General features: G+C 45.8%; 40 protein-coding genes (2 of these 40 cut by a window edge). 23 read left to right on the forward strand and 17 right to left on the reverse strand.

The genetic code is table 11. From position 1 onward, the window contains the following. From L0M98_RS07135 to L0M98_RS07155, 5 genes are all read right to left on the reverse strand, one after another. Window positions 1-1,204: the 5' portion of a glycoside hydrolase family 10 protein gene (locus tag L0M98_RS07135; protein ID WP_099290394.1), read on the reverse strand. Its footprint begins 278 nt before the window's first position; the window shows 1,204 of its 1,482 coding nt (coding positions 1-1,204); it begins with the start codon at window positions 1,202-1,204; its stop codon lies off the left edge, out of view. Window positions 1,205-1,349: 145 nt separating this feature from the next. After that, window positions 1,350-3,197, reverse strand: a complete 1,848-nt coding sequence (locus L0M98_RS07140; protein ID WP_227215403.1) for a tetratricopeptide repeat protein — start codon at window positions 3,195-3,197, stop codon at window positions 1,350-1,352. Then, window positions 3,198-3,758, reverse strand: coding sequence for a peroxiredoxin family protein (locus tag L0M98_RS07145; RefSeq protein ID WP_227215402.1), 561 nt, complete (start codon window positions 3,756-3,758; stop codon window positions 3,198-3,200). It lies immediately after the preceding gene. After that, on the reverse strand, window positions 3,745-4,791 hold the full coding sequence (locus L0M98_RS07150) for a BF3164 family lipoprotein (RefSeq protein ID WP_176554872.1): 1,047 nt from the start codon (window positions 4,789-4,791) through the stop codon (window positions 3,745-3,747). Before L0M98_RS07150 ends, L0M98_RS07145 begins: the two co-directional genes overlap by 14 nt. Before the next feature lie 7 nt (window positions 4,792-4,798). Further along, window positions 4,799-5,038: a hypothetical protein gene (locus tag L0M98_RS07155; RefSeq protein ID WP_227215401.1), complete on the reverse strand. Its 240-nt coding sequence runs from the start codon at window positions 5,036-5,038 to the stop codon at window positions 4,799-4,801. Between the two features lie 170 nt (window positions 5,039-5,208). On the opposite strand from L0M98_RS07155, the gene L0M98_RS07160 reads away from it, so the two are divergent. Both L0M98_RS07160 and L0M98_RS07165 read left to right on the forward strand, forming a co-directional pair. Next, complete coding sequence (locus L0M98_RS07160) at window positions 5,209-6,582, forward strand: sensor histidine kinase (protein WP_227215400.1); 1,374 nt, start codon at window positions 5,209-5,211, stop codon at window positions 6,580-6,582. Between the two features lie 18 nt (window positions 6,583-6,600). Continuing rightward, window positions 6,601-7,287, forward strand: coding sequence for a response regulator transcription factor (locus L0M98_RS07165; protein ID WP_186977829.1), 687 nt, complete (start codon window positions 6,601-6,603; stop codon window positions 7,285-7,287). A gap of 31 nt (window positions 7,288-7,318) precedes the next feature. Here L0M98_RS07165 and L0M98_RS07170 read toward each other — a convergent pair whose 3' ends face one another. Then, window positions 7,319-8,290 (reverse strand): N-acetylmuramoyl-L-alanine amidase family protein, encoded by a 972-nt coding sequence (locus L0M98_RS07170; RefSeq protein ID WP_227215399.1) that lies wholly within the window; start codon window positions 8,288-8,290, stop codon window positions 7,319-7,321. A 155-nt stretch (window positions 8,291-8,445) separates the two neighbouring features. Here L0M98_RS07170 and L0M98_RS07175 point away from each other — a divergent pair, with 155 nt between their 5' ends. After that, complete coding sequence (locus L0M98_RS07175) at window positions 8,446-9,312, forward strand: NigD1/NigD2 family lipoprotein (protein ID WP_227215398.1); 867 nt, start codon at window positions 8,446-8,448, stop codon at window positions 9,310-9,312. A gap of 64 nt (window positions 9,313-9,376) precedes the next feature. Here the strand turns inward: L0M98_RS07175 and L0M98_RS07180 are convergent, their stop codons facing one another. From L0M98_RS07180 to L0M98_RS07195, 4 genes are all read right to left on the reverse strand, one after another. Continuing rightward, window positions 9,377-10,507 (reverse strand): AAA family ATPase, encoded by a 1,131-nt coding sequence (locus L0M98_RS07180; protein WP_227215397.1) that lies wholly within the window; start codon window positions 10,505-10,507, stop codon window positions 9,377-9,379. A gap of 192 nt (window positions 10,508-10,699) precedes the next feature. Then, complete coding sequence (locus L0M98_RS07185) at window positions 10,700-13,006, reverse strand: TonB-dependent receptor (RefSeq protein WP_227215396.1); 2,307 nt, start codon at window positions 13,004-13,006, stop codon at window positions 10,700-10,702. Window positions 13,007-13,170: 164 nt separating this feature from the next. Continuing rightward, window positions 13,171-13,533: a hypothetical protein gene (locus L0M98_RS07190; protein WP_099290140.1), complete on the reverse strand. Its 363-nt coding sequence runs from the start codon at window positions 13,531-13,533 to the stop codon at window positions 13,171-13,173. 288 nt (window positions 13,534-13,821) lie between these two features. Beyond that, window positions 13,822-19,293 carry an alpha-2-macroglobulin family protein gene (locus L0M98_RS07195; protein WP_227215395.1) on the reverse strand — a complete coding sequence of 1,824 codons (5,472 nt, stop codon included), beginning with the start codon at window positions 19,291-19,293 and terminating at the stop codon, window positions 13,822-13,824. Between the two features lie 124 nt (window positions 19,294-19,417). Here L0M98_RS07195 and L0M98_RS07200 point away from each other — a divergent pair, with 124 nt between their 5' ends. Next, on the forward strand, window positions 19,418-20,740 hold the full coding sequence (locus L0M98_RS07200) for a UDP-glucose dehydrogenase family protein (protein ID WP_099290142.1): 1,323 nt from the start codon (window positions 19,418-19,420) through the stop codon (window positions 20,738-20,740). Window positions 20,741-20,831: 91 nt separating this feature from the next. Beyond that, window positions 20,832-21,740 (forward strand): diacylglycerol/lipid kinase family protein, encoded by a 909-nt coding sequence (locus L0M98_RS07205; protein ID WP_227215394.1) that lies wholly within the window; start codon window positions 20,832-20,834, stop codon window positions 21,738-21,740. A 30-nt stretch (window positions 21,741-21,770) separates the two neighbouring features. On the opposite strand, the gene L0M98_RS07210 is transcribed toward L0M98_RS07205, so the two are convergent. Both L0M98_RS07210 and L0M98_RS07215 read right to left on the reverse strand, forming a co-directional pair. Continuing rightward, window positions 21,771-22,247, reverse strand: a complete 477-nt coding sequence (locus L0M98_RS07210) for an Lrp/AsnC family transcriptional regulator (RefSeq protein ID WP_099290144.1) — start codon at window positions 22,245-22,247, stop codon at window positions 21,771-21,773. Window positions 22,248-22,258: 11 nt separating this feature from the next. Further along, the gene (locus tag L0M98_RS07215; protein ID WP_099290145.1) at window positions 22,259-22,882 is read right to left on the reverse strand and encodes a hypothetical protein; all 624 of its coding nucleotides are present in this window, start codon (window positions 22,880-22,882) and stop codon (window positions 22,259-22,261) included. 134 nt (window positions 22,883-23,016) lie between these two features. Between L0M98_RS07215 and L0M98_RS07220 the strand changes: the two genes are divergently transcribed. Next, entirely contained in the window at window positions 23,017-24,603 is a 1,587-nt protein-coding gene (locus L0M98_RS07220) for an alkaline phosphatase family protein (RefSeq protein WP_227215393.1), read from the forward strand. A 97-nt stretch (window positions 24,604-24,700) separates the two neighbouring features. On the opposite strand, the gene gldE is transcribed toward L0M98_RS07220, so the two are convergent. Then, window positions 24,701-25,996, reverse strand: coding sequence for a gliding motility-associated protein GldE (gldE, locus tag L0M98_RS07225; RefSeq protein ID WP_227215392.1), 1,296 nt, complete (start codon window positions 25,994-25,996; stop codon window positions 24,701-24,703). Between the two features lie 50 nt (window positions 25,997-26,046). Next, complete coding sequence (locus tag L0M98_RS07230) at window positions 26,047-26,463, reverse strand: single-stranded DNA-binding protein (protein ID WP_099290148.1); 417 nt, start codon at window positions 26,461-26,463, stop codon at window positions 26,047-26,049. Window positions 26,464-27,330: 867 nt separating this feature from the next. On the opposite strand from L0M98_RS07230, the gene L0M98_RS07235 reads away from it, so the two are divergent. The 7 genes from L0M98_RS07235 to L0M98_RS07265 are packed head-to-tail and all read left to right on the forward strand — an operon-like array spanning window position 27,331 to window position 38,474. Beyond that, window positions 27,331-27,912 (forward strand): DUF3575 domain-containing protein, encoded by a 582-nt coding sequence (locus L0M98_RS07235; protein ID WP_227215391.1) that lies wholly within the window; start codon window positions 27,331-27,333, stop codon window positions 27,910-27,912. A 12-nt stretch (window positions 27,913-27,924) separates the two neighbouring features. Further along, window positions 27,925-29,358 carry a DUF3868 domain-containing protein gene (locus L0M98_RS07240; protein ID WP_227215390.1) on the forward strand — a complete coding sequence of 478 codons (1,434 nt, stop codon included), beginning with the start codon at window positions 27,925-27,927 and terminating at the stop codon, window positions 29,356-29,358. Between the two features lie 43 nt (window positions 29,359-29,401). Then, window positions 29,402-31,507, forward strand: coding sequence for an Mfa1 family fimbria major subunit (locus L0M98_RS07245; RefSeq protein WP_227215389.1), 2,106 nt, complete (start codon window positions 29,402-29,404; stop codon window positions 31,505-31,507). A gap of 10 nt (window positions 31,508-31,517) precedes the next feature. After that, a complete protein-coding gene (locus L0M98_RS07250; RefSeq protein WP_227215388.1) occupies window positions 31,518-32,564 on the forward strand; it encodes a FimB/Mfa2 family fimbrial subunit in 1,047 nt (348 codons plus the stop codon). 44 nt (window positions 32,565-32,608) lie between these two features. Beyond that, window positions 32,609-33,922, forward strand: coding sequence for a hypothetical protein (locus L0M98_RS07255; protein ID WP_227215387.1), 1,314 nt, complete (start codon window positions 32,609-32,611; stop codon window positions 33,920-33,922). Further along, window positions 33,919-36,996, forward strand: a complete 3,078-nt coding sequence (locus tag L0M98_RS07260) for a hypothetical protein (RefSeq protein ID WP_227215386.1) — start codon at window positions 33,919-33,921, stop codon at window positions 36,994-36,996. Before L0M98_RS07255 ends, L0M98_RS07260 begins: the two co-directional genes overlap by 4 nt. A 17-nt stretch (window positions 36,997-37,013) precedes the next feature. Next, window positions 37,014-38,474 (forward strand): helix-turn-helix domain-containing protein, encoded by a 1,461-nt coding sequence (locus L0M98_RS07265; protein ID WP_227215385.1) that lies wholly within the window; start codon window positions 37,014-37,016, stop codon window positions 38,472-38,474. Between the two features lie 92 nt (window positions 38,475-38,566). On the opposite strand, the gene L0M98_RS07270 is transcribed toward L0M98_RS07265, so the two are convergent. Continuing rightward, window positions 38,567-39,280: a hypothetical protein gene (locus tag L0M98_RS07270; protein WP_227215384.1), complete on the reverse strand. Its 714-nt coding sequence runs from the start codon at window positions 39,278-39,280 to the stop codon at window positions 38,567-38,569. Window positions 39,281-39,519: 239 nt separating this feature from the next. Between L0M98_RS07270 and L0M98_RS07275 the strand changes: the two genes are divergently transcribed. The 3 genes from L0M98_RS07275 to L0M98_RS07285 all read left to right on the forward strand — a co-directional run bounded on the left by L0M98_RS07275 (window position 39,520) and on the right by L0M98_RS07285 (window position 43,747). Then, complete coding sequence (locus L0M98_RS07275) at window positions 39,520-39,828, forward strand: HU family DNA-binding protein (protein WP_176554875.1); 309 nt, start codon at window positions 39,520-39,522, stop codon at window positions 39,826-39,828. Window positions 39,829-40,017: 189 nt separating this feature from the next. Then, window positions 40,018-41,565: an Rne/Rng family ribonuclease gene (locus L0M98_RS07280; RefSeq protein WP_099290151.1), complete on the forward strand. Its 1,548-nt coding sequence runs from the start codon at window positions 40,018-40,020 to the stop codon at window positions 41,563-41,565. 160 nt (window positions 41,566-41,725) lie between these two features. Continuing rightward, window positions 41,726-43,747, forward strand: a complete 2,022-nt coding sequence (locus L0M98_RS07285; RefSeq protein ID WP_227215383.1) for a protein-disulfide reductase DsbD family protein — start codon at window positions 41,726-41,728, stop codon at window positions 43,745-43,747. 60 nt (window positions 43,748-43,807) lie between these two features. Here L0M98_RS07285 and L0M98_RS07290 read toward each other — a convergent pair whose 3' ends face one another. After that, entirely contained in the window at window positions 43,808-45,043 is a 1,236-nt protein-coding gene (locus L0M98_RS07290; protein WP_227215382.1) for an MFS transporter, read from the reverse strand. A gap of 340 nt (window positions 45,044-45,383) precedes the next feature. On the opposite strand from L0M98_RS07290, the gene L0M98_RS07295 reads away from it, so the two are divergent. Next, a complete protein-coding gene (locus L0M98_RS07295; RefSeq protein WP_227215381.1) occupies window positions 45,384-47,504 on the forward strand; it encodes an HRDC domain-containing protein in 2,121 nt (706 codons plus the stop codon). Window positions 47,505-47,549: 45 nt separating this feature from the next. Here the strand turns inward: L0M98_RS07295 and L0M98_RS07300 are convergent, their stop codons facing one another. After that, window positions 47,550-50,369: a M16 family metallopeptidase gene (locus tag L0M98_RS07300; protein WP_227215380.1), complete on the reverse strand. Its 2,820-nt coding sequence runs from the start codon at window positions 50,367-50,369 to the stop codon at window positions 47,550-47,552. Between the two features lie 264 nt (window positions 50,370-50,633). On the opposite strand from L0M98_RS07300, the gene L0M98_RS07305 reads away from it, so the two are divergent. From L0M98_RS07305 to L0M98_RS07330, 6 genes are all read left to right on the forward strand, one after another. Beyond that, a complete protein-coding gene (locus L0M98_RS07305; RefSeq protein WP_099290156.1) occupies window positions 50,634-51,857 on the forward strand; it encodes a mechanosensitive ion channel family protein in 1,224 nt (407 codons plus the stop codon). 399 nt (window positions 51,858-52,256) lie between these two features. After that, complete coding sequence (locus L0M98_RS07310; protein WP_099290395.1) at window positions 52,257-53,123, forward strand: M23 family metallopeptidase; 867 nt, start codon at window positions 52,257-52,259, stop codon at window positions 53,121-53,123. Window positions 53,124-53,148: 25 nt separating this feature from the next. After that, window positions 53,149-54,321: a 1-deoxy-D-xylulose-5-phosphate reductoisomerase gene (locus L0M98_RS07315; RefSeq protein WP_227215379.1), complete on the forward strand. Its 1,173-nt coding sequence runs from the start codon at window positions 53,149-53,151 to the stop codon at window positions 54,319-54,321. A gap of 94 nt (window positions 54,322-54,415) precedes the next feature. After that, window positions 54,416-55,756: an RIP metalloprotease RseP gene (gene rseP / locus L0M98_RS07320; protein ID WP_186977783.1), complete on the forward strand. Its 1,341-nt coding sequence runs from the start codon at window positions 54,416-54,418 to the stop codon at window positions 55,754-55,756. Window positions 55,757-55,763: 7 nt separating this feature from the next. After that, window positions 55,764-56,117: a carboxymuconolactone decarboxylase family protein gene (locus L0M98_RS07325; protein WP_186977781.1), complete on the forward strand. Its 354-nt coding sequence runs from the start codon at window positions 55,764-55,766 to the stop codon at window positions 56,115-56,117. A gap of 166 nt (window positions 56,118-56,283) precedes the next feature. Then, window positions 56,284-57,671: the beginning of an ATP-binding protein gene (locus L0M98_RS07330; RefSeq protein WP_227215378.1), read on the forward strand. Its footprint extends 1,669 nt past the window's final position; only the first 1,388 of its 3,057 coding nucleotides appear in the window; the start codon lies at window positions 56,284-56,286; its stop codon lies off the right edge, out of view.

The following is a 57,671-nucleotide window of genomic DNA, read 5'->3' on the forward strand; positions in this document are numbered from 1 at the left end:
TCTTTGGCCGTCCGTTGTACATGTGCGTGTAGGCGGGAATCAATGCCGGGTAGCGGTGGTAATGTTCACGGAGGCTGTCGGCGATGCCCTCGTTATTCCATAATATCTCGTTGGCAGGCCAGAAGCAATTGCCTTTCACGTGGCGTAGGGAACGGGCGGTTTCCATTTTGGTGGTCAGGTCGCCGGCTTTCATGGTGCGTGCCACGTCTTGTCCCAAGTAAAGGTGGATATCGTGGGCGTTTTTGTCCCACCATTTGGCAAGGGTGATGTAGTCTGCTGCCGGGTGTCCGATTTCCCAGTACACTTGGGGGATATTGTAGTCAATCCATTTTTTCTTGACCCATAGCGTCACGTCCGCGTACAGGTTGTCATAATTCTGCAACCCGTTGGTATTGCTTCCGCTACCGTCTGGCGTGTTTTGTTTGTTGCGATATATCCCGAAAGGACTGATGCCGAAGCGTACCCACGACTTTGTCTTCACGATCGTGCGTTTCAACTCCCGGATTAATTGATTCACGTTTTCCCGTCGCCAGTCGTCCCGTTCGTCCTCGGAGTATCCTTTCTTCAACCCGTAAGCGCGAAAGCTGTTATCGTCGGGAAAAGGCATTCCGTTCACGGGATAGGGGTAGAAATAGTCGTCCATGTGAATGGCGTCCACGTCATAGCGGCTCACGATATCTTCCACCACCCGGCAGATGTATTTCCGACAGGCGGGGATACCGGGATCGAAAAGTAATTGCTTGTTGTAAGTGACGAACCATTCGGGATGCTCGTGATAAACGTGCGTTTCCGCTAACGTGGCAGTCCCCGACGTGCATGCCCGGAAGGGATTCAGCCAAGCGTGAAATTCCATGTTCCGTCGGTGGCACTCTTTGATGAGAAATGCCATCGGGTCGAAGAACGGTTCCGGCGCTACACCTTGTTTGCCGGTGCAGAAACGGCTCCACGGTTCAATCTCGGAGTGATACCACGCGTCGGCTTCCGGTCGTACTTGAAAGACAATGGCGTTGATTCCGCATTCTTGCAGGTAATTCAGCTTGCGGATAAAGTCGACTTTCATCTCGTCCGGCGACATTTTGGCGTATTCACTCTGGAACACGGTTTGTATCCATGCCCCGCGAAATTCGCGCTTCGGGTAATCCTGCGCGGAGAGGAGCGTGATGCCGAGAATCGTGGTGAAAAGGAACGATAATATATATTTCATGGTTTGTGTCATTGATTTAGAATGTCGCGAATATACGGATTTATGGGTACAAAAAAGAAAGGGAGACTTAGAATGTCTCCCCAAAGTGATGGATTTAGATGTACTATGGTGTGAAATGGACCAGAACGGTCCGAGGATGGCTCTTTTAATGGATACTCTTGATGAGCGATTCCATTTGTGCTTTCATTTCTTGTGTTTCTTTTGATTCCTTTTTTGGTTTTTGAGTGATTACTTGTCGGGCGCATTGCAAGGTCTTGTCATGTAATCCCATTTCGTGGTAAAGATTTGCCAGCAAATAATTGGGATACACGAGGCTAGGCGTCATGTAATGGGCCTTCCGGAAGTTCTGTTCGGCGAGCTTGTACTCTCCCATGGCCTGATAGTTTTTCCCGATGATGTTGTATATTACCGGGGTGGATACAGATTGTAATACTTCTCGGAGAACAGCGATGCTGTCTTCGTATCGGCCTGTTTGGGAGAGTGCTTGCCCGTATTCGATAAGAAATCCGGGATGTCTTAGATTCTTTGCCAGCGGGGCGTATATATTAACCGCAGTCGCGTATATCTTCATGTTGTAATATAGTTTTCCTTCTGCCCATGCGCGGTAGGAGTTGTATTTTCTCATTTCGGGGAAGGCGGTGAAAAGCACCAAGCCTGCCAACGCGAGATAAATTACTTTGAAACTCAGTCCGGCTTTTTCTTGACGGGCTTCCCGGGGGGCGCACAAGGCGAGCAAGAGCATCAGGATGATGGCTAACGGTAATGATCTGATTGGGGAGGACATCAGTCCTGCCATAGAGAGCGAAATTAATGCACCTAGGGTAGCTAACTTCTCCGGGTATCGTTTTAAACTTCGGATACTTTTTATAAGAATCGTGGCGACAAACCCGAGGATAAGTAATAATCCCAGCAATCCGGTTTCCGCCGTGATACGGACAATGTCACTGACCGGGTAACACGGCGTGTTGGCCAATGCCAGTTCTCTTTCTGTCCGGTTGCCGTGTTCGAAATAGTAAGACTGGGCATCCCCGTATGCTTTTTGGAAGTTCCCGATACCAATGCCGAATAACGGGTTTTCCGTCAGCACGTTCATGGATATTTTCCACGCCAGAAGGTTTTCGTCCACTGGATCTTTTCGGAATTTGTAATAGCCGCCCACGATACCGGTGCTGATAATCAGCACGCTGAGCAAGAGGGTTATTCTTTGTTTTTGTGTCTGTAAGCGTTTGATAAAAGCGTGCATGTTGAATTTGAAATACAGAACAACACTGCATCCGCACGCCGCGGTGAGCCACGCGATGGCTTCCCCTGTAAAAGGCATGATAGATAGTATGCCCAACAAGGAGAGGGCTGATAGCACGAACAACATGATCTCGTCGATGATTTCCGGCTTTGCTTGTTCGGTATAAGACGGTGTCGAGAATTTGGCACTTAATCTTTGATATAGTGTGATTGTCCAGTAAAGCGCAATCGGGGTAATCGAGGCCAAGTATACGGCATAAGCGTATCGGGTGTCGAAGGACCCGGATAATTGAAATTTTGTTTGCATTTCCGGGATATAAGCGTACAATTGGCAGTATCCCCAAATGACTTCAAATAAAGCGAGTGCGATCAGAACGAATTGAAATGTCTTGATCGATTTTTTATTGTAAGAAAGATAGATATCGAAGAAAAAATAGGAAATGACTATTAGCAGAAATACTTCCGCGTTCATCATTTCCTGATTGGAGTTACGGGATATGCCAATAATCACTACAGTCAAAATCCCTATTATGATAGTTTTGGTTTCATCGACTCTCGTGGTCGATTTCCTGTAAAAAGCCAGAATGATTGAAATGACTCCGGTTATACACATGAAAGTGTAGAACCAAAAACGTTTGGCAACAACGATCCCGTTCATGCTTTCCGAATCGATAACCAGCATCGTGGCAATCAATAGAAGGAAGCTCATGAAGGACAGGAAATTCACTGTGTTGTTAATCCATTGTGTCATTTAATTTTTTATACTAATTTGTTGTTTGTACAGTTTCCACAGCGAGTTGTTTCTCGCCGGGCTACCGATTAACACGACCTTTTGTTCCCGGTCGAGTAGGAATGTTTGAAATTCGGGGTCGTGCGGCAGGTTCGGATTCGCCTTCCACAGGGCATTGTCCGTGTCGTAAAATATCAAGTGATTGAATTTGTTCTTCACGGCAAATGCCGATACGGCCTCGAAATTCTTGGCGTGGACGATAAAGATAAAATTCACTTTATCTTGTTGTCCGGCTATATCTTTCACGCGTAAGTGCCAGTCATGTAATTTCATGTTACATTCCGTGCACCCGGTAGAATCAAAAAAAGTAAGAACGCTGTATTCTTTATCCAATAGTTCCGTGAGCGTGACGGTTGTATCTCTCCCGAGGATTTTAGCCACCGGGGAGGTGGGAAACGTGATTGTTTTCCCGTACCATTCTTCAATTACTTTTCGGGCTTTGTAATCCTTGGAATGGCATCCCCCGAGGAGGATGAACATCCCAAGGTACAAAACTCTCACACGGAAATTAATCCAATGCATATTTAATCAACACTGAATTCGGATGGTTTGTCAAGCCATAAATGGCGTTTTCTTCTTTACAAAAGGAAATAGAGGTGAACGGATTCCCTAGTAAATAGGTGTGAACGTGATTGCCCTCCCAGTCGAACACTACAATCCGTTCACCATAGCCTATCTTCTCTTTGTATTTATTGTAACTTCTCCCAGAATAGAGGGCAAATATGTATTCATCAGATACTTCAATATCAACAAACCCGAAGAGATTGTCTGTGGAATACGCGACGGGCTTTCTCCTGGTACTCTTGACCGTGGCTTTTGGAGAATAGAGATTTTGCTCGGTGATGCGAGTGATGGTGTTGCAAGGTATGAGAGAGCATAAATCTATGATACCGCTTTGCATATTCGCACAGACAAATTTCGTTCCATCAGGTTTTATCTTTATGATATTACTTGCAAATAAGATGCTTTTCTGGGAATTGTCGGCGTTCCGATAATTCGGGTAGGGAAGGAAGAAATTTTCTTGCCCGTTTTCCAGTAAAGCGTAACGCTGGTCGAACATACCCGTTGCCACGATGGTGGAACCCCATTTGGCTGCGCACAAGTGTTTCTTGTCCGTGGGCACGGGGGTAAAGGTAGGACCGAATCCGGCTTGTCCTAGTTGATTCATGTCGAACTCGACCATTCGGTTGTTCCCGAAGTCATAGGCTGACAAGATTCCTTTCTCGTCAAGATGCATCGTTAAGATGTACAAACCTTGGTTACCGCCTAAGCCTGTCGGGAGGTAATTTCCCAACAATGTTCCGTCTTGTTTGTATATGGAAATCTTGTTCAACCCTTCCCGGTCAAGCACGATAAGTATAGAATCTTTCTTGATTACTTTTGTCGGGTTTATAATGCCCAGCTTTTGTAGATTGATTTTTGTATCCAACCTGTCTAGTGAGACAGCACGACTCATGCTAAACAAAGGATTCTGCTCTTTCGGCACAGTCCGAACTTCATCAGAACAACTGTAGGCGAAAGCAACGGCTAATAGTATAAATAATGCCTTTTTCATGTTCATGTTATTTTACATCGAGGGCAAGTCCCGGGTAAAATACAGGATTTTGATCTTTATCGTAATACATACAAAGTGACCCTATAACAATGCATGGGTTTTCATCCCCACCTTCATTTTCTCCAAATGCCTCGATATTTTTTAATTTTATATCTATATTCGTGGCATCATTCCTTAGAGTAACATTCACTAATGTTAGTCCGAGGACTACTGATACAAACAATATACTAATAATAATTTTTTTCATTATATTGAGCGTTTTGATGTGTTACAAAAATATAGGGAAAATTTGAGATAAATTGTTCCTCATTTGTTCCTATTTTTCTTAATTTATTCTTAAAATTGCAGTGCGAGGGAAACATATATAATAAGGTAAGAATTTCAGTGTTTTTGATGGTCTTATAAAATTTAATGTTTATGAATAAAAGAATCCATATAGCGTGGGGCGTTTCGATATTTGCTATAGCTTGCTTATTGATTTTGCAAGGATTTTGGTTAAATCGAGTAATTGAATATAAGAAAACAGAGTATTTGAATACTGTCAACAATGTTTTGGCAATGGCGGTAGAAACAGGATTCGAGGAACATTTAGTACGAAATAAAACAATACGACAGAACTATCCTCGAGTTAGTTTTGATTTAAATCAAGAGTTGGTAACCTTTGTTTATGGAGGAGATACAACTGTTGTTAATTTTGATAAAGAGAGTGGTTATTTGGGAGTTCTTAGAAAGGTTTGTTATGATTTTATTAATCAGCAATCTGCTGAAAATATAATAATGTTGGATAGTATTTGTCATGTTTATTTTGAACGTAATGGAATTACAGATAATTATATTCTTGAATTAGTTGATATGAGTGGAGGACAGATTGTCGCTACAACAGAAAATGGTGCTTCAAGGGTAAATAAACGTATTGTTTCTAACATTATTGAATTAGGAATAAAAAGTCATCATGGTTTGATAGTTTATTTTGATACGCCCTATAAAACATTTTTTGCCCAGATGACAAGTATTCTTATTAGTTCATTTCTTATAATGATATTCTTGGTTATATGCTCTATTTATCAAGTGAAGACAATTTCTTTCCAACGAAACGTGGCAAAAGTCCGAGAGGAATTTATGAGCAGTATGGTGCATGAATTGAAGTTCCCGCTGTCGATAATTAAGAAAAAGCTCCTTGCGCTAAAACAGGAGGGGGTTGATAATTTGAATGAAAGGCAATTGGAAGCATTGAATGGAGGGTTTGATAGAGTGCTGCATTTGAATAATTTCGTGTTTAAATTATTAAATGCATGGAAACAAGGGTTCAAGGTTACGTGGGAAAAGTTATCTTTGCAGGATTCAATTGATGAACTTGTTCGACAGTTCAATTCCGTGTTCGAGAAAAGAAATGTTTCGATCAAAGTGGATTATCAATTGAGTAGGAACGTGATTGAAGCCGATCCGATTCACTTTCCGAACGCCATCAGTAACTTGATCGAGAACGCTATCAAGTATTCGGGTGGTTCGCCGAAAGTCGAGATATCGTGCAAGGACGAGGGGAATATGCTGATTATATCGGTAAAAGACCACGGATTTGGTATTCCGGAGAAACTGAGGGAGAAGATTTTCGAGCGTTATTTCAGGGTTGCTCGCGGTCGTTCTGCCGATGTACACGGTTTCGGAATCGGGTTGAGTTACGTGAAACAGGTAATAGAGGCTCATGGCGGTGTGATTCGGGTGGACAGTACCGAGGGCGTCGGAACCACGTTCACGGTCATGGTGCCTTTGGTAACAGACGAAAACGATTAATATTTTACAAACGGGAAAATGGCTAAGATTTTGTACGCTGAGGATTCGGCGGAGTATTACGAGGATTTCATAACTTACTTGAAAAAGAATGGGCACACGGTTTACCACGTTACCGACGGGGAGGATGCGCTTGAGGTTTATCGTCAGAAGAAACCGGACTTGGCGTTGCTCGACGTGATGATGCCGAAAATGACAGGTTTGGAGGTCGCTAGAGTGATTCGGAAAGATGATTCTGTCATTCCTATTTTGTTTATCAGTAGTATTGGCAGTTCATCCGCCGCGGTAGCCGGATTTAAGAGCGGGGCAAATGATTATATCCGCAAGGATATGGATGAAGCTGAATTTAAAGCTCGTATAGAAGCTGCTTTAAGACAAATCGGATTTCGTGAGCGTAGCGAGAAAACGATAGATATTAGCGACGGGGTGTATCTTGACCTTGTGAACCGTGAACTTGTCGTGGACGGGGAAGTGATATTATTCAGTCCGTTGGAAATGAAGGTGATGAAAGTGTTGTGTGAGAACAAGAATTGCTACGTGACAAAAGATATTCTGGTGCAGGCGGGTTGGAGCAACACGTTTAAAGAATCGTATCGTTACTTGGATAAATGTCTTGTCGGGTTGAGAAAAATGTTACCGAAAGACGGCTCGATATCTATCGCTACCAAATGGGGTAAGGCGTTGGGATTAATGGTGAAAGAAAAATAATTCTTCACTCTGTTTGGAGCGTCTTTCTGCCTTATTTTGAATAGTGGCGGAAGTCCTGTGTCAAGCCTTCGCAAATCCAATTAGCTAAAGCTTGGCGGTTGTCGTTTAGCAGGAAACGTTGTTGGTCACGGCTGTTTTGGATGTTACCCAATTCTAGGAAAACGGCCACGGGGAGCGTTTGTTTAATGACGTATAGGTCACGGGTGTTTACCGTTCCGGAGAATCCCCTGTTAGGTTGATGTTTGTCGTATTTCTTGTTAAACACGTCTTGTAGCGTGTTGGCGAGATGTTTGCCCTTGGCGCTACCCTCGTGATGGTAAAAGAAAACGTCAATCTGTTTGCTCTCGCTCCGGCTGTCAAGGTGGATAAAGATAGCCCGTCGATAGGCTTCCTTGTCTTTGCGGAATAGCGTGTTGATTTTGTCACAACGTTGTTTGAGGCGTTGTACTTGATTCAAGGGAATGGGATCGCCCATGCAGGTTTCCCTATCGCCGGTGTTAAGGAATTTATCATCCCGGATACCGTCCGCGGTGTCTTGGATGATGATGTGAACTTTGGCTCCTTTCGACATCAAGGTGCGTGCCAACCGGAGCATGATGTCGTAAGCGTATTCGTCCTCGTGCAGTTGGTGTCCCTGTAACACCCCGATAGCCCCGGGATCGGGACCGCCATGACCGGAAACCAGATAAAAGCAGGCACCCTTGAGTTCGTCGGACTCTATCGTATATTTCGCCAGTTTCTCCCCGAATAAAGGTTCATTACCTTCCCGGTTCATCGGCGGTAAAGTGTATTTCACGCCTAACCGCAGGCCGTTATTTTTGTCCAGCTTACTCTTGTTGAGTTCCATGAATTGCGTGTAATGTTCCGGCTTCGTGCGTTCGAAGCGTTTCAGAAATTGGAGTATGCCTTCTCCTTTTCCCGGTGTTCCTGTTTCTTGCGTGAAGCCGTGGATGGGCAAAAAGATGAACAAAATGCTCGTGTATATGATGAATATATATTTCATGGTTTCAAAAATTCATCACAAATATAGTTCTTTTTGTTTGTCCTCGAAAATAATAAATTTAGACAAACGAAAATTAAAAAATACAATAATTCAAGCGTTTGACGCAACGGATGAGCTTTGTTGGCATCTAATATATAAACGTTAAAAAAACAGCTATGAAAAAGAGAACATGGAAAATTGCATTAATGTTGTCATTATTTATTGCCGTATTCGCGGCGTGTGATGACGATGACGAGTATTATTACGTGGGAGGTGGAAGTTCGTGGATCAGTTACGGTAACCTCGAGAAGATAGATAACGGTACTCGTTCCAAGTATGCTATCCGTCGGGATGACGGAAGTCGTTTGATCGTGACCGAGGGATACGGGATAAATTCTTCGGATGCCGAGGAAGGATTGCGGGTATTCGCCAACTACTCGATTCTGGGGAGCGAGAGAGATGAAACCGGGTTGGAAGGTAGAATGAATTATTATATTCGTTTGTATCGTATTACCGACGTGTTGACAAAGGATCCGGTGAAACTTTCTTTCATCAAGGAAAACGAGGAAGTGCGACAGGATAGTATCGGTAACGATCCGATTAACGTGTCCGAAGCATGGTTCGGTGGTAAGTATCTGAACGTGGAGTTCAGAATACCCGTGAAATCCGGTTCTTCAACCAAGCATTTTATCAATCTGGTAGAAGATGATGTGGTGGCGCATAATGACACGGTATACGTGACTTTACGCCATAATGCTTACGGGGAAGCTCCTAAGGACGGGGATCGTGCAAATCACGTGTGGAGTCGTGGAATGGTATCTTTCGACCTGACTTCTATCGTGCCGGAAGGAAAACAATCCGTACCTGTTAAATTACTCTGGACAGAATACAAGAATGGTTCAATCGAAACTGTTACCCGTGAAGATAGCGGAACTTACACGCTTTCCGGCAGTAATGAGGAAGAAGCAGACAGCGGACTGAACCAGAGCAATAACGAACGCAAACTGGTGAGCAGCGAAGATGTTGTCGGAGAAGTTAATTAAAGACATCTGATTCAAGTAATAAAACTCTAAGGGAAATGAAGACTGACCGTCCGGTCAGTCTTTTTTATTTAATGTATTCCTTCTTGAACCAATATTCGAAAACAGGATCAAGAAAGAGAAAGCCTTGAGGTGTATTATCCAGAATATCTTTTTGTTGCAGTATCACTTTATTTTTCGTCACGTTCTGTGGCGTTCCCAGTTTGTATTTAGTCATAACCTTTGCCCCTGTAAGCGTTTGTTCATTATTCGCGATAGCGATCAGGATATTGAGCTGTGAAATAGATAAGGCTTCGCATTCTGCAACGTATAGGGGAAGATTGGTATCTACGATTTGTTGGAAAGCTTTGTTTATGATTTCAAGTGTTACCGTTTCTTTTGTAATGCTCCAGACAAAATGAGATAATTGTTGTACATACCACGAGTGAGAACTTACTTTCTCCACGATAATTCCCGCGAGTTCTTCCGTGATGTTTTTGCCCGTGTGTTTGAAGGCGCTGACGATAAATGACACCCATTCCTGCTTGTCTATTTTTCCCAGAAACATGATTTGTCCGAACCTGTAAAAAGGTTTTGAGGATGAGTTAAATATCTCTATCATCATGTGGCGTTTACTCCCGTAAAGGCAATAGCTGACATGCTGGTGGTGCTGCCATGTGCTACGCATTTTGCCTTCCAAATGTTCATAGTCTTTTAATCCTGCCAGATTTTGAAATTCGTCTATGCAAACAATAATTTTCATTCCTTTTGCAACGGCAATTTTCTCCGGTAAATTCAAAAGTTCATGTTCATTTTCTTTAATTTGATGAATTTCAAAACCTATTGAAAAATCGGTCATCGGATCTGTCCCGATGGTAATTTGGGGAGAAAGAGCTTTCAAGAATTCTTTCGTATGGGTAATCCAAGTTTCCCAATTATTACTGGTGGCTTTAATTACAGCTTGTGCGAAAGTCTGGTAAAATTCCGCCTCGCTTCTTATCGTGAATACGTCTAAAAAGCATACTTTTACATCGTGGCGCTCTGCCATGAGTTCATGCATGGCTTCTTTGACGAGTGATGATTTGCCCCAACGACGAGGAGAAATCAACATCGTGTTAATACCCGAGTACAAGTTATTTTTGAGTATTTGTTTTTCGTGAACTCTATTCACGAAGGTTGCGCCCATGGCTAATTTCCCGTATTGAAAAGGTGAATCCATATCTTCTTTGTTTTCAACAAATGTATGATTTATTCGAGATATTTCCAATTATTGGTAAAAATATTTTATACCTTTTGGTATAAAATATTTTCTACTAAACGGTATTATACCTTTTGGTATAAAATGAGAATCCCGCGGAGTTCAGAACGGACTCCACGGGATATTTAAGGAAGGTAATCTTGATGTTTCTTGTTAGAATATACCGAATTTGATTCCAGCAAAATAGGTTCTCGGAAGACCGGGACCGTAGATGTAACCGGAATCACGGAACTCACCTTTGTCGAAGTCATTCTGGTAGCTGTCGAACACGTTTTGCACGCCACCGTTGATTTGTACCGTGTAGCCGCTACCGATTTTGATGTCATAAGCCAGTTTTACGGTACCGTCGAAGAAGGACTTGGTTTTCTTCAGCACGTCTTTCTCGATGTAACCGGCGAAGTGTCCCACGTACATGGGACCCGTGTAGGTTCCCGACAGGGCGGTGGAAAAGTTCTTGAACGGGAGTAAGTTCAGCGTGACATACCCGTATTGATCCGGGGAGCGGAGCAGCTTCCGGCAGGGGGCAACATCGGGGTCATTGCTCCATGCCACGGGAGCGGCGTATTTACTGCTTTGGAAAGTCGCGCCGAATTGTAGTTGAGTGGATTTATGCGGGGCAATTCTTCCCTCTATGTTGATTCCTTTTACTTTGGCATCCGAACCGTTGCGGCGTTCCAGTATTTTATTTTCTTCATCACCGGTGTCGACCTCTTCCAACACGAAAGGATTTTTCAAGCGGGTGTAGAAGCCTTCCACGAGCAGATTGATTTGCACGGCTCCCAGCGTGGTGTAGTAATCAACGGACGCACTGTAACTGCGTGATTTTTCTGTTTTCAGGTCTTCCGCGACTTGAATAAGAGTTACTTCTCCGCCCACGGCTGCTACGTGCAGGTCTTCGTCGTAGGTCTGTGGAGCCCGGAATCCTTCCGAGTAACTTGCCCGGAAACTGAGATCGGTGATAGGGTTGTAGCGGATATTCAACCGGGGGCTGAATATGGGATCGTCTACATGACTGTTTTTATCCAAACGCCCGCCCAGCAGGAAGCTGAAGCGTGCCGTTTTCCATTCATTTTGCAGGTAGACGCTGTAAACGTTTACTTCCTGATTGATTTCCCGGTTGTAGCCGAGCATTTTGTCATTCAGTTTATTGTGCGAGAATTCTACCCCGGCGGTCAACATGGAGGGCATGAACAGGAATTTGTCGAAGTCATAGGAATATTGTGCCCCGCCCACGACGGTGAAGTCCTTGGTCTGTCCGTAGGCGTTCGTGTCGCGACCGGCACCGTAATAGGATTCCCGTGCGATGTTTTGTAACGAGGTGTAGGCGTTAAAACGGTGTTTGTAATCCTTGGATGAAAGGGTGTAGTTCAGCCCGCCGCCGTGTATGTTGTGGTCTGCTTGCTCTGCCACGTCAGCCTCGTGAGGGGGACGGTGAAGGTTGTCACCTCCCCGGCGAAATTCTTTGATATGGTGGTATTCCATGGATAACTTGCTGAAATGCGTGGGCTTGTAATAGGTACGGAAGCCCAGCGTGGTACTGTTGATCTCCCCTAGCTCGGAGAACCCGTCACCGTCATGGTCATAAGGCTGGCGGTCGCGCACCATCCCGAACAGGTGGATTCCGGCATTCCGTTGCTCGTTGACGATAGCCCCGTTGAAAGAGGTCACGTTATCGAAACTCTCGCCGTCGATAGCGGAGAGGGTATGTCCTACTTGAAAATAGTTGTGTAAGGGTTCTTTGGTGATGATGTTGATTGTCCCGGCGATAGCGTTGGCTCCGAACAATGCCGAGCCGCCACCCCGAAGAACTTCTACCCGGTCGATCATGTTAGCGGGGATTTGTTCCAAACCGTAAACTCCGGCAAGGGAACTGCACATGGGACGACTGTCAATCAGTATTTGAGAGTAAGGTCCGTCCAGCCCGTTGATACGTACTTGTTGGAAACCGCAGTTCTGGCAGTTGTTTTCCACTCGTAGTCCCGGTTGGAAATTCAATCCTTGCGACAGGCATACCGAGTTGGTGTTTTCGAATATTTTGGGTGACAGGACATTGACGATAACGGGGGCTTCCCGGCGGTCGGTTTCGTTCCGGTTGGCGGTGACCACGGCTCCTTCAAGCATCACGACGTCATCCTCGATGACGAAATTGATCTCTTGCGTTTTGCCTTTCACGATCTCGATTTCTTTTTCTACGGTTTTATAGCCTACTCCTTGCACGCGCAGGGTGTATTTTCCCAAGGGGAGGTTTTTCATGAAATAGTGTCCGCTCTCGTCGGTAGCGGTTCCGATGTTCGTACCTTTCAGTAATATCGTGAGGAACGGCAGGTGTTCGCCCGTTTCTTTATGGATAATGTGTCCGTTGACATTTGCGTCTGTCGTTTTTTTGACGCTTCCTTTCTCGTCTGCACGACAGAAAAGACCGAGAAGAAGGAATATAATAAGTGTAAGTAAGTTTTTCATAACCAATATTTTTCACGAGCGTGTCCGTATGGTATTGACACGACCTCGCGTCTTGTTTCAAAATAGAAATATCATTAATAGGTGAAAGCCTCGTGAAATAGCAGGGGTATTGCTTTATTACACGAGATTCTTACCGGAACTGTTGTTTCGGCAGAACAAACTATTTACACTGTAAAGGGGGGAGCCCGAAGGGGGCTTAAGGTGAATGTTTGTTTATCAGGTTCTTCCTCCTGTTTATGAATATAGTAATGTATTTTGTGGCTCAGGTGAGGAACACTAACGACAAGGGCAACGCTGACCAGTGTGATGAAATTGCTCAAATGGGCGATTAAGGTAAGCTCTTTTGCCGAGTGGGTGTGATTTGCACCGCCGTCCGAGCCGGTATCACCGTGGAAAAAGTGCGAGTGTACGATTGTTACCCCGTTGACCACGTGATAATGCGAGAAAAACGTGATACTCCCGTAATAGCTCAAAAATAGAGCTAACAAGAATAAATGAATGAATTTATTTACGTTTTTACTACGCATACCTTTTTGCTTTGCTTTGCAAATGTAGATTATTTCTAAATAATAAACATGAATCTCTGTCTTAAAAATATATTAAATTAACGGGTATATGGAGGTGTGTTTTGACACACCTCCAGTCTATAAAGTTCATAAAGTCGAGCCTTCGGCTCCTAAGGTTTATAAAGTATGTGATGCAATATTATATTGTTATTCAGTATGATGAGGCGCATATTTGACCTTGTGGACTTTTCGACTTTATGGACGAGAGGGCGTGTTTTGACACGCCCTCATTATGTGCCGGGGAGAGAGTTATTCTCCCCGGGTGATCGTGATTTTGTTACCCGGTAGGGTTGCCGTGATGGAGTTATCGTACATCGCCGCGCAAGTGACTGCCGGAAGCAGGTAATTACCGGGGTAAGCCGCGTTAAAGCGTAGCTTGAAGGTTTTCGAGTCGCCTTGCTGGAGCGAGAAGTAGAGATACACCCGATCGTCGCGGATGTCCGCGTTGTCGGCTCCCTTGAACGGGTTCTCGTTCGTGGTAAGGCGTTCGTTCAGAAATTCGAAGCCGGAGGGGAACATGAAAGTAAGTGCCAGTTCCTCGTATAACCCGATGTTTCCTGTGTTTTGTATCGTGATTTCAGCCACGATGTCTTCGCCTTGGCGATAATCCGTCCGGTTGTTGAGCACGCCGTTACGATAGTAGTTGACGGTCATTTTCAGCCCGGACATTTCGCTTTCGGTGATCACACCCAATGGGGTTGAGCTATTAATCGTGCGCACGTGGAGTGTGCCGGAAGTGTTATTTTTCAAGGTCACTTCCGAACGGTTGTCTTTGACAGCCAGTTCTTTTTGCAGTACGGTCTTCGTGGTTTTGAAGTTCTCTTTTCCGATTTGCACATCAATGCCGTTGCCGTCCTTGAAGTAGCGTCCCGCGTAGTTGCCGATAGCGCAAAGCCCGAAGGCACTTTCCTGCGTGCTCAGCCATTCGTTGGAAGCAAATTTGCGAGCCATTTTCTGCAACAGTTTGTAGGCGTCGTCTTTCATGTTCATGTCTACCATACTTTGCATGATAATTGCGTTATCCCGTAGATCGGAGCCGTAACACCTGCCCAGTTGGCGATAGAGTTTGGCTTCTGCCGGAAGGTTGGCTACCAGCGATTGGGCAATTTTGTCGTGTTTGCCGAGGGCGTAGGCTCCCGCCAATTGCCAACGGGCAATCGGGTTGTTGTAATTATCCTCTTTCATCCGGTTCATGGCCGCCATGTTGGGTTTACCTGCCAGTGCCAGTACGTAAAGACGGTAGGATTGTTCCAACTCGGAATAATAATCGTCCCGGCGCCAGCTATTCGCTTGTTTCGACAGGTAATCAAGAGCCGAAGCCTTCATGGATGCCGGGATGCGGTAACCGAGTTTCTCTGCCTGCGTCAAGAAGTCGGTGATATAGGTGGATACCCAGTCGGATACATAGTTGGAGTTTGTCCAGTAGCTGAATCCCCCGTTGCTTAACTGGTAGTTCCTCAGGCGATTGATAACGTCTTTCACGTGCAGTTCCACGGTTACTTTTTGTGCTTCGCTGAGATCCATCAGCCTGTCAAGCATCAGTTGCGGGAATACGGCAGAAGTGATTTGCTCGCCGCACCCGTGTGGGTAACGGATCAGGTATTGGATGCGTTCCTCCAGATTAAGGGGCGGGATAGAAGTGATTTCAAGGAACGAGGTCGGTTCCAGCCCTTCCATCGTGTTGTTGAAGGTGATTGACTCGCCGCTTGCTACTTCGCGGGCATCCACGCGGGTAATTCTCGGGTTCGGGATTCGGATGTCTACATCACAACTGAAATGAGCTTTCTCCGATCCGCTTTGAGCGGTGAAGGTAAGCGTGGATTTACCGGTATTTTCTTTAATCTTCGCTTTCAAGAACACGATCTGTTCACCCGTGCCGGAGAATTTGATTTCTTGGCTTGCCGGGGCGATAACTTCTATCTTGTCGTCCGTCTTGAGGTTCACGGTGACATCTTTGATATTGTCTTTCATGGCAAATACCGTGACCGGAATTTCGATGATGTCGCCCGGTGTGAACAAACGGGGCATGGTGACGTTGAGCATCAGCGGTTTGTTGACTTTCGTGTTACGGGATGCCGAACCGTAGCGACCGTTATCTTCGGCAACGACCATGGTACGGACTTCGCCGATATACTCGGGCATGTTGAATGAATGGGTTTTCTTCTCTCCTTTCTTGATGGTGAAAGGACCTTTGAATATCACCACGGGGGTAAAACGGTCGCTCTTGCGGGTTTCTTCCGGGTCGAGGGCTTCATCACCACCGACGGCAAAGGCTTTTTCCAAGCGTCCGCCAAAGGCTCCTACCACGTCGTCGTAGAAGTCCCATGTTTTCACGCCGAGGGCTTCCCGGGCGTAGAAAGCGGGGAAGGGGTTCGGCGTTTTGAACGAGGTAATGGCTAACAGTCCTTCATCGACAATAGCGATAGAGTAGGTCATCGGTTTGCCATCGTTTTCACTTACCGTGACGGTGAAATTCTGTGATGGGCGGAGTTCTTCCGGCATGTCGATTTTTGGAGTGAGTCGTAATTCCGGGTCGTCGATGTCAATATTCAAAACCCCGTACAGGCGTATCGGTTTGTCGTTGTTCCGGTTTTTATGAGGTTGTATGAGTGACACGTTGACATAGATATTAGGACACATCTCGCTCGTGGCGGGAATCTCGAAAGAAGTCGTCCCCTCTGTTGTCGGAACCCGGAAAATGTCTTTCACGGTCTTCCCGTTCTCGACGCTCACGAGAGCCACGCTACCTGCCGAGGAGGGGAATGTAATCTTGATTTTTTCTCCGGCACGGTAGGATTTTTTGTCGCTGGTGAGCGTGAGCAGGGTTGCCATGCCGGGGATATTCATGTCGTTGCGCCAAGAACTGATGTAGAACGTGGAACCGGTGGAATGACCGGATTCTTTATCCCGTGCGATCACGTAGTAACGTCCCCACTGGTCGCAGGTCACGTCCACGTTGAATTTGCCGTTCTGGCTCTTGACCGTTTTGTTGAACACGGGGCGGCGGTATGAGCGGTTGACGTATGAACCGATATAGTCGTTCTCAGAATCCCACCACCAACGCCATTCCAAGGTGTAGACTTCCACCTCGATATCTCTGTTGTTGACTGGTTTGCCCTCGGGGGTAAGTACGGCACCGCTGATAGTCATCGGTTTGCCTGCCTTGTACCAATTATCGTCCGATTCCGGTAGTTTGATACCCACGTATTCCTTGTAGGGGGAGTATTTGAACCCGGAAGTGACGATACTGAAGTCACCGCCCGGTTCGAACACCCGCGTCGTGAGCAGGGCGTTGAGCATACCGGGTGCGTTCTCCGAGGTGATGTTGTTTGCCGACAGGTTAAAGTTGCCGTCAGAGTCCGTTGTGCCGTCGAAGAATGTTTCGGTTGTCGTGTTGAAATAACGGGAACGGTCGTCGAAGTTATACCCGTTGTACCCGGGGAAGGTGGTATTGCCTTTCGAGAGCCGTAGTTCGGTGGTAACTTTCAAGTTACTGGTTTTCGCCCCGTGCATCCATCGGGTTTGAACGGGTATCGTGTTTTTCGTCACGCCTTCCCCTAGCACGTTGCCCGGCAAGTTGGCGATGATATTCAAACGATTCGGTTTGATGCTCTCGATACGGACGGTTTTTCTGAAAGAAACACCCCCGACACGTACAACAGCCTGCCAGTATCCGGTCACGGCCTGCTCGTCGGTGCTGAACGTGAAACAATACAAACCGTGTTCATCGCGTCCCGCTTTGCGGGTTTGAGTCACGTTACCGTTCGGGTCATAGAGTTCCGCTATAATGGGATGTCCGACGGGAATCACGTTCTCCTTGTCTTCCAGCATGAAAGAGAGATGAATGTCATTTCCCGGACGCCATACGCCCCGTTCGCCATAGATGAAACCCTTGAGTCCTTGCTGCACGACTTCACCGCTCACGTCGAAATTACTGAGCGAGAGGGACGAGGCGTCGTTGACTTTCAAATAGGTTTTATCATTGCCCTTGGTCGCCACGATAACGAAAGGTTTGCCGGGAACCCGTAATGTCGCTATTCCTGCCGAATTGGTGACGGTAGAGTCTATTTTTTGGTTCTGGAAGTTATAAAAGAATATCCTGCAATTTTCCACGGGTGCCGCCGTGAGCAAATCATTCACGGCAACCACGTATTTGCCGTCGGAACCCGCTTTGGCAATGACACCCAGAGATGTTACGATGAGATTCTTTTTCGGGAACCGGTCACTCACGTAATAGTAGGAATTGGAACAGGGATTGTCCCGCTCTTCCCACGAGTAATCGGAGGGATAGCTGTAATAATAGTCGTCATCGTCATAATAGTCATACTCGGAAGACGTTTCATCCCAGTTTTCTTCAGAGATAGCGTCTTGGGCTTCCTTGGCGCAATCGAGGGTGGTGTACGACTTTTGGAATCGGAGTTGTACCCGGTAAATCACGCCTTTTTCCAGTTGGATATGGTCGGCCAGATTGATTGTATAGTCCTGCCACTTGTTGTTGTCTTGTGGTACTCCCGGTTTCTCCAGCGAGATTTTCTTGTCGAGAATGGTGCGTCCCACGCGGCGTAGCTGGTAGTCACTGCTGTAGTTATAATTTCCTTCCTGAAGATAGAAGTTCATATTCTGGTTGAATACTTTTATTACCCGTAATTGCACGGCTTTCAAGGCGACCGCGGAGAAAGGAATAAGCACGTTGCCTTCTGCCGGGGTGAAAGTGCCTTCGCCGATGAATGTCACGGCGGGCTTGGCAGACTGGAAACTCACGTTGAAAGTGGCATCCGATTGGAGTTTTTCGCCCGTGGTATTTTTGATTCCCTTGAATATATTAACTTGAACCACGCCTTGCATCTTGTCCCGTTCGTTGGAATATACCCGGATGATGTTGCCTCGCGTGTTGAAATTCAAGGTGCCGACCCCGTCGATCGTGATTAGCCCTTGAAAGTCCTGACTGATGTCCACGTTGTCGGACATCGTGATGTCAATCGTGCGGGAATTTTCTTCGCTCGCTTTTACCTCCAGCACGGAGAATACTTTATTGCCGGGTATTTCAACGATTAGGTCGTTACCGTTCTTTATTTTTTTGTCGAAACTCAATTCAAGGGATTGGCTGTCGTTTGCGCGGGTGATGCCGGCTATCGTGAAATAATGAATATAAGGGGTGTGTTCCCATTCGAGTGTCTGGGTTTGTCCGTTGATTTTTGCTTTCACGAGTTGCTCCACCTCGTTGGGGGTAACGGCGTCCGAATTGGTGATGGAGGCTCGATACGAGAACTTGTCATTGTCTTTGGGGTCGACACTGAGGCTGCCTTCTTGGAAAGCGTAAACGAGGGGCAGCACTTTCACGTTGAAGCGGAAAGTCGACAGGTCGGACGGCACGTTGCATATTTTGTCCAATGCCAGCGAAATCTCGTAGGTCTGCCCGTTCTTCATTGGAGTCGTCGGGGTAAATTCTATGGTATTACCGTCCCGGATAGTGACACTTCCCTCCACTTTCGGGCTGATTTTCATTAATTTTTCCGGTTGCACGAGAACGTCGTCGCCTGTTTTCATCGTTTTTCCTTCCAACCGGATATAGATAGGGTCGGTGGATTTTATCATTCCTTGCGTGAAGCCTGAAATGTATTTGCTGTACTCCAGTTTACTTTGTTCCTTCGTTTTCTCTTTACACGAGAAGAAATTGATTGTCAGGAGCAAAATAGAAATGAGAAAAATAACCTTTTTCATGTTTACCAAATATTTGAATCTTATGTATTGTATTTACAAATATAGCACAAAAAAAGCGGTGTTGTTCATTTTTAATTCATATTTTTGCGAACAAGTAAAACAAGGCAAATAAAGAAAAAAATATATGAGAATAGCTGTTGTTGGAACCGGTTACGTGGGACTTGTGTCCGGGACATGTTTGGCAGAAACGGGAGTGACTGTTACTTGCGTCGATGTGAATAGTACGAAAATTGATTTATTGAACGACGGGGGTATGCCGATATACGAGCCGGGACTGGCGGAGTTAGTCGTCCGGAATCGGGAAGACGGGCGTCTTTTTTTCACCACTTCATTACGGGAGGGGTTGAAGGATGCGGATGCCGTGTTTATTGCCGTGGGTACGCCGCCCGACGAGGACGGGAGTGCCGATTTGCATTACGTGTTGGATGTTGCCCGGGAGGTAGGGGAGATTATCAACGATTATATCGTGGTGGTGACTAAATCTACCGTGCCTGTCGGAACGAATTATAAAGTGAAAGCCACGATTAAGGCGGCTTTGGAGAAACGGGGGGCGGATATCCCGTTTGATGTGGCTTCCAATCCCGAGTTCCTGAAAGAGGGGGACGCCGTGAATGATTTCATTTCCCCGGACAGGGTCGTGATAGGGGTGGAAAGCGATAGAGCCAAACACGTTATGGAGCGTTTGTATCACGCCTTCATATTGAACAATACGCCTATTCTTTTTATGGATATCCTGTCGGCGGAGATGACGAAATATGCAGCCAATTCGATGTTGGCAACCCGTATTTCTTTTATGAATGATATCGCTAACCTGTGCGAAATCGTGGGTGCGGACGTGGAGTCCGTGAAGAAAGGAATCGGTAGCGATACCCGTATCGGGAAGAAATTCCTGAATGCCGGTTGCGGTTACGGCGGTTCTTGTTTCCCGAAAGACGTGAAGGCGTTGATTCGCACGGGTGACGACCACGGGCATAGTCTTGAATTATTGAAGGCCGTGGAACGTGTGAACGAGAACCAGAAGAGCGTGTTGTTCCGGAAAATAACCTTGCGTTTTGGAAAAGAGCTGAAGGGAAGGCGTTTCGCCATGTGGGGACTCGCTTTTAAACCCGGAACGGATGATATGCGGGAAGCCCCCTCGCTGGTGTTGATAGAGAAATTGCTGGAAGCGGGTGCCGTGGTACGGGCCTTCGATCCTGTTGCGGTCGAAGAGTGCAAGCGGCGGATCGGCAACCGGATAGAGTATGCAGATAATATGTACGATGCCTTGGAGGGTGCTGACGCCTTGATTGTCGTGACGGAATGGGCAGAATTCAAGATACCGAAGTTTACCTTTATCGAGAAAGCCTTGAAACACAAGATTATCTTTGACGGAAGAAACATCTACAACCCGGAACAAATGCAGGAATTTGGGTATGAGTATTACGGGATTGGAAGAAAAACGAAGTAATTTACGATTTATGATTTTGGATTTATGATTGCGTGCTAGTTGTTCGTGTTTTAAATCTTAAATCATAAATCTTAAATCATAAATTGAAAAGATGAATAAATATCGAATATTGTTTATCGTGAACCCGATTTCGGGATTTGGCTTGGGGTGGGAGATTCCATACCGTATCCGGCATATTGCCGCCTACAAGCATATCGAGTATAATATTCGATTCACGGAGTATGCCGGGCATGCGAAAGAGATCGTGGAGCAGGCGAAAAGTCAGAATTACACGCATATCGTGGCGGCAGGCGGTGACGGAACGGTGAACGAGATCGGTACGGCACTCATGGGGACGGGCATCGCTTTCGGGGTAATTTCCCTTGGAAGCGGTAACGGGTTTGCCCGCCACTTGGGTTTCTCCCAGATGATGACAAAAGCGCTGAAACAGATATTGAAGAGCGAAACGACGAATATAGACGTGGTAGAGATTAACGGGCTCTATTCTCTGAACGTGAGCGGCTTCGGGTTTGATGCCGAGGTGGCTCATTTCTTCAGTACCATGAAAATAAGGGGAATATTCTCGTATATTTATTCAATCGTGCGGATGTGGTTCCGTTATCCCGGTAAACGTTATCGTTTTCACGTGAACGGCAAGACGTGGGAGGAGGAGTGCTTCGTGTTGAGCGTGGCGAATAGTTCGCAGTACGGCAATAACGCTTCTATCGCCCCGAAGGCTTCCTTGCGTGACGGGTTGGTGGATATATGTATATTGAAGCGTCCCAAGTATTACCAGATTCCCCGTTTCCTGTACTGTTTCATGAATTCAAAGATTGCCCGCTTGCCTTATTTCAGCGAGATTCAATGCACGGAGGCGTTTATTGAAGGGGATTTGGCAAAAGCCCATATTGACGGAGATCCTTACACGTTGGATCCACCCGTTACCGTGAAAGTCCACCCGGGAGTGTTGAAAGTAATCGCCCCGAAATTGTCCCATAAAAAGGATGGCGGAAAGGTTTGATGGAGTTGCCTGCGACTCGCCGCAGGCGAACTATTGTTCGCTCGCGGTTAACATGATTTGCCGGTCAATCAGTTCATCCAATGAAATAAAAGTTTCCGTTTTGGCTATGCCCGGGATGTTTTGAAGGGTGTTGATTAAAATATCCATCAGGTGCTGGTGGTCATTGCATCTTAATTTCAACAGGAAGGTGAATCCTCCCGTGATGAAGTGGCATTCCATGACTTCCGGGATACTTTCTATTTCTTTCACGACGGTTTTGTACGTGTGGGCGTGATCGAGGACTACCCCGATGAAAGCGCACACACCAAACCCGAGGGCATCGGGTTTCACTATAAAACGAGAGCCTTCAATAATCCCCGCGTCTTCCATTTTTTTCACCCGCTGGTGTATCGCTGCCCCGGATATACCGCACTCCCGTGCTATCTCGAGAAAAGGAACCCTTGCATTCTCCGCCAAGTGGGACAAGATTTTCCGATCTATATCGTCTATTTGATATTTTACGCTCATGTTTTTTTATTTTACCTGTTAAAACTCAACACGCTGTACAGCTGTTTTCTTTGCTTGTAATATTGCCACCCCTCCTCGTTCGTGATCGTGCGGATCACGCCATCGATCAGGTTATTGAAAATCGTTCCGAAGTCAAATACTTCCGGGGGATATATCTCCCGGTTGTGAATGTCGTTGAGTTTGGCGATATACATGCGAGCGACCATTTCGCTGGATACATCATCTTTGTACATTCCCTGTTGCATCCCCTTCTCTATATTTATTTTTATCTTCTCGTAAATAAAATCGGAACGCCGTTGTTTATGGCTTTCAAAAATACCCGGGAATGTCTCGGCCAACTTGAACGAAACGGACGGTGACACGTTAAAGAAACGATCGTGAATTTCATTTCCTACCAGTAATAAAATATCTATCGCGTTCCAACCGTCAAAATCGTATTCTTCAAATATCTTCTCGAACGCTACGCGCTCCTGTTCGAAAATGCTGTTAGCTATATCCTCCATTCCCGAGAAGTTCTCGTTGATCTCTTCCAGGGAAGTTCCCATTTCTTTTAGTTTGTCGTCCGAGAGTTCCGTTCCGTGACGATAAACGTAATTCCTCAATTTGTCCGTTAATAGACACTTCTTCTCAGTCATAATGGATGTGGTTGTTTATAGTTTCTTGGCGTAAAGATACGAAACAATTAAGAATTGAAAGAATTTTAGGTTGTAAATTATCATATTCTGATTATTTTTGCACGAATACTGAGAATCTGAAACTTCTGAATATTATGAGAATATTAGTCGTGAGAAAATTGATTTTGCTCGGTTTAGCGTTTCTAGCCGTGCAAAACGTGTTTGCCGAGGGAAATAAACCGAAATTGGTCGTGGGAATCGTGGTAAGCCATTTTTACCCGGAATGGTTGGATATGTACGGTGACAAGTTGTCCGAAAACGGGTTGAAACGATTGGTACAACAGGGCTTGCGGGTAAATGCCAATTACAATTACATGTACACGCAGACGGGGGTGGACCATGCTTCGATATACACGGGGATGCTTCCTGCGGAACATGGTATCGTGTCGAGAGCGTGGTATGATCGTTTGCGTCGGAAACGGCAATTTGCAACAAATTCAGATCGTTATACGGAAATCGGTGAGCAGCAAGCGGATAGTGTCAAAAGTCTGGCTCCGGATTATTTGCAGACGATGAGTCTGGGAAGCGCGATGAAGATGAATAATCCGATGTCCCGGGTGTACAGTGTGGCTATGAATGGCGATGAAGCCGTGTTGAGCGGCGGGTCTAGTGCGGATATGGCTATCTGGTTTAGCGAGAAGACCGGGAAGTGGGTATCGTCTACTTATTATCAACCGGTGTTACCCGATTGGTTAAGGGCTTATAACACGTGGGTGGAGAGCGACCATTTCGTGAACAAGGGATGGATGATGCTTTCCGATGAGGATAAATCGGCGGCACGTATCCGGTTGCGCAATCATTTCTATTACGATATAGCCCGGGCGAAAAGGGAATACAATACTTACCGGGTATTGAAGGCCACCCCTTACGGGAATACTCTTGTGCGAGTCTTGGCGGAAAAGTTGATTGACGCGGAACGTTTGGGGGAGGATAACGATCCCGATCTTCTGGCGGTGAATTTCTCCTGTCTGGATTACATGTATCGTGATTTTGCCATTGATTCGGAGGAAGAGAAAGATATGTTGATTCGTTTGGATATGGATGTTGCCGAACTGTTGAGAAAGTTGGATGCCAAGGTCGGGAAAGGAAACTACACGGTATTCATGACTTTTTCGGAAACGCGGGAATTGATGCCGGAGGATTTGCGGAAGATAAAAGTCAATTCCGATTATTTCAGTATTTTCCGGGCGGTGGCGTTACTGAAATCTTATCTGGCATTAATATACGGTCCCGGTGATTGGATAGCCGATTACGATCAGGGACAAATTTACTTGAACCGGGGGCTGATAGAAGAACGAAAGCTGGAAGTGAAGGAGGTACAGGACAAGGTGGCCGATTTCATGATCGAGTTCGAGGGCGTGGCGAAAGTGATGACCGCTTATTCATTGATTCATACCTCTTTCCCCGATGGTATGAACCGGTTGGTGCAAAATTCTTTCTCGCATAAACGTAGCGGTGACGTACTTTTCTGTATTCACCCGACGTGGGTTTCCGAGTTGAAGGAAATGGAGGATACTTATTTCCGTCACAGCAAACGTTCTATCGTGCCGCTATACCTGTACGGGGCGGGCGTGAAACCGGGGATAAAAGAAGATGCCATGATGTCCGATCTTTTACCCACGCTGTGTAAAATATTGGGCATACGTACCCCGTACACGGCGCACGGGAAATCGATGCAGTGAAGGAAGTTTATAAAGTTTGTAAAGTTATAAGGTTCATAAAGTTTTTAGTCCCCGCTGGTGCTTGGTTACCTTATGAACTTTATAAACTTTATGAACCTTATAAACTAGAATATTGTATTTTCTTGATGCGGCGGTTGTCAACCTCAAGGACTTTGAATTGATGTTCCTTGTAAGTGATTATTTCATTTTTTTGAGGTAATTCGCCTTTCAATTCAAGTATCAATCCGGCGAGCGTGTCCGCATCGCCTTCCACTTCCCGGAACGTGTCTTCATCAATATCCGTGATTTTGTAGAAGTCGTTCAAGAGGGTCGAAGCCTCGAACACGTAAGCCCCGTTTTTGTCCCGGGTATAGACAATCTCTTGCTCGTCGTACTCGTCGTTGATATCGCCGACAATCTCTTCGATGATGTCTTCCATGGAAACAATACCGGAAGTACCGCCGTATTCATCCACGACGATAGCCAGATGGACTTTCTTTACTTGGAATTCTTCCAGCAAATCGTTGATTTTTTTGGTTTCGGGCACGAAGTATGCCGGACGTATCAACGTCTGCCATTTGAACTCGTCGGTTTCATCCAAGTGTTGCAATAAATCTTTGACGTAGAGGATACCGATGATATTATCCAGATTTTCCTCGTAAACAGGCATACGGGAGTAGCCGTGTTCCGATATGATTTCTTTCACTTGCCTGTACGTGGATTGCGAGTCGATGGCAATCACGTTGATGCGGGGACAGATGATATCTATCGCGTCAATATTGCCGAAACGGACAATTCCCTCGAGAATGTCCTTTTCCTCGTTGATTGAAGTATCTTGTGTTAACTCGAGAGCCTTGGAAAGCTGGTCGATAGAGATTCCGTCTTTTTTATCCATGCGTTTCCGGATAATCGAGGTCGAACCTATCAACAAGGTGGATAGGGGACGGAACACGTGGGACAGGAATGTCAGCGGGCCCGCCATGAAAATGACCATGTTGAGGTGCGAACGGTTGGCGTATAGTTTCGGGATGATTTCCCCGACCAGCAAAATCACAAAAGTGACCACGATGACTTGAATGACGAAACCAAGTACCGGGTATGCCGAGAAGTCAAACAAGGAATTGACCAGATAGGTGGAAATCACCACGATAGCCACGTTGACGAAATTGTTGGATATTAATATCGTCGCGAGCAGTCTGTCCGCTTTCTCGTGCAATTTGAGTGCTTTGTGGTAGCCCTTGTCTTCCAGATATTTTAATTGCGAGGGGGAGAGCGAAAAGAACGCCACTTCCGACCCGGAAACCAGCGCGGAGCACAATAATAAGAACAATAATAAGATGCAAAAAACTAAATCAATAAGGGTGAAGGCACCCGTGAAAACCTGTCCCGCGAGGGGAATATAATCTGCGTCCAAAATTAGAATAATTGGTTAAACTTAAATCGCCGAAAGAATAGGCGTAAAAACTAAAACGGTAGATCGTCACTATCGTCACTTCCCGCGCTCAAATCCGGTGCCGGTGGCATGGGGGTGTCTTGCGAACGGTCGTTACCGTCTTGCTTGCGGGATAACATCTGGAAGTTGTCACCGTAGATTTCCGTCGTGTAACGCTTCACGCCGTTCTGGTCGTCCCATGAACGGGTTCTGATGCGTCCCTCGATGTATAGCATCATGCCTTTTTTCACGTATTGTTCTGCGGTTTGGGCAAGTCTACGCCAAAGAACGATATTGTGCCATTCGGTTTGCGTCACGCGTTCCCCGTTTTTGTTATTGTACACCTCCGATGTGGCAAGGCTGAAACGAGCCACGGCGACACCTCCGTCAAGGTATCTTACTTCGGGATCTCCCCCGACATTTCCGATTAGAATGACTTTGTTTACCATATATCAATAAGTATGGGTTAAAATTCGTCACAAATTACGGAATATTTTCGGAGAAACAAAAATATATTTTGTAAATTATCTCTTGTGTCTTGCTTACCCCTTTGTTAATGCTTGCGTTACCGATGCTCGCCACCATGGACGTAGCATCTTCGAAGCATGGACGTAGCATGAACGTAAATCACCGTTGATGGTGTGTTTATGATTTAATTCTACTGTGTTTATGGAGGTGGGGAAAGGCTAAGTGTGGGCAGGGAAACGGTTCGGGTGAGGCTCGGGTAATACACGAGATTCAGTCCAGCGATATTTCATTGCCGGTAGGTCCGGTGCGTATCACCTGCCCTTGGATAGTTTTTTGTGCTTAATAAGTTTCGGGAATAGGGGAAAATGTTGGCGATTTTCCGGTTTTATAATTTTATTTATTGATCGTTTATTGTGATATAAATATACAGTATTTTTATTTACCGCAAATCCTCCTCGTGCATTTTTTTATTTCTCAGAATTAAGCGATTACAATTTTATGGATAGAATACTTAAGATAATTTTCGTTCATATCAATAAACGATCGTTTATTGCGTTACAAAGATACAGCATTTTTATTTATCGCAAATCTTTCAAATAATAATTTTTATTCCTCGCAACTAGATATTTAGTTTTTTTAGTAAATACTTACGAGTACTCCTTTTTGCCATGTTAATAAACGATCTTTTTTGGATATGAGATATGTTTATTGTAACAGTTTTGCCATGAGCGAGGAGAAGAAAATACTCCACTATATCGTTTACATGTGGCTACTTCTCGTGCGGGAAACAGGTGTGAGTCCCTTGTGAAGGGAATGATAAAACAAATGTATTGTAACAGATAATGGACATGAAACTTAAATTAATTATCACGGTGGTCCTGCTGGCGCTGTTCTCGGGCGTCAAGGCTCAGAAGGTGGCGGTTAAGACCAATCTGGTTTCGGATGTTATCTTCTCTCCCAACCTAGGCGTGGAGGTGGGGGTGGCACCGCGTTGGACTGTTGACGTCACGGGGCAATTCAATGCCTGGACATTGTCACATGACAGGAGATGGAGGCACTGGCTCTTGCAGCCCGAGGTGCGGTACTGGTTCTGCGACCGTTTCGCCGGTCATTTTCTTGGAGCTCACGTGCACGGTGGGCAGTATAACATGGGAGGATTCAATGGGCGTCTTCATTTCCTGGGCACCGATGCGCGGAAGTTGCAGGGAGTTCGCTATCAAGGCTGGTTTGCCGGGTTGGGGGTAGCTTACGGTTATGCCTGGATACTGGGGCGGCATTGGAACCTGGAAGCAGAGTTTGGTTTCGGCTATTCCTACACTCGCTATGACAAGTTCCCGTGCGCCGTGTGCGGGGAAAAAATAGCGAGGGACAAGTCGCATCATTACGTGGGTCCCACTAAAGTGGCGATCAATTTAGTTTACTTGTTTTAAAGTGCGATAAAGATGAAAAGGATGATATTCATAGTGGCAACCCTGCTGGGGTTGGGATGTTTGCCGGGGGCTGTGGCGCAGGAGGTGAAAAATATCACGCCTGGTGTTTCCGTTAGCCGTTTCAAGATGGAACGGAACGGCAAATACCTCTCGGTGGAGATGGAGATGGACTTGACTGGACTCGAGGTGGAATCGAATCGTGCCGTGTTGCTCACGCCTCGTTTGGTCAACGGGACGGATTCGCTCGACCTGCCATCGGTGGGAATTTACGGGCGCAGGCGGTATTATTATTACGTGAGAAATGGCGTGAGCATGATTTCGGGTGAGAGTGAAATGGTGTTTCGGGCATCCGGGAAGCCGGATGGTATTGATTACAACCGCTCCGTCCTGTACGAGGAGTGGATGGACGGGGCGACGCTCAAGCTGCATCGTGGCGACTGGGGATGTTGCCATGAGATCGTGGCGGAATACGACGGTCCGCTGGGAAGACACGACGAGGCCTTTTTCCCGGAACTGGTGTTCGTGCGCCCGGAAGCCGAAATGATGAAAAGCCGTTCGCTGTCGGGTTCGGCATTTATCGACTTCCCGGTAGACAAAACGGAGATTTATCCCGACTACCGTCGCAACACGGAGGAGTTGGGCAAGATCGAGGCAAGCATCGATTCGGTGCGGGGGGACAAGGATGTGACCATCGTGTCGGTGTGGCTCAAGGGGTACGCTTCGCCCGAAAGTCCGTACGCGCACAACCGGGACTTGGCGATAGGGCGTACCCGGTCGCTCAAGGAGCATATTCGGAAATTGTATGATTTTGCCGATGACATTATAATTACGGAACACGAGCCGGAGGATTGGGAAGGATTGCGGCGGTACGTGGAGAATTCCAATATCAATCATCGCGCGGAGATTCTCGGGATGATTGACAGTGACATGGATCCGGATGCGAAGGAGGCAAAAATCAAACGCACCTACCCGGAAGAATATCGTTTTCTGTTGCAGTATTGTTACCCGGCATTGCGTCACACGGATTACCGCATTGATTACAATATACGCCGCTACAGCGACGTGGAAGAGATCAAACGTATATTGGCGGAACGACCACAGAACTTGAGTCTGAACGAGTTCTACCTCGTGGCGAGGATGTACGAACCGGGCTCGCCGGAGTTTACCGACGTGTTTGAAACGGCGGTGCGGATGTTCCCGGACGATGCGGTTGCCAACCTGAACGCCGCGAATGCCGCCATGCGCCACGGTGACCACGAGGCAGCCCACCGTTATCTCGAGAAGGCGGGCGATTCGGCGGAAGCCGTCTACGCGAGGGGTGCTCTCGCTATACGCGAGAAGGATTACAAGAGAGCGGTGACATTCCTGGAAAAAGCCCGGGAGATGGGACTTGAGAAGGCTGCCGCTACTTTGAAAGAATTGAAGGAAAGAAGATTCACTGAATAATTAAATACGAAGAATAATCAAATAAATTTTAAATAACCATATTATGAAAAAAAGAAAATTATTTCAGTTTTTTGCAACCGCACTTGCTTTGGCGTTTGTCGGTTGTAGTCATGATGCCCTGACAGGCGACGACCCGGAGGGGGATCAGAATGGCTCAAAAGACGCCGTTTACATGAACGTGACGGTGCAATTGCCCGTGGCAGGAGGAATAGGGGGGAGAAGTATTACTGATACTGGTAAAAAGGATGATTATGGAACGAGTTCGAGTGGTACGGAAATAGGTCAGGATTATGAAAATGTAGTGAATACTGTTGTGCTAGTATTGGCTGATAAAGATAATAAATTTATTGCCTGCGGTACACAAAACGGATTTGCCAGCCCAAGTAATGGCAAAATCAATACCGTTCAATCTATTGAAAAATCGAAATTGTCTGATTATTATGCCGCTAATGGTGAAAATAACACATTAAGTGAAGGCAAAGATCGAATTAACGTGTACGTGTTCTGTAATCCCACACTACAGTTACAAACTACACTTAAGGGCTTGACCTATGGTGCTACTTGGATTGATGGACAGGGACAAGTTATAGAGAAGGCGGATGGAACATATCCTTCTTCCCCTGTACAAGATGGGGGAGCTGTTTGGGGTGGTTCAGAGCACAAGCAAGGCTTTTTGATGGCTACTGCCAAATTGAATGATATCGAGAAAGGAATACCCAAAACATTGTCAGGATGGGATAGCCATAATACGGTAGAAAAAGCATTTGATTTAACCGGAAAGAATTATCAGGGAATTGACGATGCGATTGATAATGATGGAGGAGCAGGAGCCATCGACGTGGAACGTGCCGTGGCTCGTTTCGATTTTAAAGATGGAAGTCCTACAAAAAATAGCACATATGATGTGGTGAAATATAAAGATGATGCTGATGCGGACCAAATTCTTATTCAGATAAAATTAACGAAAATGGCTTTGGTAAACATGAGTAAGGAGTTCTATTATCTTCGTCGCGTTTCTGGTGATGGAAAAAATACTGCTGATGATGTTACAATCGGTGGTGTTGAAACCGGGAGTAACTATGTTGTAGATACTGATGCTGATTTTAAAGTAACACCAGACTTGAATACGCTTTCTAATACAATGTTTGCTGAGCATTTTAATTTCTGTTTGGGTGATACAAAAGGTAGCGAGTGGACTATTAATGAGAATGCACGTGAGCAATGGTACTCGTCAGATATTCCAGAGGTGCTTAAAGGTTTAGACGATAAAGATGAGAATTGGGATGCAGAGAATAAAGAGGGGTATAAAATCTGGCGTTATGCAACCGAAAATACCATTCCAACTACTGCTTCTAGTCAAAAACATGGTATTTCTACAGGTATTGTGTTTAAAGGTAAAATGATTGTTCCGGAAGCATTACGTGGTACTGAAAAATATGGGGAATTGTATAAGGTTATAAATAATGTAGATGATGTACTTATGGGAAATCCCGATAAAGACCCGATTTTATACGCTCATAGTGGCAATTTGTATCTAACTTGGAAAGAAGTACGTGCTGTTGCCATCAAGAATAAAGAGTCATATCCGGCGTTCTATAAGGCTGTATTTGGTACGATAAAAGAAGGGGATAAAGAACCCGTGGCGGAGAAAGAAGGCGAAGATTATGTGCAACCTGTTTATAGTACAGACGTGAATAGTCCCGATTTCTGGTGGGCAAAATGGCAGGATGCTGAGAATGTAGACGATTCTGGGCTTTCAGAGGAAAATAAAGATAAAGACCCTCGTGTGGAATTCAAAAAAATCGCAACGAGTGAGGGTGTCGAGTTTACCCTTTATCAGTCCAGCGGTGAAAAAGGTGAAGGAGATAAAGTAATAAATAAAGGCTATTACTGTTATTACTACTATTGGAATCGTCATAACGATAACGGTAATGCAACTTCTATGGGTCCCATGGAATTTGGTGTAGTACGCAATAACGTGTATAAATTGGCTGTTACTCAAATTAACCAGCTGGGGCATCCTCGCATCTCGGAGAATGATCCTGACCCGGAAGATCCTGATAAACCGGACGAAGAAGGTAAGATCTATTTTAAACTCTCTGTCGAGGTGTTGCCTTGGGTAGTTCGCGTGAATAATATTGAATTCTAAGAGGATACCCATGCGAAGTAGCAAACGAAATATTATATCAAGACTCGTGGGTGCGGCATTAAGTGTCGCATCCATGGGACTTGCTTTTTCGTCGTGCAAACTCATCAATGAAGACCTTGACCCGTGCCCGCACGGCGTATCGTTACGCTTCGTCTACGAGTACAACATGGAGTATGCCAATGCATTCCACAAGCAGGTGGACTGTCTGACACTCTATATCTATGACGAGGACGACAACCTCGTGGACACGCGGGTGGTGACCGGGGCGGAACTACAGGACGAGAATTACCGGATGGTGCTGGACCTCGAGGAGGGAAATTATCATTTCGCGGCATACGGGGGAATGGCGTGCGAACAGAGTTCTTTCTCGTCGGTGGAGACTCCCGTGGTGGGCAGCAAGCGGACTGACCTGAAAGTCATGCTGGATGCCGATTGCCTCACCGTGCCCGATCGGCGCAAGCTGCACGATATGTTCTGGGGAGAACTTACCCTCGGGACCGCCGACCTTTACAACGAGGGAACGGTGGAGATGAGGAAGAACACCAACAGCATACGCGTCGTGCTGCAACAAGAGAACGGAGGAACGGTCAACGCTGACGACTTTGACTTCGAGATTATCGACGACAACATCCTGTTCGGGTATGATAATGACCTGATACACGATGCCGTTTTGTTCCCCGAGGGGGAAAACGTAACCTACATTCCCTGGGCGAAGGGACAGGCACAGACGGGAGTCGCTATCGTGGGTCCCGACGAGGTGGTGCCCCAACCCGTGGAAGTGGCGTACGCTGAACTGAGTACCTCGCGGTTGATGATGAAGAACAACCCGCGCCTTCTGGTGAAAAAACACGAGACCGGGAAGACGGTGATAGACTTCCCGCTGAAGCGCTACCTGTTGTTGCTCCGCGGCGAGCGTTACAAGATGGGCGACCAGGAATACCTGGACCGCGAAAGCCGTTGGACGTTGTTTTTCTTCTTGAGGAGTAACGATATTTGGTTGAACACACGCATCGTGGTAAACGATTGGGTGGTACGTATCAATGACGTGGAATGGTGATGGACGGAAAAATGTGATACAAGAAAGAGAAAACTGTTTTTTTTATGAAACTGAAGCATCGACATATCATCAGCATAGTTTTCCTGCTTTGCAGCTTGCTGGGATTCACCTCGTGCAACAAGGAATCCTTTAAACTGTCTCGCGAAGAGGGAGAAGAAAAGGATAACAGCGTGTTCCTCACTTTCCACACTGACGTGGCAGGAGGTTTTTCCCGCGCGGGTGAGGGTGAAGAGGGCGCTGACGAGAAGATCAGGCAGTTGCTGATCGTGATTGTGTCGAAAGAACCGGGGGATGACGGCAAGTGGGAGGTGGAACACAACCGCCTGGTAAAAGGAGCTTCAACCGGAATTCCGTTGACAGACGGGCACACCTTCAAGGTGGAAGCCGGTCGCCAGAAGAGAATTTACCTGATTGCCAACCACGGGAACTTGAAGGACACGGGTGGAAAGCCGTTTGATTTCACCAACCAGGCATTTCTCCCGAATGAATCCGGCAAAGTGCCGGTGGAGGCGTATGTCTTCAAGCCCGATTACAAGCCCGGCGATGACGGCATACCCATGACCGCCGTGTACGATATCACGGTACCGGACAAGGAAAATATCACAAACGATGAATACGTATTAGGATACACGCTGTACGTGGTGCGGGCTGCCACCAAATTCTCGTTCAATTTTGAAAACCGTTCGCGGAGAAAGATTTCCGTGACCGGCATTGAGGTCGAGAACCTGATAACCGACCAAATGTACCTGATGCCTCACGTGAACAAGAATGCCGGGGGGCACTGTTGGGTGGTCGATAGTACAAGCGTGAACAATTATAAAGAATTACCCTTCGACGAAGGGGCATCCAACGCCACGGACAAGAATTGGATAGATTGGATGGTAAAAGAAACGAAAAAAACGGAAACGGACCATTACGAGTGGCTGACGGACTATGAGGTGCCGATGGGAACGACGCATGTTTCTCACGGGTTGCTCTCCTCCTCGCTGGTGCTACTGGCAAAGACTGGCGAGATGTTTCCCGAGGTAGCTTCCGCCGCTATTTACTTGCCGGAGAGCAAGAGCGTGAAAAGCGGAGATAACGATTTGAAGCTACAGGAATACAAAGTGACCATTCGCACGGAAGAAGAATTATTGGATGGAAACGAAACGATAGCAATTTATACTTCTTATACTTCCACATTGCCACGCCTCGGTTCGCTCTTCCGTAACACGCACGTGAAGGTAAATATCGTGTTTACCCCCCTCGAGTGGCAAGTAGACGTGGAACCGTACTGGGGTGTAGTACTGGATCCGAAATTCGGGTTGGACGACCCTAAAGAAAAAACGAACGAATTCGAGAAATCGCAACAGATATGAAATGTAAGATAACCATATATACCCTCTTGTGCCTGCTGTTTATCGGCACGTTTTCTTGCAAGGACGATTTGTATATTGATGATGAAAGAGTAGGCGAAGGAGAATGCGTGATCAGTGGAACAGTGAAGTTTAAACCTCTTATTCCTACTCTGAATGGGAACTCGCGTTCTGCGGGGGATACCATAAAGGCAATCAAGAGCCTGTGCGTGTTGCTATATAATGAAGAGGGAAATTTGGTAAATAAATATCCGGTTGAGAATTATACTATTACAAATATTAACAGGACAACCGAGAATAGAACGGAATCAATCGGTGGGGAAGACAAGACGTTGCCATTGGCAGAATCCGAAACACCGCGTGCCACCTTCCGTTTGACTGTACCTTACGGGAAGTATTATATCTATGCGGTAGCCAACATGGGGGACTTATCCGGATATAATGACGCTATTAAAACGATAAAGGGATTAAAAAATATTTCTTTAATATGGAACGAAAAAGATATAGGTGCCAATAACCAGATGTTCGGTCATTTCTTCTCGGATGCCCAGAGTAACGAAGCACCTGTATTGACTATTAACAAGCAGAGTGAGAAATTACAAGCGTGGGTCCGTCGTGCCGCTTCCAAAGTGACAGTGGCATTTGACGGTTCGGGCCTGAAAGAGGGTGTTTCGATTTATCTCAAAGCGCTGCGCATAAAAAATATACCTAATTCATGTAGTCTCGGTAACGATAACACCGTCAAGAGTGACGAGAATCTTATTCCAACAGGAGAAGAGGTAGTGTACAGCGAATCCGCGAGTTATGATGCGAGCTATCCCGCGCTCATCACAAAAGACGCACCTTGCTACCCGAGAGTACAGAAAACGGGTGAAGACGGAACAATCTCATGGGTGATGGATCCTAACGCTCACTCTGAGAATAACCCTAATTCGCTTTTCTTTTACGAGAATATGCAGGGAGAAGGCCCCAATAAACAGCAATTTGATGACAACAATGATGGTGTTCTTGATGAAATGTATCCATACAAGGAGAAGCCATACGCCACATATATCGAGGTGGATGCCTACTATGAATCGACAAATCCAGAGCGCCCGGGCATCTGCAACATAACCTATCGTTTCATGCTTGGACAGGACGTTATAAAGGATTATAACGCCAAGCGCAATTGCCATTACAAATTGACGCTACATTTCAATGGATTCGCTGATGAGCCCGACTGGCGCATCGACTATGTGACCCGTCTTTGGGTAACTCAGCCTGAAACAGTCGATTACCGAGGTAAGTATTTTGAGCCGGTTTATGAAGAGGGAATTTATAATCAGGGTAACACATTCAAAGATGACAATGCCATTATTGTAACAAGTTTTAGGTACGTGAATGATTCATGGGAGAGACATGAACCGCAGGAATACAAAATCGAGTACAGGGATGCTGGCAGTACACAATTTACTACAACTCGCCCTGACTGGCTTGACGAATTCGAGACAACGGATGATAAGAATGGGACGTACACGTTGAAGATTAAGTATAAGAACCGCTATAAACAGGTAAATATCAACGATACACTTCAAAAGATCCCTGCCAAAAGCGGAATCTATGACCTCTCGACAAAAGGAGGCTCGGAGAGTATGAACACAGCCAACTGTTATGTCGTGGATTCTAAAGGGACTTACCAATTTCCATTGGTCTACGGCAATGCAATTACCGACGGCAGGACTAATTCCGATGCCTACACCTATAAAGCGTGGGGTACAGGTGAGCAATTCCTTAAAATATTCAAGAATTATAAAGATGCCTCCATTGGAAGTCCTTACATTTTGGATGACATTTACGGTAGCGCCAATAATGCACCTACTGGATTGTCGGCATCGTTGGTATGGCAGGATGAAAATAATCTGATTACAGGCATCCAATACGACAAAACGGCTTATACTCATGGTGGCATCCGATTCACAGTCGGTAATGGCATAAAGGAAGGTAATGCCGTTATAGCACTTAAGGATCCGTCCGGCATAATAATTTGGAGCTGGCACATATGGGTTACTGCGGTTGACCTTTCAAGGAAAATAACACTTACCAATGCCAATATACACGGCAATCGGAACTTTGAAATCATGCCTGTCAATCTCGGATGGTGTTCCGGAGGCATCCCGGTCCGGTATTACGACAGACATGAATGTGAGGTGAGATTCACCCAGCTTATCAGCGGTGATGGACAAGAAGGTGTCTCGAAGACTGTGAAAATCATACAGGAACCTCACATTGCACTACCCGTGGGTAATAATCCTTACTTCCAATGGGGGCGTAAGGACCCTTTCGTAGCCGGTGGAAATGCAAATAAGACAATCAAAACCTGGTATGACGCAGGGGGCAATACGCAAAATTCTGCTCCGGCAATGATGTACACCGGTACCGATAATACCAGAGTGCCTACATACCGGGCAACGGCTGCCCTTATTCAGAATCCTGACAAATGGCAGAATGGCCCACGCAAAGCAGTTGGAGCGGAAAAATATGAGCCGGCTGATAATGAAAAAATATTTTTTAATCTATGGGACAACAGCTGTTGGGACGATAACGATGATGTAGTCAAGACAGTCTATGATCCGTGTCCGGCAGGTTATCATGTAAGTTCTATCTATACATTTTCAGGCTTTACCAATACAGGTGAGAGTATATACGATAATATAACCAATAGTATGTATGCCGCTACTGAAGATAATATGATGCCGAAGGAAAATGAGGATGGAGAGAAGGATACGGAATACGAAAATTATCGTAACGGAATATTTGAATTTTATACCAATAAAACGAAATTGATATCCTTAGGATTCCCTACAAACGGCTATAGAGATTGGGACGACAACGCTAATTTATTTGAATATGGTAAAGGTGAGATATGGCATGCGCAAGCGTATTCCTGGATAGGGGTATATAATGCATACCACTTGGAGTTTTCACGAGGAATATATAAGAGCGATGGCTCGTTTGCTGTTCGCCCACATATTCGACCTTGGAATAGCTTTTATGCTACCGACGGTATGGCCGTGCGTCCATCCAAAACATTGAAGTAATAAGAAAGAACAGCAGGATGGCGGAGAAGTATGTGACAACCACCGACTATGGTATTGTGCGTTACGGAGCAGCGCTGGAACTATATCGCACTACCGACATGACGGTGAAAGAAATCTGTGAGCAAACCAACACGCCGGTAACGGCGTTTAGAGCATACCTATGGCGCAACCACCGGGAGCTGATGTTTGCCCGCCACGGCATTGAGATTTCTCCCGGGGAGGTAGCCAAGGTCCGGTTGCGGAAGAAGAGCGGGCAAACCGCTGCTGCCCACGCCAAATACAAGGATGCTATTCGGGCGTGCGATGATGTGGCGTATATCGAGTTCAACGTGTCGCAGATAGCTCGCTTGTTCGAACTGAACCCTTCCGCCCTTGGTAACCAGTTACGGAACCACTATCCCGAAATACTGGAACGACGCGAAAAGGAACGGCATCGTTTAGGGGTGAACGACAACTTGCATCGGGGTGTGAAATCGTGGTGCAAGGAGCAATATGCCGAAGCCGTGGAGCACCTGCGAATCACGGAGGATACCATCAGGCAGACCGCTGACTTGTATGGACTCTCGTCCTCGGGACTACGGGAACATTTGCTGTATTATTATAAGGACTTGATTCGGGCACGGGCGAACAAACGCGAGCGTGCAAAAACGAATAAGATCCGGGGAGAATTGACAGGGAACGGCAGGAAGCACGAGCCCATGCCTGAAAGCGAGAAAAAGTATCGTGAGGCGATACGGCTGTACCGGACTACCGCCATGACGCAGGAGGAGATTTGCGCGGCAACAGGAGTCACGGTCATGGGATTGCGCCATCATTTGCGGTTGTGGAACAAGGAGTTGATGGAGGAACGTCACGATGTTGACGGGCGTGGAGAGGGAACCCGTCCTACCGGGACAAAATGTTACCTGAAATCAACAGCCGCAAAGTACGCCGGGGCAATCGAACGGTTGAAGGCAACCGGGAGCCCCATGGCGGAAGTGGCGAAAGAGTTCGGGTTGAATCCCGATGTATTCAGGAAGTATCTGCACGAGCACGAACCGGGGCTTGCCGCTACTCTTGGCAGGACGAAGTTATCGAACGGCAGGTCGGTCTTGGCACGTAGTGCGGAGAAATATAACGAGGCGGTGCGCTTGTATGAAACGACAACCGAAACGCTAAAGTCTATTGCCCGGCGGCTGGGACTGCAATACAAGAGCGTGGGTGGTTTTGTACGCCGTAATCATCCCGAGGCGATAGCGGCTCACGATCGTCTGCTCGAACAGGAAAAGAGATTACAGGAACAAAAAGAGAGCCTGAGCTGCGAAAAGGAACAGACGGAAACAACCGTTTCCGTGCAAGAAGAGGAAACCAAGGAGAAAGAACACATCCTGCAGGTACTGAAACAAACCGGCGGTCACAAAAGAAATGCGGCGAAATTATTGGGTATCGGTAAATCCACTCTATATAATAAACTGAGAAAGTTTAATCTTTCCGAGTAATGAGGGGAGGGTGTCAAAACACACCCTCTCGTCCGTCAGGTCTGAATGCCCATAATGTCGAACCTTCGGCTCCTAAAGTCTATTAAGTCAAATTATTTTTCCAGGTTCAACCCTATTTCCAGTTTCGTGGTTTTTTGCAAAACGGAGGGGATGCCTTGAAGCAATCCTTTGATCATTCCGCCCATGTTTCCCATCGTGGCGGGATCAACGTTATCGAGTCCGGCGAGAATGAGGGGGAATATTTTTTCAATGAAAGGTTTGTCGATAAATAATTTCGCCGTGTTGCCTTCCAGCTTGTAGTTTACCGGGATGCCGTTCTTTACCATTTCAACGGCCTCGTTCAGCGTGGCGTTGTTTCTCAAGCTGTCTGCCGGCAAGGAAGCTAGAAGATTGTCAACATTCGGGAAAAAGAGGATTTGCTCGCCTTTTACCTTGTATGTAACCATTCCCGGTTTGGATTTTTCCCATTGAGGTTCTGTCCCCTCTTGGCTTGAAACCGCGTAGGTTACAACAACATTACCGTCTTTCTGGAACGTGATGTCTTTTAATTGTTGAGCCAGCTTGCTGCTTCCCATGGGAACGACCATCGTGGGGATTCCTGTAACCTTGAAGAAGCCCAGCACGGCATCGTTGGATGCTTCCCATGTCATGAATAGAGGTCCGGACACGAACTTCGGTTTCCCTCCCGGGACTTCTTCCGTTTTGATTTGACTAAGTTTCCATGTTCTGACAATCCCGTCGTTGCAGGAAGAGAATAAATGTAATGCACAAAGCATCATGAACACGCATACAATAGATTTTCTCATACTTCTTTTAATTAAATTGTAAATTATACTATAAAAACGACGAGTTAGCTGTTATCGGGTACAAATATAGGAAAAAAGATGAGAAAATTGTTTTATTACGGGTACGATTATAGGGTTTATCCTTTGCTTGAATAACATAGACATCAAAAAATATTGACAAAAATGGCGAAGTTTGTTTCATTGTTTGTGGAAAAGATATATATTTGCAGACTGAAATCTAGGATAAATGAAATATATTATTGAATATTAAATACTTAAAGAAAATGACAAAGGCGGACATTGTGAATGAAATTTCCAGAACCACTGGTATTGAAAAAGTTGCAGTACAAACGACTGTTGAAGCTTTCATGGAAGCGATTAAAGGTTCTGTAATTGATGGAAAGAATGTGTATTTAAGAGGTTTTGGTAGCTTCGTCGTGAAACAGAGAGCAGAGAAAACCGCTCGTAACATTTCCAAAAATGTAACAATCAAGATCCCGGCTCACAATATACCTTCGTTCAAGCCTTCGAAGAGTTTCGTGAATCAGGTTAAAGATCAAGTAAAATAAAGAAAGGAGTGAAATTATGCCAAGCGGAAAAAAGAGAAAAAGACATAAGATGGCCACTCACAAACGGAAGAAGAGACTTAGAAAGAATAGACATAAGAAGAAATAGTCATCGTTTGTGAGTAGAAAATATAAACCTAAGGGCTACAGTGCCTTTAGGTTTATTTTGATTAATAGATTAATTATCGGGTAGTGAATACTGAGTTAGTCATAGATGTAAAAGCGGAAGAAATTGTGATCGCTTTGTTAAAAGACAAGCGATTGGTAGAGTTGACGACGGAGAAGACTAGCGTAAAGTTTGCAGTAGGGGATATCTACTACGGGAAAGTTAAGAAGATTATGCCCGGGTTGAATGCTGCTTTCGTTAATGTGGGCTACGAGAAAGACGCCTTTTTACATTACCTTGATCTCAGTCCCCAGTTTTATTCTTTAGACAGTTATATCAAACAGTGTATCGCCCGGAAAGGGATGCCTGTCGCTAAATTGAAGCTGGAGCCGGAAATCAACAAGAATGGGAAAATCGGGGAAGTGCTTTCCGTGGGACAATACGTTGCCGTGCAGGTGGCGAAAGAACCTATATCTACGAAAGGACCGCGTTTGACGTCTGAGTTAAGTATCGCCGGTCGTCACCTTGTGTTGATGCCTTTCTCTGAAAAGGTATCGGTGTCACAAAAAATTAAGTCGGTCGAGGAACGGAAGCGTTTGAAACGACTGATTGAAAGTATACGCCCCAAGAATTACGGGGTGATCGTCAGAACTGTCGCCGAGGGGAAGAACGCGGAGTTGTTTGACAGTGAATTAACAGAGCTTGTGGAGCGTTTTGAAATGGCTTTCAAGCATATTCGGGATATCGAACCTCCCAAATTGATACTGGGGGAGATAGACCGGACCAGTGTCATTCTCCGGGATATTTTGAATCCCTCGTTCGAGAATATATATGTCAATGATTTAGCCGTGAGTAAAGAAATTAAACGCTATATCAGTACAATAGCCCCGGAGAAAGAAGATATCGTGAAATATATATCTACCGATGTGCCGATTTTCGACCATTTTGGGGTAGATAAACAGATCAAGTCTTCGCTGGGACGTACCGTTTCGTTCAAGAACGGTGCTTATCTTATTATCGAGCATACCGAGGCTTTCCACGTGATCGACGTGAACAGCGGGAACCGCGTGAAGCTGGGAGATGATCAGGAATCCAACGCGTTGGAAGTGAATTTGGCTGCTGCCGACGAGGTTGCCCGCCAATTGCAACTGCGTGACATGGGAGGGATTATCGTGATCGACTTTATAGATATGCAGAGTGCGGAGAACCGCCAAAAATTGTTCGAGAAAATGCGCTCGGCGATGGAACTCGACCGTGCTAAACACACCATACTTCCTTTAAGTAAATTCGGATTGATGCAGATTACCCGCCAGCGGGTGCGTCCGGAAATGACCGTGACGACGACGGAAACTTGCCCCGTTTGTCACGGGAGCGGGAAAGCGGATGCCGCTATTCTGGTGATCGACAAGATTGAAGACCAACTGGAATACCTCGTGGAAGAGAAGAAAATTAAATATCTGGTGTTGAAGGTACATCCGTTTATCGAGGCGTATCTTAAAAAAGGTTTCTGGTCACTGCGCAGGAAGTGGGCTTTTAAGCATCGTATACATTTGAAAGTGGTCGGGGTGCCTTCTTTTTATATTTACGAGTATAAGTTTTTTAATCGTTTTAATAGAGAAATAGAATCAGAATAGGTAGTTTTACTTACAATTTTGTTTTCTCGTATTAAATCGATGTTAAAATAGTACCATGGATTTGCGCTACTGCAAATTAATGGTACTTTTGTGTCCGCTGTGTGATAATGCATACGATTTCGAGAAGCATGCAATTTGATGTTTTATTAAATAATTTTTTATGAAAAAAAGACTATTGACGTTGATCTTTACGTTGTTCATGGGTGCCTTCTCGGCTTTTGCCCAGATCTCCGACCCGACCAGTTGGACGTTCTCGCAGGAGAAAACCGGGGATAACGAGTACACTTTGACCTTTAAAGCAACAATCCAACCCGGGTGGACGGTTTATTCAATCAATACCCCGGAAGGAGGACCTATGCCAACATCAATCTCGATCGAGGAAGTTGGTAAAGGTGTAGAATTGGTTGGGGCTCCGGTAGAGAGTGAACCGCACAAAAAACACGATGATGTCTTTAAGGTAGATGTGCTGTATTTCACGGACACGTATACCGTAAAGCAAAAGATCAAGGTTACCGATCCGGGAGTAACTGCCGTGACCGGTAGTGTTGAATTTCAGGCTTGCCAAGAGGGTGCTTGCGTGCCGGGTTCAAAAGATTTTACCATTAAGTTAGAGGACAAAGGTGGTGCTAAAGCTACTGTTGCTGAGGCTTCCGCGGAGAAGGATGCAGAGCAGGACGATAACCTGTGGATATTCTTCTGGGTAGCATTCGGTAGTGGTTTGCTTGCTGTCGTGATGCCTTGCGTGTTCCCGATGATCCCGATGACGGTATCATTCTTTATGCACGGGGATGCCAATAAGGCTAAGGCAAAAGCTAAAGCTATATTCTTCGCTTTATCCATCGTCGGTATTTACACGGCGTTGGGATTGATTATCTCTTTCCTGTTAGGACCGGGATTTATCAACTGGTTGAGCACGAACTGGCTGCCTAATATTTGCTTCTTTATCATATTCATGGTTTTTGCCGCTTCCTTCTTCGGGGCGTTCGAAATCGTGTTGCCGGCTTGGTTGGTGAACAAATCAGATAAACAAGCGGATAAGGGCGGATATGTAGGTGCTTTCTTCATGGCATTCACGCTGGTACTGGTATCATTCTCTTGTACCGCACCGATCGTGGGAACCGTGTTGGTCGAGGCAGCTCGCGGATCCGTGTTACGTCCGATTATCGGTATGTTAGGATTCTCTATCGCCGTGGCTTTGCCTTTCGGGTTCTTTTCGTTTTTCCCCTCGAAATTGAGCAATCTTCCGAAGTCCGGAGGTTGGTTGAACGCCGTGAAAGTGGTATTAGGATTTATAGAGATCGCTTTAGGTCTTAAATTCTTGATGGTAGCCGACCAGACTTATCACTGGGGATTGCTAGACCGTGAGGTTTACATCGCTATCTGGGTTGCTGTATTCACTTTGCAGGCATTGTACTTGATGGGTAAAATCAAATTCGCTCACGATAGTGAATTGACTCATATAGGTGTTCCTCGTTTGGTAATGATTATTATCACGATGTCATTCGTGATCTATTTGATACCGGGTATGTTTGGTGCGCCGTTAAAAGCTCTTGCCGGATACTTCCCGCCACAAGAAACGATAGACTTCGATATTAACCGTATCGTTCGCGATAACGCCAAGGAGATCATGAAAAGTGGTGTCCGGGTGGGGAATCAATCTTCCAACGGTGTTTCCGATGAGCCGGTGAAATATTCCGACTTCTTGCACTTGCCTCATGGATTGGATGGATATTTCGATTACAATCAGGCTCTGAAAGCCGCACAGGCGCAAGATAAGCCCTTGTTTATCGATTTCACGGGTCACGGTTGCGTGAATTGCCGAGAGATGGAGCAGAGTGTATGGTCTGATCCTCGTGTGATGGAGATGTTGAAAAACGACTATGTTGTTGTGGCTCTCTACGTGGACGATAAGACCAAATTACCGGCAGAGGAAGTATATGTTTCCGACTATGACGGTAAGAAGAAAAACACGCTTGGAAAGAAAAACACTGATTTCCAGATCAAAATGTTTGAATCCAACGCTCAACCGAACTATATATTGCTGGATAGCCGTCATGGAAGTGACAAAGAGCTGAAACCACATGTATTGCAACCAGCCAGAGGTCATAACAAAGACCGGGATGCATTCGTGAAGTTTTTGCAAGACGGTTTGAAAGAGTATAAAGCTCGTGCCAACAAATAAGATTTGATTAATAATAAGAGAGAAGAGGGGTTTCCATTGCGGAAGCCCCTCTTTGCTTGCTCAAATATTTCGAGTCTTTCCTTCGATAGTTAATCGTCCGACCGCGAACAGGGAGGGGATAAAGAAGGAGATAATACCGATGGCACAGACAACGAGTCCGCCGATGGCGAAGGTGTTCGAGATGCCGATATTGTCGGCGATAAATCCGGTTCCCATTAGCCCGATCATGGAGGGGAACATGCTGATGCTCATGAATATGGAAAATACACGACCGAGGACGGCGGGATTGACCTTTGTTTGTACCACGGTCATGAACGAGGCGTAGTACACGGAGCCTGATACGCCCTCTATGGCTGTCAGTATCACGAACCACACGAACGCCGTGGGCGGTAAAAGCCCGGAGAACAGGAATGATATACCTAGCAGGATATACATTGAATTAATCAGCACTATTTTATTGACCTTGTATTGACGGAGGCTTAACACGAGTCCGCCCGCGAGGGAACCGACGCTCCATATTGCCTCTACCAGACTCATCTGGTAAGCACTTCCGGAGAAATGATTGAGAGTCATCAACGGGAACAATACGCTGATAGGCATGATAAAAAGAGTTGCCAGTATGGAAAGCAGGAAAAGGAGTGTCATTCCTTTATGGCTCGTGACTTCCCTTTGCGCCTCCCGTAAATCTTGCCATAGGTTCAATTTCGTTTTCGTTTCACCGGGTTTCGGGTTGGGGATGGTGACAAACAATAACGAGGTACAAGCGAGTAACGCACCTGCCACGTCAAGCATAAGAACGTAAGTCATATCGAGCATCGTGATGGCTAATGCCCCTAAAGCGGGCCCCGCGATGTTGCAGACGGATTGTATGATCTGGTTGATTCCCGCGACGCGTAAAAGCTGGGATTCCGGTGCCAACAAGGGGATGGACGCTTGCATGGAGGGCATGTGGAAGGCCGATCCGACAGAACGTAATGCCAGTAACGTGTATATTGCCCATACCTCTGCCTGCCCGAAGTAAAACAGTACGGCAAGAATGAAGGTGCAGAAGGCAATAAAACTATCCGATAGTATCATAATCCATTTCCGGCTCCAGCGATCGATGAGGATACCGGAGAATAGACCTAACACGGCTTGCGGGAGTAAGGCCGATATCGTGGCAAATGCCAGTGTTTCAGCCGACTTGGTTTCGAATGTCAGCCATAATATGATAGCGAAATTAACAAGTGAACTGGTCAGAATGGAGAAAAACTGTCCTGTCCATATAATAGCGAATACTTTTTTCCAATTATTCATGGTTGTTTTGTATGAATTTTAAACGTTTAACGCATCTCACCCCGGGATGTGTCGTTTCTTTTTTAAATAATAAATGCGAAAATAGAATCTTTCCCGTGAATGGAAAGTTTCTCAAGATAGCCGGAAAAAACAAGTCCCGGACTTCGTTAGCCTCTCACCCTGTAATTTCTTGCCATAAAGAAATGATAAATCTTCATAGATGGTATTTCATGTAAATTTCCACGAAAATAGATATATAATATGAATAATCCTAATAAAATGTGTAGATTTTCCATATCTTTGCATAGTAGGGCGTCTGTAATGACCTGAATATGTAATAATTCACGAAAAGTGTTGATTCATGGAAAGTAATCCACAATTAGAGTTGGCGTTTAATTTCTTGGAATATACCGGGGTGAACGTGTTCCTGACGGGAAAGGCGGGAACGGGAAAGACCACGTTTCTGAGGAACTTGAAAGAGCGTTCCCCGAAGCGGATGATCGTGGTGGCTCCGACGGGTGTGGCGGCGATTAACGCGGGTGGAGTGACCATTCACTCGTTTTTCCAGTTGCCTTTCGGGCCGTATATACCGGGTGTCACGGATGTGATAACGCATGACGGGAAGGCTCGTTTCACGAATAAGTTCAGTCGGGAAAAAATAAATATTATCAAGACGATCGACTTGCTGGTGATCGACGAGGTGAGTATGGTGAGGGCGGATTTGCTGGACGCGGTGGACGACGTGTTGCGTCGTTACCGGAACCGTAACGAGGCTTTCGGCGGGGTGCAGTTGTTGTTGATCGGGGACTTGCAACAGTTGGCTCCCGTGGTGAAGGATGACGAATGGATGTTGTTGAAACAACATTACGAGTCGGCTTATTTTTTCCATAGCAAGGCGTTGGCGGCAACCCGTTACGTGCCGATAGAGCTGAAGCAGGTGTACCGTCAGCAGGATGGTATCTTTTTGGAACTGTTGAACCGGATAAGGGAAAAACAGATTGATGCCTCCGTGTTGAATACTTTGAATCAACGATGTATACCGGGATTTACCCCTTCGGATGAGGACGGGTATATCACGCTGACCACGCATAATCATCAAGCGCAGCGGATTAATGATCTGAAAATGGCGGCATTGAATACCCAAGCCTACACGTTCAGGGCGGAGATAAAAGATAATTTCCCGGCGTACTCGTACCCCACGGATGAATTACTCGTGTTGAAGAAAGGGGCACAGGTGATGTTCGTGAAGAATGATTCCTCCCCGGAGAAACGTTATTATAACGGGAAAATAGGCAAGATCACGGCGATTAATAATAACACGATCGAAGTCGTGGGGAAAGAGGACGGAATGCGGATTCTGGTAAACCGGGAGGAGTGGACGAACACGAAATACACGTTGGACGAAGAAACGAAGGAGATCGTCGAGATGGTGGAAGGGCGGTTCAGCCAGTACCCGTTGAAGACGGCGTGGGCGATCACGATACACAAAAGTCAGGGATTGACGTTTGAGCGGGCAATCGTGGACGCGAACGCAGCTTTCGCTCACGGGCAAGTGTACGTGGCGTTGAGCCGTTGCAAGACTTTCGAGGGATTGGTGTTGAGTTCTCCCGTGACGCCCCGTTCACTGATCAATGATAATGCTATCGATCAGTTCGTGAGTGAGGTGGAGCAACATGAACCCGGCACGGAGGAGCTGCATCAGGCACGGCAATCGTACTTCCGGGAGTTGTTGCTGGAACAATTTGATTACGAGTCTATACGTTGGCGGTTGCATTATTTGTACCGGATACTGGACGAGCAATTGCGTCGCTTGTATCCCGAATGGGTGGAGCGTTACCGCGTGGCGGGAGCCCGTTGCGCGGAGGAGCTGTTGATGGTATCGGAGCGATTTCAAAACCAGTTGGAGGGCTTGATGCCGGAAAACGGGGTTTACGAGAACAATCCGGTGATCGCGGAACGGGTACGTAAAGGTGCGGCTTATTTTCGTGAACACACGAAGACAATTTTCGGGGACTTTCTGGAGGAAGCGATACCGGAAATTGACAACAAGGAAGTAAGGAAGTCCGTCGAACAAGCCATGGAACGTTTCCGGGCTGAAATAACCTTGAAAATGGAGACTTTGAAGACGATAGGGAATGGTTTCTCCGTGACCGCTTATTTACGGGCGAAGGCAAAAGCCTTGATTGATGCCCCGAAAGTGAAAATCAAGGCAAAGAAAGCGGGTACGGTAAAGGCGGAAGTGTCCTCCGACATATTGCACCCGAAATTATATACCACGCTTCGGACATGGCGGAATAAAGAAGCCGAACGTTTGAAACTGCCCGTGTACACGGTGTTACAGCAAAAAGCTTTGCTGGGTATCAGTAATCTGCTACCGACAAACACGAAAGAATTACTTGCCGTTCCGGGAATCGGGAAAAAGATAGTGGAGCGCTACGGTGCTTTGATTTTGAGTATGGTAGATGAATATAGAGGGTTTTAAAAAAAAGACCGCTTTTGAGCGGTCTTTTTTTATATCAAATAATAATTATTTTGCTTCCGGTATGAACATCATGTCAACCACGTCGGCACCCTTGAATAATTTCTTGGTGAATTTCTGTACATCCTTCGGGGTGATCTTGTCGATGATATTATCGAAGTTTTTCGGGTCGGTAATATCGATACCGCGGAGGTAGTAAGTTTGGATAGCACTCATCCAATAGTTATTGTGAGGTTTGGATTGTTCACGGTTTTTCTTCATGGTCGTGATAACCTTGCTGATCTCTTCCTGTGTAGGAGCTTCTTTCATTAACAAGTCGATTTCGGCATAGATTAATGATTTCAAGTGGTCAGCCTTATCCGGGTCGCAATCGAACATCATGCTCATGCTATAACTTTCGTACGGTTCTCTGGATGATCCGGCTTGAACGCTTACTCCATAGGTACCGCCTTCTTTTTCACGGATATTTGTCAGGTATCTTTGATCGAGTACTCCTTTCAAGATGTTTTGGCAGATATTGTCGTGAATACTGGTTTTCATATCTTTAGAGAAGCTCGTGATAACGGTAGCTTTTGGGTCTTGCAACGGAAGTTCGATCACCTTCACGGTTTTTCCTTTCGGGCCTCTTACCTTGTTGTCAACCCACTTCTCTTTGCGGTTGAAGGACTGCACGGAACCCAAGTATTTTTCAACCAACGGTTTCACGGTTTCAGCGTCAATGTTACCCACGATAAAGAACGTGAAGTCGCTGATATCTTTGATACGGTCACGATAAATTTCCTCGATTTGCTCTATACTGATCTTATCCAAGAATTCTTTCCCAAACAAAAGGGTTCTCGGGCTGTAATTGCTCATGATCATGTTAATAGAGTCCTGCATGATTTTTTTCGGGTTGTTGTTCATGTTCGCGATAGCCGCATAGTTACGTTGCATGATTGCATTGTGAACTTCTTTATCGAAACGAGGTTCCTCGAATTTCAAATAAATCAATTGCATCAAGGTTTCGAAATCCCCGGGAGTTGAACCACCACCGACAGATTCTGACAATCCGCCGATACCGATACCGACGTTTGCTTGTTTACCTGTCAACAATTTTTTCAAGGTAATAGCATCGTAGTCGCCTAATCCGTAAGCTCCAACGAAATCAGCGACAACTTGCGCGGAAGCTAATTTGTCAACACCGTATAGAGAGGTCCCCCCCTTGCTGTAAGAAGCCACGGCTACTTGGTCTTTCTCGAAATCTGCTTTGCGGAATACAACTTTCGCACCGTTTTCCAGTGTCCACTCTTCTGCTTCGAATTGCGGTAATTTCTTGGTAGCGATGATTTTTGAGCCTTTCAACTCTTTGTTGATCAGTTTGGCTTCGGCGGATTCGTCCTGATAGGGTTCAAGTTGAGAATCTTCAACTTTTTTCAACGTGGCGAGAGCCTCTGCTTCCGTGATGTGTTTCACACCTTCTGCCGGTCCTTGCACGATGATTACCATGTTGGTCGGAACGATATATTGTTTTGCCAATGCGGAAACTTCGTCAACGGTGATTGTCGGGATAACCGCTTTCGCGAACTCGTAATAGTAATCGAAGTCAACGATAGGATCTCCTTCAAGGAAGTTTTCTTTTATTTCATCGATATAGTCTTCGGAAGTGGTTTTGTCTTTTTGCTTGTTAGCCGATTCCAAACCTACCAACATGTTTGTTTTTGCTCTTTCGAGTTCTCCTTGCGTGAAGCCGAATCTTTTTACTCTTTCATTTTCACGGTAGATGGCTTCCAATGCTTCAGCTTCCTCGTTCGGTTTTGCTGTTGCCCCGAAGTAATAAGCGTTGACGCCTCTCACGATACCACCGGCGAAGCCTGCGCTTCCGTTGATGAAGGGAGGATTACCTTTTTGGAGTAATTCGTTGATGCGTTGAGCCAACATCGTGTTGTAGAATGATTGAACAAGTCCTTTCTTCAAGGCTTCGTTCAGTCCTTTTTCTTCTTTCGTGGGAGCCGGGTATTTGATGTAAACGGCGATGGAAGAATTAGTTACTTCCTTATCCGTGGCGCACACGAACTTGATTCCGTCGTGGGGAAGGACTTCGAAAGTTTCTCTCACGGCAGGATTTACCGGAGTCGGGATCTTGGAGAATAATTCCTTTACCTTTTGCTCCATTTTTTCAGCGTCGAAATCTCCGACAACTGCAATCGCTTGCAAATCGGGACGGTACCATTTGTGATAGTAATCGCGGAGAGTCTGGTATTTGAAGTTTTTGATGATGTCCAAATCACCGATTACATCTCTTTTCGCGTACTTGGAATCGTTCAAAAGAACCGGCATGGTTACAGCTCTCATGCGGAATCCCGCATCTCTTCTGGTTCTCCACTCTTCGGAAATAACGCCTCTTTCACCGTCGATTTCTTCGTCAACGAGCAGAAGGTAGTGCGACCAATCGTGAAGCACGAGCAGACAAGTGTCTAAAAGTCCTTCGTTCGTGGTGGGAACATCACTGATATTGTACACGGTTTCGTCTTGTGCGGTGTAGGCGTTCACGTTTCTACCGAATTCAACCCCGTGTTTTTCCAACATATTGGTGATACCTTTTCTTCCGGGGAAGTGTTTGGTACCGTTGAATGCCATGTGCTCCAAGAAGTGAGCCAATCCGTTCTGGTCATCGTTTTCGAGGATTGCTCCCACGTTCTGGATGATGTAGAAACTTGCTCTGTCCTTGGGTTCCGCGTTGTGGCGAATGTAGTAAGTCAAGCCGTTAGCTAATTTTCCCGTTCTGACATTCGGGTCTTTGGGAAGTGGTGCTTTCATGTCATATTGGGCGAACAAGCTAGAGCTGAGCAGCGCCAATAAAGCACACACGGTTAATAGTCTTTTTGTCATACGAATTATTTTAATGTTTTAATGTTTGTGTCTGCAAATATAGTAAAGTGTAAGCAAATTTATCCTGTCGCTTAAAATCTTTAACGTTAATTTATGGCGGAATTGTAAAAATAGAGAAAAATGAAGGCTTTACGGGGTAGTCGGAAAGATTATATGTTAATATGATTTTAACTTATCAGGTGTTTTGGAATCAGAAAAATCTGTAATTCTTAACTTTTTCCTGTTCAATTCTCGTATAGGGCATATAAAAAGGAGAGGAATAGTATGATTTGGAAGATAAATATAAGTAAGTGGTTTTCTTGGCTCAATTTAGGAATTAAAGATCCCGAAACGGCTTCACTCGTGGAGGTGATGTTGCAGATCGCGGTTATTTGTCTGATCGCTTTTTTATTCACTCTTTTTCTCCGTAAAGGAGTGATGAGGTTGCTTGCCAAAGTGGTCAAGCGTACCAAGACCAAGTGGGATGACGTGTTTTTGGATGAACATGTTTTCCAGAGAATTTTTAACTTGATACCCCCGCTGTTTATTGATTTTGCCTTTAAGATTGTTTACGGGAAGTGGGAGCATATTGAGCTTTTCCACCGTTTTATCGTGGCGTGGATTCTAGTGGTGGCGGGATACGTGATTGTCACGGTACTGGATGCCATTAACCGGATTTACGAGTCCTACCCGGTAGCGCGCGACAGACCTATCAAGGTGTTCGTGCAGGTAATCAAAATATTCGTGGTGTCGGCGGTCGTTATCACGATCGTGAGCGTGTTTATCGGGGAGTCGCCCCGTAATCTGTTGGTCGGATTGGGTGCTTTCGCGGCGGTATTGATGTTGGTTTTCAAAGACGCGATTCTGGGGTTTGTCGCGGGTGTGCAGTTGTTGTCCAATCAGATGGTGCGTATCGGGGACTGGATCGTGATGCCGAGTAATAACGCGAACGGGACGGTGCTGGAAATCAATTTGTACACGGTGAAGGTGCAAAATTGGGATATGACGATCACGACAGTGCCTACTTACCAGTTGGTTTCCAATTCTTTCACGAACTGGCGGGGAATGCAGGAATCGGCGGGACGGCGGATTATGCGCTCTATTAATATAGATATGAATTCGGTGCATTTCCTGTCGGATGAGGAGATCGCCATGTTGAGAAAATCTGACGTTCTGAAGGGATATATCGAGGATATACTTCCCGTGCTGACAGAACAGAACAAGGGGAAAGGGGATGTGTTGGACGAGAGGCGACTGACGAATTTGGGGATTTTCCGTCAATATGCCGTTCGGAAACTGGAAGCAAACCCGAATCTGAATATGGATATGACGTATATGGTGAGGCAATTGCAACCGTCTGCCACGGGAATCCCGTTGGAAATTTATTGTTTTTCACGTATTCAGGAGTGGGTGGCTTACGAGAAAGTGCAATCTGATATTTTCGATCATTTGCTTGCCGTGATGCCTTATTTTCATTTGCGTATCTACCAGTACCCGTCAAAATTGTAAACGAGGGGGGAAATCAATAGGTTTTTAGTGAGAAGATAGGGGACGGGGAAGGTTGCTATATCTATTTTTGAGGGTGTTGGTTGGGTAATACTTCTATTATACTTCTATCATACTTCCATGAAACTCCTATGACGATAGATTTTTGACCTTGCTTGGGTTGAATTTGTGTAGATTATTTTATAAATGACGTGTAAGATAAGTTCATTATATATTTACGTTTGTTATAGGTTTTCAGTATGATTAGGGTTGTTTTAGAGGGAAAAACGGAGTTGACTCGTGATGCGGGTGTGGCAATTTGTGGGCTATGCGGACGAAAGGCGGGTACTTTATAAACTTTCTAAACCTTCGGGATGGGAAAATTGGATTTTTGTACTATTTTTGGAGGCTAAAAATATTCGGATGAAGAGTAAGAAACGGAAATACTGGAATAAATTAAAGAATCGCTACAAGTTGACCATTTTTAATGAGTCTACCTACGAGGAGGTGATGCATCTTCGTCTATCCCCCTTGCAGGTGCTGACGGCTTTAAGCTCGTTGGCGGTGGTGTTGATTATTTTGACAATCATGTTAATCGCTTTCACGAATTTGAGAGAATTTATTCCCGGTTACCCGAGTCAACAGTTGAGAAGGCAGCTTACCCAGAATGCCTTACGGGTAGATTCTTTATTGAACGAGGTGGAGAAGAAAGATCGTTTCCTGCGTTCCATCCAGATGATTTTGAGGGACGAGGTGTTGGATACGACTCATTACATGGCTTCAAGCGAGAACGTAAAAATTAATTATGACACGACGATGTTGGGCGTGTCGCAAGAAGAAGCGGGTTTCCGGGAGGTGATGGAGAGAGAGGAGCGGTATAATTTGGCGTTGGGACAAGTCAGTTTTTCGGATGATGATTTCTATCATTTCTTTTCACCGTTGGACGGTATCGTGACGAATCATTTTGACGAGGGAACCCGTCATTACGGTGTCGATTTGGTTGCGAAGCAAAATTCTAACGTGTTGTCCGTGCTGGATGGTGTGGTGATCTTTACCGACTGGACGATCAAGACGGGATATGTTATTCAAGTGCAGCATCAAGGGAATCTGGTTTCAATATACAAGCATAATTCGGTGTTGTTGAAGAAGCAGGGTGATTTTGTACGAGCGGGAGAGGCTATTGCCGTGGTGGGAAACACGGGAGAGGAAACAACGGGACCGCATTTGCATTTTGAATTGTGGCAAGGGGGGAAAGCATTGAACCCGGAGACATTTATTAAATTTAAGTGATTGGAGTTTTTACGATTAGAAATTAATGAAAAATATAGCAATATTAGGATCGACCGGGTCTATCGGAACACAGACATTACAGGTAATCGAGGCTAACCCGGAACGGTTTTGCGTGGAAGTTCTCACGGCAAATAATCAGGTGGAGTTGTTGGCGCGGCAGGCGAAACAATTTAAACCTAATATGGTGGTGATCGGGAACGAGGAGAAGTTGGGGGAATTGCGGGATTTGTTGCGGGATGAAGATATAAAAGTGTACGGGGGAAGTGACGCTATCGCTCAAGTCGTGCGAACGTCTACTATTGACGTGGTGGTAACGGCAATGGTCGGGTATAGCGGTTTGCTCCCGACGATCAACGCGATAAAAGCGGGAAAGACGATCGCGTTGGCAAATAAAGAGACGCTGGTTGTCGCCGGGGATTTGATCAATCGTCTGGTCGAGGAGTACAAGGTGGCGATATTGCCCGTGGATTCGGAACATTCGGCAATTTTCCAGTGTTTGGTGGGAGAGCATAATAACCCGATAGAGAAGATATTGTTGACAGCTTCCGGGGGACCTTTCCGGGGGAAAGATCACGAGTATTTAAGGACGGTAACTGCCGCTCAAGCTCTGAAGCACCCGAATTGGCACATGGGCGCCAAGGTGACCATTGATTCCGCTTCGATGATGAACAAGGGATTCGAGGCTATCGAGGCGAAGTGGTTGTTCGGGGTGGAGCCTTCGCGGATTGAAGTGCTGGTGCATCCCCAATCCGTGGTACATTCGATGGTACAGTTTCAAGACGGGAACGTGAAAGCCCAACTGGGTGTGCCTGATATGCGTTTGCCTATACAATATGCGTTGACTTACCCGGAACGGGTACATTCCGATATTCCCCGTCTGGATTTTAGCGTGTGTTCTAACTTGACGTTCGAGAAACCGGATATAAAGACATTCCGCAATTTGGGACTTGCTTACGAGGCGATGAACCGCGGCGGTAATGCACCCTGCGTGTTGAATGCCGCGAACGAGGTGATGGTGGCTGCCTTCCTGCAAGGGGAAATCTCCTTCACGGCGATGTCCGACGTGATAGAGAAAACGCTGGATAAAGTCAGTTTCATCGGACAGCCGACGTTGGAGGATTATATAGCGACCGACCGGGAGGGACGGAGAATAGCAGAGCAATTGAAAATTGAAAATGCAAAATTGAAAATGAAGTAATCACAGGATCGGGAATCATTAAATCACTTCACGGGCGGGAGGGATTGTGTGGTCGGAATCTAAAATCTAAAATCAATAAATCTAAAATCAGAACATGGATGTATTAGTGAAGATATTACAGTTTTTGTTGAGTTTGTCGATTCTCGTGATGTTGCACGAGATGGGACATTTCTTTATGGCAAAACTTTTCAAGGTACGGGTGGAGAAGTTTTTTATTTTCTTCAACCCGTGGTTTTCGATTTTCCGTTTTAAAAAGGGGGAAACCGAGTACGGGATGGGGTGGTTGCCTTTGGGGGGATACGTGAAGATCTCCGGGATGATTGACGAGTCGATGGATTTGGAGCAGATGAAAGAGCCGCCAAAACCTTATGAATTTCGTTCCAAACCGGCATGGCAAAGGTTGCTAATCATGATTGGCGGGGTGTTGGTGAATTTCCTGCTGGCATTCTTTATATATATCATGGTGCTTTATACTTGGGGCGAGGAGTATCTGCCGGCGGAAAACGTGAAATACGGTGTCGTGTGTGACAGCATTATGTTGGACGCGGGGGTGCGTAACGGGGATATCGTTTTGTCTTTCGATAACAAAAAAGTGGAGCGTTTCAGTGATATCATGCTTCATCTTTTGCTGGATGAGCCGAAGACTATGCAAGTGCTACGGGATGAACGGGTTGTGAGCCTTGAAATACCTCCTACTCTGGTCAAGAAGATACTGGCTTATTCCTCCAATGGTTTTGACCAGAAGGCTTTGTTGGCACCTCGTTACAAGTATAACGGTGAGATTGTGGCTTTCGCTCAAGACGCACCGGCAAGGAATGCCGGGATGTTGGCGACTGACACGATTATCGAGGTGGACGGACGGGGATTTACTTATTATGACGAGTTCCAGTCACTGGTGATGAATCATCGGGATAGCGTGATGAACGTGAGAGTGTTGCGAGGGCAGGATACATTAACTCTCTATCTCGATATGGGCGACTCCAAGCTCATGGGGATACAGCCGAGGATTATAGCCGATTTCGAATTTGCCGTGAAAAAATATTCATTCTTGGAGTCCGTGCCCGCGGGTATCAACATGGGAGTGGATAAGGTAAAATCTTATTTGAAGCAGTTCAAGTTGTTTGAAAACGCGGAGGCGTTCAAATCTTTGGGTGGTTTCGTGTCTATCGGGAATGTCTTCCCGAGTGTATGGGATTGGCACGCGTTCTGGGATTTGACGGCTTTCCTGTCATTGATTCTGGGTGTGATGAACCTGTTGCCTATACCGGCTTTGGACGGGGGGCACGTGGTATTCCTGTTGTACGAGGTGATTACCCGTCGCAAGCCGAACGAGAAGTTTATGGAGAATGCCCAGATAGCGGGAATGTTCTTTTTGATATTCTTGTTGCTATTCGCGAATATAAATGATATTTTGAAGTTGATCGGAATTTATTGAAAGAGTTATGAGTGAAATGGTTGAACAGTTCCGGGCGTACCGGGCTAAAATGAACGAAAAGATTCTTGCCGCTGATAATAAGGTAATCAAACGTATCTATAATTTGGATACGAATACATATATGGATGGCGCTTTGTCCGCCAAGGTGAAAGAGATGTTGGGATTGGCAACTTCCATGGTCTTGCGTTGTGACGATTGTATCAAGTATCATCTGGAAAAGTGTCATCAACTCGGGGTGACCACGGAGGAGTTGTTCGAGATATTCTCGGTAGCCAATCTTGTCGGGGGAACTATCGTGATTCCCCACACGAGGCGGGCGTTGGAGTATTGGGAGGAACTGGGGAAATATTCGGTGATTTAGTGATTGCCGATTCCGTGATTTGCGAAGTGCGGGCAAGGTAGGGAAATTAATTCATTTTCCGGTTGTTAGTTTAAGCTATATTTGTACCTTTGTACTCGTTTATAAAGGTAAATGTGGCATGTGCTTAAAGAATATTTTACGGATCGGTTTTTTATTCATTTTTGTTTTGTTTGAGTTTTCGGCCTTGTGGGCTCGTGATCGGGATAATGTCTTGGTTATTAATTCGTACACGGATGTTACCGTGTGGTCGAATTACGTGATTGACAGCCTTCGGAAAGATCCTTCGATCGAGGAGGATATTCTTGTCGAGTCCCTCAATATGCTTTTGGTCGAGGAGGATTCCATCGCGCGGCAAAGGAAACGTTTGATAATAGAAAAACATTCGATTCCATTGCCTCGTTGTATTGTGGTACTCGGGTCTCCCGCGTGGTGCTTGTTTGAAGATGCTTTTCGCGGAGTGTGGAAAGATGTTCCGATAATCTTTTGCGTGCAGGAAGATTATGTGACGTCGTGGACTTCCGTGTTGGGGAAAGAAGAGATTGTTCCGGGAGAGATGAAATCTTTTCGGGAACTGATAAAAGGATATAATGCCACGGTTGTCGAATGCCCCATTCACGTGAGGGGCACGATTGATGAAATGAAATTGTTGCTTCCCGGAATGGAAAAGGTAGTCCTTATTTCCGATCATCGTTATGTTAGTGCGCAGGTAAGATACGAGATGCGGGAAGTTTGTCAGAAGTATTTTCCGGATCTTCAAGTAAGTTATTTCACGGAAGGGGAGATGACTATGGATGATATGTTGGATTCAATATCTTCTTTTGATATAAATAAGGTTGGGTTACTGTATTTCTCTTGGTTTCAACGCGAGGGTATGGTCGGTAATAAATATATTTCATGTAATAATCATAAGACGATAAGTACTTTCGATCATCATCCCGTGTTTATATTGGAAGATATAGGGATTGAGGATGGAGAGCTGGCGGGAGGATATTTTTATTCGGGACAAGAGTTCGGGCATACGGTCGCCCGGACATTACGGGAGATCATGGCGGGAAAGAGTCCCAAGGATGTTGCTTGGCAACAAGTTGAACCGGATAATTATTTGTGTTATAATGTATTGCAGAAAGCCGGTATTCCCACGTCGATATATCCTGATAACGCGCATTACTTTTTTGTTCCGGAGAGTTTCTGGTCCAAGAACCGGTACATGATATTTGTTGTTGCCGTTTTATTGTTTTCTCTTTATTTGATGTGGGAGAGGATACGTTTGATGAGGAAGGAACGGTCTTTGCACGAGAAGGAATTGTCTTTTTTGAAAAAATACGAGGCATTATTTAATAATATGCCTATCGCGTATACGAAGCATAAATTGATATACAATAGTCGGGGGGAACTGGAGGATTATGTCGTGCAAGTTATTAATCCCATGTTTTGCAAGTATTTTAAAGGTGGTGAGAATATTGTTGGCAAGAGAGGGAGTGAGATTCTGAATAGTAATTATAAAGAGTATCTTGTCTTGTACAAGACGATGCTTGCCGAAAAGAAGTCTTTCAC

The sequence above is a fragment of the Butyricimonas sp. DFI.6.44 genome, assembly GCF_022132345.1.
Taxonomy (GTDB): Bacteria; Bacteroidota; Bacteroidia; order Bacteroidales; family Marinifilaceae; genus Butyricimonas; species Butyricimonas muris.

Coding starts and splice junctions, on each gene's coding strand:
- L0M98_RS07255 (WP_227215387.1), top strand. CDS start 32,609: ATGAAACTGAAGCATCGACATATCATCAGCATAGTTTTCCTGCTTTGC.
- L0M98_RS07200 (WP_099290142.1), top strand. CDS start 19,418: ATGAGAATAGCTGTTGTTGGAACCGGTTACGTGGGACTTGTGTCCGGG.
- L0M98_RS07290 (WP_227215382.1), bottom strand. CDS start 45,043: ATGAATAATTGGAAAAAAGTATTCGCTATTATATGGACAGGACAGTTT.
- L0M98_RS07260 (WP_227215386.1), top strand. CDS start 33,919: ATGAAATGTAAGATAACCATATATACCCTCTTGTGCCTGCTGTTTATC.
- L0M98_RS07155 (WP_227215401.1), bottom strand. CDS start 5,038: ATGAAAAAAATTATTATTAGTATATTGTTTGTATCAGTAGTCCTCGGA.
- L0M98_RS07240 (WP_227215390.1), top strand. CDS start 27,925: ATGAAAAGGATGATATTCATAGTGGCAACCCTGCTGGGGTTGGGATGT.
- L0M98_RS07150 (WP_176554872.1), bottom strand. CDS start 4,791: ATGAAAAAGGCATTATTTATACTATTAGCCGTTGCTTTCGCCTACAGT.
- L0M98_RS07175 (WP_227215398.1), top strand. CDS start 8,446: ATGAAAAAGAGAACATGGAAAATTGCATTAATGTTGTCATTATTTATT.
- L0M98_RS07265 (WP_227215385.1), top strand. CDS start 37,014: ATGGCGGAGAAGTATGTGACAACCACCGACTATGGTATTGTGCGTTAC.
- L0M98_RS07295 (WP_227215381.1), top strand. CDS start 45,384: ATGGAAAGTAATCCACAATTAGAGTTGGCGTTTAATTTCTTGGAATAT.
- L0M98_RS07300 (WP_227215380.1), bottom strand. CDS start 50,369: ATGACAAAAAGACTATTAACCGTGTGTGCTTTATTGGCGCTGCTCAGC.
- L0M98_RS07160 (WP_227215400.1), top strand. CDS start 5,209: ATGAATAAAAGAATCCATATAGCGTGGGGCGTTTCGATATTTGCTATA.
- L0M98_RS07195 (WP_227215395.1), bottom strand. CDS start 19,293: ATGAAAAAGGTTATTTTTCTCATTTCTATTTTGCTCCTGACAATCAAT.
- L0M98_RS07185 (WP_227215396.1), bottom strand. CDS start 13,006: ATGAAAAACTTACTTACACTTATTATATTCCTTCTTCTCGGTCTTTTC.
- L0M98_RS07170 (WP_227215399.1), bottom strand. CDS start 8,290: ATGAAATATATATTCATCATATACACGAGCATTTTGTTCATCTTTTTG.
- L0M98_RS07140 (WP_227215403.1), bottom strand. CDS start 3,197: ATGACACAATGGATTAACAACACAGTGAATTTCCTGTCCTTCATGAGC.
- L0M98_RS07325 (WP_186977781.1), top strand. CDS start 55,764: ATGAGTGAAATGGTTGAACAGTTCCGGGCGTACCGGGCTAAAATGAAC.
- L0M98_RS07315 (WP_227215379.1), top strand. CDS start 53,149: ATGAAAAATATAGCAATATTAGGATCGACCGGGTCTATCGGAACACAG.
- L0M98_RS07250 (WP_227215388.1), top strand. CDS start 31,518: ATGCGAAGTAGCAAACGAAATATTATATCAAGACTCGTGGGTGCGGCA.
- L0M98_RS07305 (WP_099290156.1), top strand. CDS start 50,634: ATGATTTGGAAGATAAATATAAGTAAGTGGTTTTCTTGGCTCAATTTA.
- L0M98_RS07310 (WP_099290395.1), top strand. CDS start 52,257: ATGAAGAGTAAGAAACGGAAATACTGGAATAAATTAAAGAATCGCTAC.
- L0M98_RS07235 (WP_227215391.1), top strand. CDS start 27,331: ATGAAACTTAAATTAATTATCACGGTGGTCCTGCTGGCGCTGTTCTCG.
- L0M98_RS07220 (WP_227215393.1), top strand. CDS start 23,017: ATGAGAATATTAGTCGTGAGAAAATTGATTTTGCTCGGTTTAGCGTTT.
- L0M98_RS07165 (WP_186977829.1), top strand. CDS start 6,601: ATGGCTAAGATTTTGTACGCTGAGGATTCGGCGGAGTATTACGAGGAT.
- rseP (WP_186977783.1), top strand. CDS start 54,416: ATGGATGTATTAGTGAAGATATTACAGTTTTTGTTGAGTTTGTCGATT.
- L0M98_RS07230 (WP_099290148.1), bottom strand. CDS start 26,463: ATGGTAAACAAAGTCATTCTAATCGGAAATGTCGGGGGAGATCCCGAA.
- L0M98_RS07205 (WP_227215394.1), top strand. CDS start 20,832: ATGAATAAATATCGAATATTGTTTATCGTGAACCCGATTTCGGGATTT.
- L0M98_RS07145 (WP_227215402.1), bottom strand. CDS start 3,758: ATGCATTGGATTAATTTCCGTGTGAGAGTTTTGTACCTTGGGATGTTC.
- L0M98_RS07245 (WP_227215389.1), top strand. CDS start 29,402: ATGAAAAAAAGAAAATTATTTCAGTTTTTTGCAACCGCACTTGCTTTG.
- L0M98_RS07215 (WP_099290145.1), bottom strand. CDS start 22,882: ATGACTGAGAAGAAGTGTCTATTAACGGACAAATTGAGGAATTACGTT.
- L0M98_RS07210 (WP_099290144.1), bottom strand. CDS start 22,247: ATGAGCGTAAAATATCAAATAGACGATATAGATCGGAAAATCTTGTCC.
- L0M98_RS07190 (WP_099290140.1), bottom strand. CDS start 13,533: ATGCGTAGTAAAAACGTAAATAAATTCATTCATTTATTCTTGTTAGCT.
- L0M98_RS07180 (WP_227215397.1), bottom strand. CDS start 10,507: ATGGATTCACCTTTTCAATACGGGAAATTAGCCATGGGCGCAACCTTC.
- L0M98_RS07270 (WP_227215384.1), bottom strand. CDS start 39,280: ATGAGAAAATCTATTGTATGCGTGTTCATGATGCTTTGTGCATTACAT.
- L0M98_RS07285 (WP_227215383.1), top strand. CDS start 41,726: ATGAAAAAAAGACTATTGACGTTGATCTTTACGTTGTTCATGGGTGCC.